Origin of the sequence: Methylotuvimicrobium buryatense 5G, assembly GCF_000341735.1 — a bacterium.
Taxonomy (GTDB): domain Bacteria; phylum Pseudomonadota; class Gammaproteobacteria; order Methylococcales; family Methylomonadaceae; genus Methylotuvimicrobium; species Methylotuvimicrobium buryatense.
In genome coordinates, this window is the sequence record NZ_KB455575.1 from 4,930,866 (window position 1) to 4,984,547 (window position 53,682).

At 47.0% G+C, this 53,682-nt stretch carries 37 protein-coding genes; 20 read left to right on the top strand and 17 right to left on the bottom strand.

All coding sequences use genetic code 11. The annotated features are described in order from the left end of the window. Window positions 1-1,591 precede the first annotated feature (1,591 nt). Together METBU_RS27015 and prsT are read left to right on the top strand one after the other, a co-directional pair. Window positions 1,592-1,756 (top strand): PD-(D/E)XK nuclease family transposase, encoded by a 165-nt coding sequence (locus METBU_RS27015; RefSeq protein ID WP_017842737.1) that lies wholly within the window; start codon window positions 1,592-1,594, stop codon window positions 1,754-1,756. A gap of 930 nt (window positions 1,757-2,686) precedes the next feature. Next, the gene (gene prsT / locus METBU_RS0122345) at window positions 2,687-4,384 is read left to right on the top strand and encodes an XrtA/PEP-CTERM system TPR-repeat protein PrsT (RefSeq protein WP_175421691.1); all 1,698 of its coding nucleotides are present in this window, start codon (window positions 2,687-2,689) and stop codon (window positions 4,382-4,384) included. 1,432 nt (window positions 4,385-5,816) lie between these two features. Here prsT and METBU_RS0122350 read toward each other — a convergent pair. Next, a complete protein-coding gene (locus METBU_RS0122350; protein WP_017842739.1) occupies window positions 5,817-6,671 on the bottom strand; it encodes a PEP-CTERM sorting domain-containing protein in 855 nt (284 codons plus the stop codon). Window positions 6,672-7,439: 768 nt separating this feature from the next. Between METBU_RS0122350 and METBU_RS0122355 the strand changes: the two genes are divergently transcribed. The 3 genes from METBU_RS0122355 to METBU_RS0122365 all read left to right on the top strand — a co-directional run bounded on the left by METBU_RS0122355 (window position 7,440) and on the right by METBU_RS0122365 (window position 11,791). Further along, entirely contained in the window at window positions 7,440-8,300 is an 861-nt protein-coding gene (locus tag METBU_RS0122355; RefSeq protein WP_017842740.1) for a ThiF family adenylyltransferase, read from the top strand. A gap of 189 nt (window positions 8,301-8,489) precedes the next feature. Beyond that, the gene (locus tag METBU_RS0122360; protein WP_017842741.1) at window positions 8,490-10,781 is read left to right on the top strand and encodes an efflux RND transporter permease subunit; all 2,292 of its coding nucleotides are present in this window, start codon (window positions 8,490-8,492) and stop codon (window positions 10,779-10,781) included. A gap of 74 nt (window positions 10,782-10,855) precedes the next feature. Further along, the gene (locus METBU_RS0122365; protein WP_017842742.1) at window positions 10,856-11,791 is read left to right on the top strand and encodes a hypothetical protein; all 936 of its coding nucleotides are present in this window, start codon (window positions 10,856-10,858) and stop codon (window positions 11,789-11,791) included. Window positions 11,792-11,973: 182 nt separating this feature from the next. Here the strand turns inward: METBU_RS0122365 and METBU_RS0122370 are convergent, their stop codons facing one another. Beyond that, window positions 11,974-12,708, bottom strand: a complete 735-nt coding sequence (locus METBU_RS0122370; RefSeq protein ID WP_017842743.1) for a PEP-CTERM/exosortase system-associated acyltransferase — start codon at window positions 12,706-12,708, stop codon at window positions 11,974-11,976. A 1,851-nt stretch (window positions 12,709-14,559) separates the two neighbouring features. Here METBU_RS0122370 and METBU_RS0122375 point away from each other — a divergent pair. Next, the gene (locus tag METBU_RS0122375) at window positions 14,560-15,279 is read left to right on the top strand and encodes a PEP-CTERM/exosortase system-associated acyltransferase (protein WP_017842744.1); all 720 of its coding nucleotides are present in this window, start codon (window positions 14,560-14,562) and stop codon (window positions 15,277-15,279) included. A 774-nt stretch (window positions 15,280-16,053) separates the two neighbouring features. Here the strand turns inward: METBU_RS0122375 and METBU_RS0122380 are convergent. From METBU_RS0122380 to METBU_RS0122405, 6 genes are all read right to left on the bottom strand, one after another. After that, window positions 16,054-16,293, bottom strand: coding sequence for a CCDC90 family protein (locus METBU_RS0122380; protein WP_017842745.1), 240 nt, complete (start codon window positions 16,291-16,293; stop codon window positions 16,054-16,056). 543 nt (window positions 16,294-16,836) lie between these two features. Further along, window positions 16,837-18,228, bottom strand: a complete 1,392-nt coding sequence (locus METBU_RS0122385; protein ID WP_017842746.1) for an aspartate aminotransferase family protein — start codon at window positions 18,226-18,228, stop codon at window positions 16,837-16,839. A 16-nt stretch (window positions 18,229-18,244) separates the two neighbouring features. Next, on the bottom strand, window positions 18,245-20,860 hold the full coding sequence (locus METBU_RS0122390) for an MMPL family transporter (RefSeq protein WP_017842747.1): 2,616 nt from the start codon (window positions 20,858-20,860) through the stop codon (window positions 18,245-18,247). Window positions 20,861-20,879: 19 nt separating this feature from the next. Beyond that, the gene (locus tag METBU_RS0122395; RefSeq protein ID WP_017842748.1) at window positions 20,880-21,584 is read right to left on the bottom strand and encodes a phosphorylase family protein; all 705 of its coding nucleotides are present in this window, start codon (window positions 21,582-21,584) and stop codon (window positions 20,880-20,882) included. After that, window positions 21,581-23,539, bottom strand: a complete 1,959-nt coding sequence (gene shc / locus METBU_RS0122400; RefSeq protein WP_017842749.1) for a squalene--hopene cyclase — start codon at window positions 23,537-23,539, stop codon at window positions 21,581-21,583. The genes METBU_RS0122395 and shc overlap by 4 nt, the downstream gene beginning before the upstream one ends. Before the next feature lie 10 nt (window positions 23,540-23,549). Next, complete coding sequence (locus METBU_RS0122405; RefSeq protein WP_017842750.1) at window positions 23,550-24,650, bottom strand: phytoene/squalene synthase family protein; 1,101 nt, start codon at window positions 24,648-24,650, stop codon at window positions 23,550-23,552. A gap of 472 nt (window positions 24,651-25,122) precedes the next feature. Between METBU_RS0122405 and hpnH the strand changes: the two genes are divergently transcribed. The 3 genes from hpnH (at window position 25,123) to METBU_RS25015 (ending at window position 28,287) form a co-directional block, all read left to right on the top strand. Then, on the top strand, window positions 25,123-26,235 hold the full coding sequence (hpnH, locus tag METBU_RS0122410; RefSeq protein WP_026130390.1) for an adenosyl-hopene transferase HpnH: 1,113 nt from the start codon (window positions 25,123-25,125) through the stop codon (window positions 26,233-26,235). Between the two features lie 615 nt (window positions 26,236-26,850). Further along, window positions 26,851-27,465 carry an ABC transporter substrate-binding protein gene (locus METBU_RS0122415; RefSeq protein ID WP_026130391.1) on the top strand — a complete coding sequence of 205 codons (615 nt, stop codon included), beginning with the start codon at window positions 26,851-26,853 and terminating at the stop codon, window positions 27,463-27,465. Window positions 27,466-27,480: 15 nt separating this feature from the next. Then, window positions 27,481-28,287, top strand: a complete 807-nt coding sequence (locus METBU_RS25015; protein ID WP_017842753.1) for an MlaA family lipoprotein — start codon at window positions 27,481-27,483, stop codon at window positions 28,285-28,287. Window positions 28,288-28,912: 625 nt separating this feature from the next. On the opposite strand, the gene METBU_RS0122425 is transcribed toward METBU_RS25015, so the two are convergent. From METBU_RS0122425 to METBU_RS0122440, 4 genes are all read right to left on the bottom strand, one after another. Further along, window positions 28,913-29,428: an adenine phosphoribosyltransferase gene (locus tag METBU_RS0122425; RefSeq protein WP_026130392.1), complete on the bottom strand. Its 516-nt coding sequence runs from the start codon at window positions 29,426-29,428 to the stop codon at window positions 28,913-28,915. A 1,047-nt stretch (window positions 29,429-30,475) separates the two neighbouring features. Continuing rightward, window positions 30,476-32,338 carry a 1-deoxy-D-xylulose-5-phosphate synthase gene (gene dxs, locus METBU_RS0122430; RefSeq protein WP_017842755.1) on the bottom strand — a complete coding sequence of 621 codons (1,863 nt, stop codon included), beginning with the start codon at window positions 32,336-32,338 and terminating at the stop codon, window positions 30,476-30,478. 84 nt (window positions 32,339-32,422) lie between these two features. Beyond that, entirely contained in the window at window positions 32,423-33,319 is an 897-nt protein-coding gene (ispA, locus tag METBU_RS0122435) for a (2E,6E)-farnesyl diphosphate synthase (RefSeq protein WP_017842756.1), read from the bottom strand. Next, on the bottom strand, window positions 33,312-33,545 hold the full coding sequence (locus METBU_RS0122440) for an exodeoxyribonuclease VII small subunit (RefSeq protein ID WP_017842757.1): 234 nt from the start codon (window positions 33,543-33,545) through the stop codon (window positions 33,312-33,314). Before METBU_RS0122440 ends, ispA begins: the two co-directional genes overlap by 8 nt. A gap of 84 nt (window positions 33,546-33,629) precedes the next feature. On the opposite strand from METBU_RS0122440, the gene parE reads away from it, so the two are divergent. The 6 genes from parE (at window position 33,630) to METBU_RS0122470 (ending at window position 39,464) form a co-directional block, all read left to right on the top strand. Further along, on the top strand, window positions 33,630-35,519 hold the full coding sequence (gene parE, locus METBU_RS0122445) for a DNA topoisomerase IV subunit B (protein ID WP_017842758.1): 1,890 nt from the start codon (window positions 33,630-33,632) through the stop codon (window positions 35,517-35,519). 227 nt (window positions 35,520-35,746) lie between these two features. After that, window positions 35,747-36,211 carry an SRPBCC family protein gene (locus METBU_RS0122450; RefSeq protein WP_017842759.1) on the top strand — a complete coding sequence of 155 codons (465 nt, stop codon included), beginning with the start codon at window positions 35,747-35,749 and terminating at the stop codon, window positions 36,209-36,211. Between the two features lie 430 nt (window positions 36,212-36,641). Further along, window positions 36,642-37,136 carry a PAS domain-containing protein gene (locus METBU_RS0122455; protein ID WP_017842760.1) on the top strand — a complete coding sequence of 165 codons (495 nt, stop codon included), beginning with the start codon at window positions 36,642-36,644 and terminating at the stop codon, window positions 37,134-37,136. Between the two features lie 171 nt (window positions 37,137-37,307). Next, window positions 37,308-37,796, top strand: a complete 489-nt coding sequence (locus METBU_RS0122460) for an SRPBCC family protein (protein ID WP_017842761.1) — start codon at window positions 37,308-37,310, stop codon at window positions 37,794-37,796. 74 nt (window positions 37,797-37,870) lie between these two features. Beyond that, window positions 37,871-38,317, top strand: coding sequence for a PAS sensor domain-containing protein (locus METBU_RS0122465; protein ID WP_017842762.1), 447 nt, complete (start codon window positions 37,871-37,873; stop codon window positions 38,315-38,317). 310 nt (window positions 38,318-38,627) lie between these two features. Beyond that, window positions 38,628-39,464 (top strand): sterol desaturase family protein, encoded by an 837-nt coding sequence (locus tag METBU_RS0122470; RefSeq protein ID WP_017842763.1) that lies wholly within the window; start codon window positions 38,628-38,630, stop codon window positions 39,462-39,464. A gap of 150 nt (window positions 39,465-39,614) precedes the next feature. Here METBU_RS0122470 and pyk read toward each other — a convergent pair whose 3' ends face one another. Together pyk and gap are read right to left on the bottom strand one after the other, a co-directional pair. Continuing rightward, the gene (pyk, locus tag METBU_RS0122475; RefSeq protein WP_017842764.1) at window positions 39,615-41,060 is read right to left on the bottom strand and encodes a pyruvate kinase; all 1,446 of its coding nucleotides are present in this window, start codon (window positions 41,058-41,060) and stop codon (window positions 39,615-39,617) included. A gap of 9 nt (window positions 41,061-41,069) precedes the next feature. Further along, window positions 41,070-42,080 carry a type I glyceraldehyde-3-phosphate dehydrogenase gene (gene gap / locus METBU_RS0122480; protein WP_017842765.1) on the bottom strand — a complete coding sequence of 337 codons (1,011 nt, stop codon included), beginning with the start codon at window positions 42,078-42,080 and terminating at the stop codon, window positions 41,070-41,072. Window positions 42,081-42,352: 272 nt separating this feature from the next. Here gap and METBU_RS0122485 point away from each other — a divergent pair, with 272 nt between their 5' ends. Further along, complete coding sequence (locus METBU_RS0122485; protein WP_017842766.1) at window positions 42,353-43,438, top strand: TRAP transporter substrate-binding protein; 1,086 nt, start codon at window positions 42,353-42,355, stop codon at window positions 43,436-43,438. Window positions 43,439-43,764: 326 nt separating this feature from the next. On the opposite strand, the gene METBU_RS0122490 is transcribed toward METBU_RS0122485, so the two are convergent. The 3 genes from METBU_RS0122490 to argH all read right to left on the bottom strand — a co-directional run bounded on the left by METBU_RS0122490 (window position 43,765) and on the right by argH (window position 49,215). Continuing rightward, window positions 43,765-44,130 (bottom strand): PilZ domain-containing protein, encoded by a 366-nt coding sequence (locus METBU_RS0122490; RefSeq protein ID WP_017842767.1) that lies wholly within the window; start codon window positions 44,128-44,130, stop codon window positions 43,765-43,767. Between the two features lie 85 nt (window positions 44,131-44,215). Continuing rightward, the gene (locus METBU_RS0122495; RefSeq protein WP_017842768.1) at window positions 44,216-47,041 is read right to left on the bottom strand and encodes a class I adenylate cyclase; all 2,826 of its coding nucleotides are present in this window, start codon (window positions 47,039-47,041) and stop codon (window positions 44,216-44,218) included. A gap of 776 nt (window positions 47,042-47,817) precedes the next feature. Further along, complete coding sequence (gene argH / locus METBU_RS0122500) at window positions 47,818-49,215, bottom strand: argininosuccinate lyase (protein ID WP_026130393.1); 1,398 nt, start codon at window positions 49,213-49,215, stop codon at window positions 47,818-47,820. 260 nt (window positions 49,216-49,475) lie between these two features. Here argH and hemC point away from each other — a divergent pair, with 260 nt between their 5' ends. Genes hemC through METBU_RS0122520 form a run of 4 tightly spaced genes read left to right on the top strand, consistent with a single transcriptional unit; the run spans window position 49,476 to window position 53,598 of the window. Next, window positions 49,476-50,402 (top strand): hydroxymethylbilane synthase, encoded by a 927-nt coding sequence (gene hemC, locus METBU_RS0122505; RefSeq protein ID WP_026130394.1) that lies wholly within the window; start codon window positions 49,476-49,478, stop codon window positions 50,400-50,402. Then, window positions 50,402-51,172: a uroporphyrinogen-III synthase gene (locus METBU_RS0122510; RefSeq protein WP_017842771.1), complete on the top strand. Its 771-nt coding sequence runs from the start codon at window positions 50,402-50,404 to the stop codon at window positions 51,170-51,172. The genes hemC and METBU_RS0122510 overlap by 1 nt, the downstream gene beginning before the upstream one ends. 1 nt (window position 51,173) lies before the next feature. Then, window positions 51,174-52,346: a uroporphyrinogen-III C-methyltransferase gene (locus tag METBU_RS0122515; protein ID WP_235726441.1), complete on the top strand. Its 1,173-nt coding sequence runs from the start codon at window positions 51,174-51,176 to the stop codon at window positions 52,344-52,346. 19 nt (window positions 52,347-52,365) lie between these two features. Then, window positions 52,366-53,598, top strand: a complete 1,233-nt coding sequence (locus METBU_RS0122520; protein WP_017842773.1) for a heme biosynthesis HemY N-terminal domain-containing protein — start codon at window positions 52,366-52,368, stop codon at window positions 53,596-53,598. Window positions 53,599-53,682: the final 84 nt, after the last annotated feature.

Here is a 53,682-nt window from a genome sequence, read left to right on the forward strand (position 1 = left end):
GCTACGGCTATCGGGGACTAAAAATCTTCACTTCGCTAACGCTCCGTTTCCACGATTTTCAGCGAATGAATCGGTAGTATGTGTAACGTTGCTGGGTTAATTTAGCTCATGGTGCGCGTTACACCTTGCTGTGATTTTATGAAAAAAACAATTCCGCATTTACCGCCAGTGGCTACTCGCTGAACGCGGGACAGTTTAAGGTTAATTCGTTCGTGGTGAGCCCTTCGGTTGCGCTCAGGAGAGCTCTGTCGAACCTTAGGCGGATTAACCGTCCACCCTTCGACAGGCTCAGGGTGAACGGTTAATCCTTAGTGCTTTTGTCCCGCCTTAAGCATAGGTATCTACACAAGTTTTCAGCTTTATAAAACAATTAGTTAAGTTAATTTTTCTGTGATCTAGGATAAAAAGTAGACTAAAAACTTCAATTTTTAGTCGTTATCTTAATAAAAAACCAGAAGAAACTTTATAACAACATGATTTTAAATGATAAAGATTTGTAGATGCTTATGCGCCTTAAGTGGGAAGCCCCGTCGGTCAGAATTTATTTAGCCTAATTGTCTTGTGGTCAAAAGGATGTGAATCGAAGGATGGNTTGCGAGCATTGTTGCCTTGATAGGTAGGCAAACATGAAATTATTGGCCAATCGATAGGATTAACAATGATGTCATCGTGATTTTGGGCAAGGCAGGGCATAGCCGGTTCGTGAGAAGGCGAATTTTCCTTATATGGTGTCAGAAAATTTTACACTCTAGCCGGCCTCTAAACGATTATCGTCTTTTGATGTTTTGCGTGCTGGAGGAAACTTGGCTTGGCATTTTCACTGGATGTTTATGCGTGGCCTCTATTTTAAGACCTTGAGTACGGCTTATTTAACCCGTCCCCAACTTTTCGGTAAGCTATGGCTATACTCGAAACGTTTAGAGCGGGTCCCTTGACAAAAGGGGTAAATGATTAAATGAACCTGACCCCTTTTTCCCGAGCAAGGATCAGTCTTAGTCGCAAAAACTAAAATATGCTGTTACCCAAGCTCTAGCTTGGGTAACCTGTTCAGGAAGCTCTAGCTTCCCGAAAATCAAGAAAGATTGAACGAGCGAGTCGGGTTTGATTCAGAATGTGCGGAGGTTGTGTCGGTCTCAGGATGCTGGAGCTTCCGGGGTGTCTTTCCCAAGCTGGAGAGGCTGTGAAAGTATTGATGAATGCATCATAATAAAATTTATTAACCTTGTAGACAATGAAGAAAAATCCTATAAAATCAACAATCTAATTCTTCATGCTCTTCATGGTTATTTTATAATATTGAATACTTTCACAGTCTTTGGAGCTTGGGAAATAGCGTGATGTGGGTTGGCCGTTTTTAGCTTGACGCGCATGGCTTGCGAATCCCGTCCTGCTAGGGGATATACTGATCTTTGGGCTTTAGCTGAAGAAACTTGCTAATCAGGTATGTTTAAACAAGTGCTTGTAATTTGGCTTTCAGTTCTGTTGCAAAGCTAAATAGTCGGTCAAAGGGACGCGCAGCCTAAACTTTCAAGAAAAAAGGAAAACAGGAGTAAATTATTAATTTAACGTTTTTTACTTAGAGCGAAAAACCATGTGCAGAATAAACCCCCGAGTCGATTTAGCCTTCAAAAAACTGTTCGGCAGCGAAGAAAACAAAGACCTGCTGATCTCGTTGATCAATGCCATTGTCTCCGAAGAGGACCGGGTAGCCGAAGTTGAGCTGAAAACCCCCTACTCGGCGTTCCGGGTTATTTAACCCGACCCGAACGTTTCGGTATGCTCTAAATGATCCGGTATACTTTGGCTAGTAAGTATTCAGTTCCCCTCTTTGAAAAAGAGGGGCTAGGGGAGATTTTTTAAATAAATCCCCCTCAATCCCCCTTTTTCAAAGGGGGATGCCAACAATAAGCCTGAGTTGCAGTAATTTGCCAACGGGGTCTGAATACTTACTTTGACTATACTCGAAGTGTTTAGAGCGGGTCCCTTGGCAAGCACTGCCATTAAGTTAAGCCGTCACAAAATATGTAATACTGGCATTCAGGATCGAATGTGCTTCAAAAGCTTGCCATCCATGGCACTGGATTCCGCCAGTCCATGGCGGAATGACGGGTTTCCCTTAACTTAATGGCAGTGGTCCTTGGCAAGGGGTAAATTATTAAATAAACCTGACCCCTTTTTTGCTCATTTTTCTCTTGGTGTCAGAAAATTTTACAGCGCTTCAGATCTGTTTAGTCATGGAGAAGGGGAAGAAAATCAAAAAAATCACTCCAAGCCGGCCAAGGCCAGCAACTAAGGGTAATTATTTACCTCCCCCTATCGTTCCCACGCTCCAGGGTGGGAACGAAGACCGAGACGCTCTAGCGTCTCGTACCGCTGGAGCGGTACTCAGGCATTCCCACGCAGAGCGTCACTGCCATTAAATTAAGGATTTTTCCGTTCACCCTGAGCCTGTCGAAGGGTGAATGGAAAAATCCTGGGTCGATAAGTTAAGCCGTCCATGGTTCGACAGGCTCACCACGAACGGCTTAACTTAATGGCAGTGACGCAAGAGCGTGGGAACGATAAATCACCCCAAGCCGGCCAAGGCCAGCAACAAAAGGAGTCTTGGTTTTTGCTTGATATCAAGCTCCATGTTTCTTGCTATAAAATAACTTACGGTTCCCTAAAATTGAAAAGGTATATATTTATGAGTCAACATCAATTGGTTTTAACTAAAGCAAAGCATTGCTTTAGTATTGCTATATTAATAGCAAGTTCAAATAGTATTGCGGCGACTTACGACCTCAATGAACTAGATAAAGATCCTCTGACGGTTCTTGATAAAAAATCCATGTTTGACGAGCCAAGCAGTTTAATGTTGAGCCCGGAGGACTTTGAAAAAACACAGCAACAAAACATCAAAAAAGAGTTTGCCGAAATTTTAGAAAAAATCAGGCAAAAACAATTCGATAGCGCTCACAGTCAGGTAGAATCGCTCATCAAGCGCCAGCCGGATATCGTGCAAGCCTATATTCTCAGGGCAACAATAGAGCTTTATCAAAAAGACCGCAAAGCGGCATCGGCAAGCTTTAACAAGGCTTTGAGTCTCGACCCAAAAAATCAAGCGGCATTGCTGGGTATTGCCTCGATAGACTTTGACGAAGGAAGGCCGCAGCAAGCCAAAGAACGGATTCGTCAAGCAATTGCGGTAAACAAAAAAACCGTTTCGCCTTATTTATTACTAGCCGAAATAGCGAATAAAGAAAAAAATCTGGATGAAGCGGAAAAAGCACTGATCAAAGGTCTTGGGAACGTCAAAGGTCAAATTGCAGATGAAGCGAGGCTGCTGTCGAGTTTGGCGCGATTGTATGGAATACAGAAGCAGCCGGAAAAAGTATTGACGTTGGTGCAGGAGATGAATGTTCGTTATCCGGAACACCCCACCGCTTTGTCCTTGTTGGCAGGCGCGTATATCGTAAATAATCAGGCAGTTGAGGCGGAGCAGACGCTACGTAAAATCATCGCACAAAACGAACGAGACATTCAGCACCGGATAATGTTGGCGAATTATTTGTCGAGACAACCGGATAAGGCGGATGAAGTCTTAGCCCTGTTGAATCAGGCTTCAACGGCGGCGCCCGAAAATTTGCAGTTGATGGTTCAAAAAGCGAATTTGTTAATAAGGGTTAAGCATTATGATGAAGCGATGAAAGTTGCTCAAAGTATTGCCAATTTATCGCCTGAAACGAAGTTGCACAAAGCAATTGAAGGGGATATTTTTCTGTCCCAAAAGAAATTCGATCAAGCCTATGGGGCATACCGTGAGGCGTATCAAGCGCGACCTAACCCGAAGTTGCTCGAGTTGATGGTTGCGGTATTAAATTCTCAGGGAAAACAAGCCGACGCAATAAAGTTGTTGAATGACGAGTTAAAAAAAGACGATAAAAATCTCTTAGCGCACTTTCATTTAGCCAACATTTTGCAGCAACAAGGCAACTTACGGCAGGCTGAAAAACATTATCAGGCTATTTTGGCGATACAGCCGGAAAATCCTTTGGCATTGAATAACCTGGCTTGGTTATATCATCAGCAAAACAAATCGGAGGCACTTGCTATGGCGGAAAGCGCTTATAAAGCAGCGCCCAATTCAGCAGAGATCGCCGATACGCTTGGCGCGATATTGTTAAAGCGAGGAGAATTTCAAAAAGCGCTAGAGTTATTGGAAAAAGCGGTAGACTTAAAGCCCAATGATCCTAATATCAAATTTCATCTAGCCGAAGCTCTTGTCGCAAAAGGCGATAAGAAGCGGGCTGTCGAATTACTAGAGGCGATAACGCAAGTCGATCAAGCCTTCGATTCGAAAAATCGGGCGATTGAAATGCTGGGGCAATTAAAAGGTAATTAAGAGCATTACAAGCGCGCCAAGATTTTTCGCGAAAGCTGAAATGGGGTCCGTCCGATTTCAGCAGCGAAAAATGACTTGGCGATTATTGCCTTCGGCGGCCCCGATTCGCCCTGCGTCCGTGCCACTACGCCACATCATCGTAAACTCGATGCGGCTTCGTAGCACTCCCACAAATGGCTTTACGCCGTGTCGCGATGCCTTGTATTTTGCCTCCGCCTGCGCTATTCGCGCAGACTCCGGCAAAACACCCGGCGCTACGGCTATCGGGGACTAAAAATCTTCACTTCGCTAACGCTCCGTTTCCACGATTTTCAGCGAATGAATCGGTAGTATGTGTAACGTTGCTGGGTTAATTTAGCTCATGGTGCGCGTTACACCTTGCTGTGATTTTATGAAAAAAACAATTCCGCATTTACCGCCAGTGGCTACTCGCTGAACGCGGGACAGTTTAAGGTTAATTCGTTCGTGGTGAGCCCTTCGGTTGCGCTCAGGAGAGCTCTGTCGAACCTTAGGCGGATTAACCGTCCACCCTTCGACAGGCTCAGGGTGAACGGTTAATCCTTAGTGCTTTTGTCCCGCCTTAAGCATAGGTATCTACACAAGTTTTCAGCTTTATAAAACAATTAGTTAAGTTAATTTTTCTGTGATCTAGGATAAAAAGTAGACTAAAAACTTCAATTTTTAGTCGTTATCTTAATAAAAAACCAGAAGAAACTTTATAACAACATGATTTTAAATGATAAAGATTTGTAGATGCTTATGCGCCTTAAGTGGGAAGCCCCGTCGGTCAGAATTTATTTAGCCTAATTGTCTTGTGGTCAAAAGGATGTGAATCGAAGGATGGTTTGCGAGCATTGTTGCCTTGATAGGTAGGCAAACATGAAATTATTGGCCAATCGATAGGATTAACAATGATGTCATCGTGATTTTGGGCAAGGCAGGGCATAGCCGGTTCGTGAGAAGGCGAATTTTCCTTATATGGTGTCAGAAAATTTTACAGTCTAGCCGGCCTCTAAACGATTATCGTCTTTTGATGTTTTGCGCGATGGACAATCATGGTCAAGCATCTTTCTCTGGGTTTTTATACTTTGCCTGTATCACAAGGCCACTGCAGGACGGGTTGTTTAACCCAGGGTAAGTACATTAAAAATAAAAGTTCCTTGGAATCAATAAGCTACAAGCGTTAAAAATATCTTGAAATGGAGCGAGAATTTCTAGTGCATTGATTTAACGATAAATAAAAAGTTAAATGCGGTAACCCTGTTATTTAGCCCGGATCCAACGTTTTGATTTCTTCGGTCATGCTCGAAACGTTTCTTGGTAAGGGTTAAAATATTAAATGAGCCTAACCCTTCTTGTTTCGATACTTAATGCTCTAATGCCAAAAAAAACGCCGCTGGAATATGGCGGCGTTAAGACAATATTTTTATTGTTACGCTTTTAATTTTTTGCGCTGTTTTGCTACGCCAAGGCCAAGCATTCCCATGCCTAATAGTCCTAAAGTTGCTGGTTCTGGTACTGTATTGAAGTACAGTTGAGCGCCGTGAGTGCCGCTGAGTTTAATTGTGTTAGCGTCAATTGGAGTGATGGTGGGTGCACCCAAGTTTTGGTCTAACGAAAAGCTAATTGGATTGGCATCACCATCAAGCCAATTGTCATAAAAAGATATACCGTCGACCTTATGGAATAGGCTGGAGTAAGTGGTATCGACACCGGTGAAATCAATATTTCCCACAATATTTAAATTGTTGGCGGTGTCGTAAGTGCTGCTAATGACGTTTAAATTCATAAAATTCGACCAGTTAGCCAAATCTGTAGAAAACAGCAGTTCAATGGTGCCCGAAGAATAGGAGACCTCCGGTCTCAACGGATCGCTTAGACCTGATATCACGCCGCTTAAATTAGTGGTGCGGAAAGTGAGATACCATGCATCTCCAAAACGATTGTTTGCGCTGTCAGGTATTGTAGGCAGTAAAGCTGTAAATAAGTTGTTGCTGTAAGATTGTGCCGTTATGTTTGTGGATGCGGCAATAAGACCGGCATAAGTCACGATCGTATCGCCCACAGTCAATGAGCCTGGATTAGTTGTGTTCACTAGGGTTTGTGATTGAAAGCTAATGTCGGCTTGATCTTTAATGCCTGTACTGGTGGGGTTGACTTTTGTTTCAGGAAAAGAACCGCCATGATCTACAAGGACGTCAACATACCACTCCATCGGAGCCGCGGTTATCGCTGTAGAAGTTGCCGCTAAGATGCCCGCTCCTAAGGTTTTGATTAAAGTGTTCATTAAGAATCTCCGGTAAATGAATAAAGGTTGTGATTGCATAATAAAATAAGCATTTTCTATGCCATCATCTTCTAAGGGTTGTGTGTTTTACTAAGTTTATTTAAGGAGTGTGTCGGCTGTGTGATTTTAAATTTTAATATAATCAATGGGCTATATGTCCTTTGCTGCTTATGAATTCCAGGCGGAATGTCGTAAATCAAAGCAAGTTTTCTTTTAAAGACAAGGTGGCTTTCTGCAATTTCTTTCGGATAAGGCAAGGATTGTAAAAAATTTTGACATTGGTTTTCTAGGCTATACTAAGGATAAATTGCGTTAAAACCCTTAGCTTAAATTCGGTATTTTAACTATGAAGCAAATGAAGTTCATAAGGGATTTCAAGACACTACCTAAGTATTCTCGCTAATCTTTTTGGTTAACGAAAGCCCTATACAAAATACAAACGTATAACAAATTATTGAGTTAACTTCATATTCTTAATGGTGAAGTGCTCTTTCTAGGTATAAGCTTTCTTGGATACAAGGCAATATTGCTAACTACTGAGGGGCTGTGAAATGAAGTCAGGTTGTTCTCCGGTAATTATTTACATCCCATTAGCGTTCCCACTCAGCGCGTGGGAACGCTAATTGCCGGGGGGGGGGGGGGGGGGCTGAATAGTAACGTTTTCCGAGATTAAATCTGACGAACTATATTTTAAGCTGTATTAAGTTGTAAAAATTTTTGACAAAGCCTTGTCGCGAGGCGAATGATGAGGGGAAATAGGGGATAATTATGGTCGAATTCAATTATGACGAAGCTTTTTCCCGCAATATCGGTTGGGTGACGCGAGAAGAATTCAAGCTGCTAAAAAATAAAAAAATTGCTGTCGGCGGTTTAGGTGGTGTCGGAGGGAGTCATTTGATTGTATTGGCGAGGATGGGAATAGGTCGTTTCCATATTTCCGACTTGGATACCTTCGAACTTGCCAATTTTAACCGCCAATACGGCGCGTCCATGAGTACTTTGGGGCAACCGAAATCGGAAGTCATGGAACGGACGATTCGAGATATCAACCCGGAGGCCGAAATCGTCAATTTCAAGCAAGGCATTACGCTTGAAAATCTGGACGACTTTTTAAAGGATATCGATATTTACGTTGATAGTTTGGATATCTTTGCGTTGGAAATTCGGCGTGCCGTATTCGCGCGTTGTTATGAGTTGGGGATTCCGACGATTACCGCCGCGCCGATGGGTATGGGGACGGCGATGCTGGTGTTTATGCCCGGGAAAATGAGTTTCGAGCAATATTTTGCGCTGGATGGTTATTCGTTTGAAGAGCAAATCATGCGTTTTGTAATCGGCGTATCGCCGACTGTAATGCAAAGGAAATACTTAGTAGAGCGGACTTCAGTGAATTTTTTGAAGAAAAAAGTGCCGTCGACGCCGATGGGTATTGAGTTGGCTGCTGGTGTGGCTTGTACGAATGTATTGAAGATTCTACTAAATCGAGGCGATGTTATTTGTGCGCCTTGGGGTTTGCATTTCGATGCCTATCGTAATCAGTTGAAAAAAACTTGGCGACCCGGCGGCAATCGTAATCCGTTGCAGCGCTTGATGTTTTGGCGGCTGAAACAATTGCTTGGGGTGGAATGATGTATTGGCGTTTTCAGTTTCGACTAATCTATTGTGTATCGTTGAAATATTACGCCATGCCCAAATGAAGATTACTATTTGCGTTAAGCTGTCCAAGGCTCTGAAGTCTGTTTCCCGGCGGGTATAGGCCTTTAGTAGAAGCAATTGATTAATCGGTTCGTTTTTTAAAATGTTTAGGAGAAGTTGAGCATGCGCAATGACACAAGCGTATCGCGGTCTATGTTGTTTATAGTCGAGCGTCCTTGGATAACGGTAGGGCTTTGTTTTGTTATCGTGCTTATTTCGGCGCTAGGGATGCCTCGGTTGACGTTCGATAACGATTACCGGTCTTTATTCGGCGAAGACAATCCTCAATTGCTGGCGTTCGATAAAATTCAGTCGACTTATAACAAAAGCGACAATGTCTTGTTTGTAATCGCGCCGTCCGGTAAGGATGTCTTTACTCCGGAGGTGTTGTCGGCAATTGCGCTATTAACCGAAAAAGCATGGCAACTGCCATTTTCGAGTCGAGTCGATTCGATTACTAATTTTCAACACACGAGTGTCTCGGATGGCGAGTTGGTCGTTGCTGATTTAGTGCTGGATCCCAGTGCTATCAGTACTAGCGACTTAGGCGAAATTAAAAAGATCGCGCTCAATGAACCCTTATTAGTAAACCGTTTGGTGTCTCGACAGGGGCATGTCGCGGGTGTGAATGTGACTGTTCAGTTACCCGAATTAGACCCAATGGAGGTTACTGAGGTGGCGGCGGCGGCACGAGGCATGGCCGAGGAAATTAAGACTTTGTACCCGGAGCTTGAGATTCATTTGACCGGCATGGTAATGATGAATAATGCGTTTGTCGAGTCGACATTGGCTGATAGTCAAAAGATGACGCCGATTATGTACGGCATGATTATATTGGTATTGCTACTTTCCTTGCGCTCCTTTAGCGCAACCTTCGGTTCGATTTTGCTTATCATCTTTTCCTTATTGGCGGTTATGGGTTTTTTCGGATGGTTGCGTTGGCCGATTACACCGGTATCGGTAACGGCACCTACCATTATCATGACAATGGCTGTGGCTGATTGTGTTCATCTCTTAGTGGCGATGCTTCAGAATATGAGGCAGGGGCAGGCTAAAAAAGAAGCACTGTTAAATAGTTTGAAAATCAATTTTAAGCCCATGTTGTTAACGAGCGTTACAACTGCGATCGGGTTTTTAAGCATGAATTTTAGCGATGCGCCGCCTTTTAGGGATTTGGGTAATATTGTGGCATGCGGGGTACTCGTTGCCTTTTTGTTAACAATGACTATCTTGCCCGCAATAATGATGATTTTGCCTGTGCGGGTAAAGCTCTGTGATGCATCAAAACAAAATTGGATGGATAAATTGGCACTATGGGTAATTAGACGGCCCAAGTTTCTTTTGGTAGTCAACGGTGGATTGGTGCTGACATTGACGGCAATGGTGACGCTGAATGAGTTGAATGACGAGTTCGTCAAGTATTTCGATGAAACGATCGAATTTAGGAGCGCTACCGATTTTCTTGATCAAGAAATGGGCGGGTTTTATACTATCGAGATTGCTTTATCGGTCAGTGAAGAAGGCGGCTTGAATGAACCCCTTGTTTTGGAAAAAGTTGAACAATTGAGTCAATGGTTGCAGCAACAGCCCGAAGTGTTGCATGTAAATAGTATTACAGATACCTTTAAGCGTTTGAATCAGAATATGCACGACGGTAGTCAGGATGAATATAAGTTGCCGGCTGCACGAGATTTGGCGGCACAATATTTGTTGATGTATGAAATGTCCTTGCCGTACGGTTTAGATTTAAATGATCAGGTTAACATCGATAAATCCGGAACTCGGATGATTGCAACATTGAAAAGCCTGAGCTCAAATGAAATGTTAGTCGTAGAATCGCGTTTGCATAATTGGTTAAAAACTAATATGCCTGATATAGATGCCGAAGTCGCTAGCCCGGTTTTAATGTTTTCTCATATTGGCAAGCGGAATATTGTCAGCATGATGGGCGGGACGGTGTTGGCATTGGTGTTGATTTCCTTCATTTTGGTTGGCGCTTTTCGGTCGTTTAAATTAGGTTTGTTGAGCTTAGTGCCAAACTTAGCGCCTGCCGGTGTTGCATTTGGCGTTTGGGCTTTGATAGATGGGAATGTTGGGCTCGGTTTGTCGATTGTGACCGGAATGACGTTGGGAATTGTCGTCGATGATACTGTGCATTTCATCAGTAAATATCGTCATGCTAGGGTTGAGCGAGAGGCCTCCTGTGATGATGCGGTGCGTTATGCTTTTTCAACGGTAGGCAGTGCTATGTGGGTCACTTCGGTGGTTTTAATTAGTGGGTTCGCTGTCTTGAGTTTTTCACATTTTACAGTGAATTCGGATATGGGTTTATTAACGGCAATTACAATAGGAATTGCTTTGTACATGGATTTGTTATTCCTCCCGCCCATTTTAATGTGTCTGGATAGGAAGTAAATTGATCGTTACTTGCGATTACGAGTTGTTCGTCTTACGCTGATTTATAGACAGATAAGGGAAAACTATTCTCAATGTTACATACTGCCGCTAACCCCAGGGTCTTTCAACAGATCCACATCGATGTCGTCCGTAATGCCACCGACGATTTTAATTTATTTCACGATGCGGAATATTGGCGGCGGATTCGGAATAATCCGTTTAAAGGGCCGATCGCTTTGGGGTTTCAATTGGAGTCGATGATCGAGCACGAGTTTGTGCGCTACCGGCAAGGTACTAACGAAAATGAATTGATTGACGAATACAATTTACGTTTTAGTAATTATCAATTTTCCTTCGTTAATGCGGTTAAGCCCGGGCAGGCGGTTGATATTGATATCAAGAAGCCTCAATTCAATCCGAATGGTGACGTCATTCTCAGTCATCGCGTCAGCATGAAAGCCGACGGTCAATTGGCTTTGGTGGGCTATAAGAAAGAGTCTTCAGCACCGTTGTTTTTAAATAACGCGGAGCCTCTCCAATTCGATGACTTAAATCGTTATCGGGACCGTAGTTTTTTGACGCCCAGCGGTTTTTTTCTGAAGCGTAAGTTTATGAACGTCAGTAATGCGAAAAATTTTCTGTGCGGTTCTTTGGCGGATCAGCGTCTTTATTTCGATGACTTAACGGATACTGCAATTTTTCCTGAGATTTTTCCATGTAGTTTGATTTCATGCGCGCTGTTGGAGAAGGCAAAAATGGAATCATTGGATTTTGAGAACGAGCCGATGGTTTATACCACGCATAAAATCAGTATCGACCGTAAGGTATTGTCGGCTATTTCGAGTAATGATGTACTCAATATTTTGGTTAGGCGAGTTGATGACTTCGATAAAACAGCTCAACCCGCTGATGCAGAGTCAATTCAGACTTACGAATGTTATGGTGTGGTCGAGGACGGGCTTATCTTATTTAGAGGATTGATCGGACTGACATCGCTGGATAGTATCTTGAAAAGTATCGGTGTGTGAACCTTTTTAATGTTTAGGATTTATTATGGCGTGGCAGTGTTAGGCGCGTTGTTATTGAGTAAAAAATAAGTAATGCTGGCTTTAGGCTCTACTGTGCCTCAAAAAGCCTGCCATCCATGGCACTGGATTCCGCCAGTCCATGGCGGAATGACGAGTTTCTGCTGACTTTATGGCAGTGCGTGTTAAGCAGGAATGATGCTTGTTTTGATCCATTGATACAATTCTTTCAAGTCGGGGTGCATGTGCGTTAAAGCCGATTGAGTGGTGATAAAGTAAGGGGCTCTTGTTCCATGGTAGTCAATATCTTGACCGGCTCGCTGAAACATGATGCCGGATCTGTTCATCAATCGCGGTAGGAACGGTTCCATCATCGCGAATACGCTGGTTCGTTCGGTCGTTTCGGTGAGTACGGTGGCCGCTAAAAAGCAGGCTACGGCAATCAGGGAAAAAGTTCTCTGTTCTTGTCGTGAAAAATCTAGCGAGCTTGGCTCGCCGAATCGGGTTGCATGCTCGCCCGGACGACGTCTGAATATGGCATCGACAGCGAGTCTTGATATTTCACAGACATGTTGCCGGTCGAGAGCTAATTGTTCGATAAAGCTTTCGTCTAGGCTATTCAGGCAATGTTTTTCAAAGGGTAATGGGTCTTTTTTGCGGCTGTCGAAAGTCGGGACCAGGCGTACGCAACCGGCAGGCAATCCGCTATCTTGATGAATGATTAGGCAGTGTTTCGAGCGTTCGTCGAATTCGTCATATTCGAGTTCTTCTGTGTTCGGTTTTTCGTAATGAAATTCTTGGCAGTAAACCCGGTAACGAATTCCGTATGCCATGTTTTTTTGTTCTTGAGTCTCCGCCAGCTCGACTGAAAAGTAGCGCTCGAAGTTGTCTACTATGGATTGTTTTGCGTTATTATCCATTTACAGTCTCCGCTTAGATATGGGTGTTATTAAATAAAATTTCCTGAATAGTCATTGTGCTTCCTTAAGTCAGGGAAATCTTATTATTTATGGTTATTTTGAAAAGCGCGTAAGTTTATGTTGGTTTGCGGGAGGAGTTAACAGTATTTTTCTTTCGTTTTCAATGCGAAGGTTGTTTCTAGCTGTTTGCTTGTAGTGCCGATTGATCGGTTTTTTTGTTTGATTATATACAAATATCGTTAAAGTCTAACGTTTACTTGCGTAGTGTAAAGGGTTTGGTAATTATTTTATTTTTTTAAGGGGGGCTTAATCGGAGGCGGTTAACGTATCGCCTAAATTAGGCTATGTGTGGACTAGCGTTTGAAGAGGTCTCTGAAAATCTTGGAAACAGGGCGATGATAGCGAAGTGAAGATTTTGCTGACTGCCAAGTTTTTTGCTTGGGAATGCGGTACGAGGGTGACTCAGTGCCCGGCAATTATCGTTCCCACGCTCTGCGACACTGCCATTAAGTTAAGGGAAGCCCGTCATTCCGCCATGGATTGGCGGATCCAGTGCCATGGATGGCAAGCTTTTGAGGCACATTAGAGCCTGAATGCAAGCATTACTTATTTCTGTGATGGCTTAACTTAACCTGATTAGCAAGTTTCTTCAGCTAAAGCCCAAAAACCAGCATATCCCTAGCAGGACGGGGTTTGTAATCCCGTCCTAAACGTTTTGACTTTGGCCGAAGTTAGCCGAAATGTTTAGGGCAAACCGAAACGTTGGGGACGGGTTAAATAACCCGTCCCGCAGAAGTGGCTACGACTGGCCACTGCTCGGACAGTTACCTGATTAGCAAGCTGAAGCATCTTGCTAATCAGGTAACTTAATGGCTGTGACGCTCTGCGAGGGAGCGCCTGAGTACCGCTCCAGCGGAACGAGACGCTAGAGCGTCTCGGTCTTCATTCCCACGATGGAGCGCTCATCGTTATAGATAAATTGTAGGGTACGCTGCGCGTACCTCCATGCCGTTAAGCACCGAATTCCTGCCCAGATCAAACAATAAGGGCTTAGTTTTAGCATTGGTGGGGTTGCCATGGTGCGCATAGCGTACCTTACGGCGCTAGACTGCTGTGTCGTCCGGAAAGGCTATTGGTGTTTGAGTGTAGCGGCTTCGATAGTCGCGACGTAGGCGTCGCTCCCACAGCGCTTGTAACCTTTTGTGGGAGCGATCCCCTGATCGCGATTTCGAAACCGGGAGCGTTAGGTGACAACAAACGGTATCGACGTCACATTAGCTAAGATGGTATCTACGATTTGTGTATAACGACGAGCGCTGGGGCGTGGGAATGATAGAGGAGGTGAATAATTACGATCTGCGCGATTAGGCTGACTCTATCCATGGTTAATGCTTAATTTTAATAACTTTAGCGTGTCTCATTCGAAATAGTCTACGCTTTCATATACTATACCTTTCGCACTTCAAATTTCGGCGCCTGCTTAAGGAGGCGCCGGGGTGATCGGTAAAGGCTTTGCCAGCATGGATGCTGGCATAGAGCCTATATGGACGTATTCATGGCGTCCTTTGACGATCACCCCGGTGCCGAATTTTGATCCACGATGGGTATAAGTTGTAGATTTTGAAAGTTGTTAATAGTTCAATTTAGTTTTACTTTAGCAATTACTTTGCAGCTATTCAGTTTCCCGGCAATTATCGTTCCCATGCTGGGGCGTGGGAACGATAGGGGATGTGAATAGTTACATTACTTTTTTTCTTGCGTTTAGGCGTAAGATTTATTTCTTCACACCAGTTTCAAGATGGTTTCAAAGATTTATATTTTTAAGCCCGGTATCGCAGTAAGGTGTATTTTATGATGTTCGATGATTATTTTGACGTTTATCTTGCCGATAACGATGAGTCGAAGCAGATCCATTACAATATCCGTTATCAAGTTTATTGTGAAGAGATGGGGTTTGAAAAAACATCAAATGGCGGCCAATTGGAAATGGATGATTGGGATAAGCATGCCGTTCATTTTATAGTGAAGAATAAATTAACCGGTCACTTTGTCGGTGCTATGCGATTGATTCTACCGGAGCTAGGTTACTTACCGCTGGAAAAGCATTGTAGACTTAGCAATGGAGTTATCAAATCGGATTTACATAGATCGGTGGAGGTATCACGACTGTGCGTAATTAAAGAAGTAAGGCGGCGTTCCAATGATGGCGGTCCGCCGACAGGATTGACTGAAAAACATAGCGTGCATGATGACGTTGATTACTTGTGTAATGAACGTCATTTGAACCGGAGTATTATATGGGGCATGTTCCGTGCCGCATCTTTGTATTGCGCTGAAAATCGAATTCACAACTGGTATTTTTTGACGACAAAGATGTTATATCGCTTGATCACTAAAGAAAATTTTAGAATGGATCAAATCGGCGATTCATGTGAATTAAATGGTGAGCGTTTCCCTTATAGAATTCATATGGCTGAGATATTGCAGAATCCAATATGGAATCAAGGGTTTCAATTGCACTACAAATGCTACTCGGCAAAGTATAATGATGTTTTTAAGCAATGTGCTTGAGCCGGGTAGGTTACGCTGCGTGTACCTAATGTAGACACCTACAGAATCTCAACGTAATTCTAAACGCTTCGGCCGTGGACAAAAGGAAATCGAAACGTTTGGGGCGGATTGAAGCACCTGCTACATGTGGAAGATAGAGTTTCGCGCTGCAAAGCGAGAAAGAAGCATATCTATTCTCCTCTTTGCGTGAAGTGTACATTTTTAACTGATTTGGCAAGCCTCGTGAAGCTAGTGTTTCGGTCGAAGAATGTCGAGTTACGCTACGCTAATCCGACCTGCCGCCTCCTGAAACAAGCAGCGTTCGCTGTTACCCAAGCGCCGACTCTCATTGTTATGCATAAGTCATAAATTATCCTTTTGCAATCTTAGCCAATGAGGCCTCGATTCCATTGATTGTCACTTAACACTCTCGGCTTCGAAATCGCAATCAGGGGATCGCTCCCACAGGGCATCCGACTCCTTGTGGGGGCGACGCCTTCGTCGCGATTAAAACCTTGGGGGTTCGAATTCGCTGTTTCCCAAGCTCCAGCTTGGGAAACCGATGCGCGAAGCTCTAGCTTCGCGGTGCAACTGCGTCAGTTTCAACTGACTTGTCTAGTCTCGGGAAGCAGAGCTTCCGGCGCCTGCGTTCCCAAGCTGGAGCTTGGGAACGAGCAAATGTAGACAATGAAGAAAAATCCTATAAAATCAACAGTCTAATTCTTCATGCTCTTCATGGTTATTTTATAATATTGAATACTTTCACAGTCTCAATAGCTTGGGAAAGAGTAAAATCTATAAAATCTTCACCAATGTTGCAACAACGGCAACTGCGGCCATCATCATGCCGCCCAATTTGATAATGAGTCGGTATTCCATTTCGCGTAAACGCATATCCAGGTGTTCTTTAGTAACTAAGGTGTCCTCAATAATACGGCGATGTTCCGCAGCAAATACCTCTGCTTGCTCTTCAGAAAAACCTACGGATTTCAGCCGCTTAATGAATTCGTGAGTGTCAAATGTGATCGTTGGCATGATTACTATTTCCTATTTTCATGATAGGGGTTCAAATATGAGAATTTTAATCTGTTTCCTCAGCTTAAATTTGGAAAACAGGTCAGGTAGACTTTAGCTTTAATGGTAAATTATCATAATTTATCGCTGTTCCCCAAGCTCCCGCTCTCATCGATATGCACAAGTCCCATCATGCCCGCCGGGAAGGGGGTATTCAGTGCCAGGGATGGCACGGCCAATACCGTGCATCCCTGTAGCCAGGATTCCGGCACTCCATGCCGGAATGACGTGGTTCACATAAAGATGTGTATAACGATGGGAGCGGGAGCTTCACTGCCATTAAGTTAAGGATTTTTCCGTTCGCCCTGAGCCTGTCGAAGGGTGAATGGAAAAATCCTGGGTCGATAAGTTAAGCCGTCCATGGTTCGACAGGCTCACCACGAACGGCTTAACTTAATGGCAGTGAGCGGGAGCTTGGGAACGAGCGAAAATAGAAAATCCCCCTTTGTCAAAGGGGGAGGTCATATCTTTAGCCCTGCGCGGGCTCCGAAAATATACTACGAATTATTTCCCAGCTTTGCCCTTCAACGCATGACTCGCCAAGTTTTTACCCAAGTCCCAAATCGTGCCCGGTACTTGATGCGTAGCGGCGATGGTTTGGTCGAAGGCGTTGATGATGTGATCGCGGTCTTTTTGCGTTAAGGTTAGCGGCGGCAGCAGTTTGACGACGTTCATGCCGTGTCCGGCGACTTGCGTCAGAATCCGGTGGTCCTTGAATAGCGGTATTGTGATCATTTGACAGAACAGCCCTTTGTTGGCGGCTTCCAGCATTGCCCAGGCGGCTTTCAAAGTCAGGCTTTTCGGGGCGTGGAATTCGATCGCGATCATCGAGCCTTTGCCGCGCGCTTCTTTCAAGAATTCGTATTTTGTCGACAAGGCGTTCAGGCTGGCGATGATGTCGTTGCCGACTGTCGCGCTTTGTTCAACCAAATTTTCCGATTTGATGACTTCAAGACCGGCCAGCCCTGCGGCCATCGCCATGTTGTTTTTGGAAAAAGTCGACCCATGCACGACTGCGCGGTCCATGCGATTGAATACCGTGTCCATGATGTGCTGCGTCATCGCGACCGCGCCGACCGGGACGAAACCGCCGGATAGGGCTTTGGACATCAGGATCATATCGGGCTTGGCGCCGTAATGATCGATCGCCCAGAATTTACCGGTGCGACCGATACCGGTTTGGATTTCGTCGGCGACGAACAGCGTTCCATATTTTTTACAGAGGCGTTCGACTTCGACAAGGTAGTTGTCGTCGGGCAGGTTGACGCCCTTGCCTTGTATCGGTTCGACGATGAAGGCGGCAACGTCTTTGTTGCTTAGGGCTTGTTCGAGTGCCGCTAAGTCGTTGAACGGTATCGCAATGCATTCGGGCAGGAGCGGGCCGAAGCCTTCTCGGAAGATTTTTTCGCCGTTCAGCGAGAGCGCGCCCATGGTTAAGCCGTGATAACCGTGCTCGCAATAGACGATTTTCGAGCGTTTGGTGGTGTAGCGCGCGAATTTGATCGCGGCCTCGACCGCCTCGGTGCCCGAGTTGCAAAAAAACATTTTTTCGAGATTTTCCGGCGTCGTCGTCAAGATTTCTTTGGCCAGTAAGCCGCTCAATATTGAGACGTCGAGTTGTACCAGGTTGGGCAATTCGAGCGTCAAAGTTTCTTGTAACGCGCTGATTACGGTCGGGTGGTTGCGGCCGATCGCGAATACGCCGAAGCCGCTCAACAGGTCGAGATATTCGTTGCCTTGTTCGTCGTAGAGATATTGGCCAACCGCGCGTTTGTAATTGCGGTCGTATCCGATTGTTTTTAAAACGCGAACCATTTGATTATTCAAATGTTTTTCATGCAACTCAAATTTATCTTCACTGTGTTGCGCTAATAGCTCGGCTATGCTGAAAGACATAAAAAGACCTCTAAATTTATATTTTGTGCCGGCTAAATGCAGGCAGCACGATTAACGTGCAAATGATGGTGAAAGATATGCCGATCGCCAGTAACAAGCCCATGCTGGATGTGCCTGGATGAGGCGTGAAGGCAAGACTGGAAAAACTGCATAAGGTTGTTAAAGAACTGAATAGGACGCCTCGCGCGGTGCTGCTTTGCAGCAGATCGACGCCGTTCGACCAGTGACTGTTCAGTCGGTGCACGACATGAATGCCGCTGTCGACGCCCATGCCCATCAGTAGCGGCAGGGCGATGATGTTGGCGAAATTAAACGGATTGTTGAGCAAGACATTGGTCGCTCCGGTCAATAAGGTCGCAAGCAGTAACGATCCGATCATCAATAGCGTATCGCGGATGTTTTTCGTAATTATCAGCATGAGCACGACGATCGCCGCGAATGCGCAAGCGAAGGCTTCGACAAATGACAGGATGATCGCGTCGCCGGAGGCTTTATCAATAATCGGCAGGCCTGAGACGCTTGCATCGATGCTTTGTACGTCAGTGACGAAGGCTTCCCGGTGACTGACGATGTTCAGGTTTTGCTCCGGCGTGACCATGATTTTATAAAGGCCGGTTTTACTTTGCCAATGGTCGGTTATGTAAGGCGGCAGGTCTTCCAGGTCGTAAGCTTGGGCGGTCAAACTGATGCTCAAGCGCTGCATCGTATAAGGCAGCAGGCCCAATATGTTTTGTTCCAATTGGCTGTATTCGGCATCCGGTTCGGGTTGCCGGTCGGCAAATTCGATATAGCTGTCGATTCGTGCGAGTAAGGTTTCAAGTACCGGAATCGGGACAGCGGTCGTTGCTTCGTCAATGGCTTTTTGTAATGTAACGGCGAAACGAATCGCGGCATCGCGCTGATCGTTGGCAAGCAACGGTTTACCGAATTGTTTGAGTTGGGCGCCGAGAATCATGTCCAGCTCTTCGATTCGATAGAGTTTGTCCTCTTGATCGCCGGCGACAAAGCTTGAAAGGGTGAGTGCTTCATGAGTCGATGGCAGGGCCCGTAATGCTTCCGCGCGCCGGTCGGCTTCCTCTAGACTGTCTGCAAGACCGGTCAGCGAATAAGGCGATTCGTTGCGTGACGACAAGAGTTCCTTGAATGTCGAGGCCGATTCGCGGCTGGGGTCGCGTAAGTTGAATGTGCTGGAATCGAACTCCAATTGCGTGAGTATCGCGGCCGAGGCAATGGCAAGCAGTATGCTGGCGACTCTGATCGCTTTGGCATGACGAAACGGAAAATGGGCGATGGCCGATGATAGTTGCGAGGATCTAAACGGGGCGGTTTTGCCCAGCGGCATGACTTTTAATAATGCGGGGACGATCGATAATGAAAGCCCCAGGCCGATGAACATGCCGGCACTGGAAATAATGCCTAATTCAGATACGCCGGAGTAGTCGGTCGGAATGAATCCGAGAAAGCCGATGGCGGTGGTCAATGCGCATAAAAACAAGGAGAAACCGATGCTGTTGATGCTTTCGGTAATCGCGCCTTCATTGTTCATGCCGGCTGCACGGCATTCACGGTAGCGTAGGCACAAATGCGTGGCATAGTCGACGCCGAGTCCGATATACAACACGGCAAAGGCGACCGATATAATATTCAAGTGTCCGACCGCGAGTGTGGCGAAACCGGCGGTCAGAATCAGGCCCATGATCAGTGCGATCAATGTCGTCAAGAGTAGTTTGACTGAGCGGAAGCTCAACCATAGCGAGGCGCAAACAAGAAGTAGCGACAAGATGCCCGAAATAATCGCGCCTTCACTGACTGTTTCGAGTTCTTCGTGTTGTAGAGCGGTTTCGCCTGTAATTCTGATGCGGACTGCAGGGTTTTCCTGCATGATCGATTGACTCACGGCTCGGGCAACCGAAAGTGCAAAATCCGCGGGCATGATGTCGGTAAAAATCAGTTTAGGTTTGGCAATGACGATCGAGCGTTTAGACTCGGTGTTGAGTCGGTGGTCGGCCAGTAGGTTTTGCCAGGATAAAAAACGAGGGTTCCGATTGAGTCGACGGTCGATTGTGTCGTCAATCGCGGACAGCAGCGGGGTAAGATTCATCGGCAAGGACTTGTCTTTTTCCGCGAGCGCTTGGCGAATGATTTCGAATAAGCCTTCCAGATTGTAATGTTGCGCGAGATAGCCGATGAACGGTTGGGCATCGGTGAGTTTTTTCGACAGATCGTCTAACTCGTCAAGGCTTAGGAATAATAAGGCTTGTTGTTTAAAAAATGCATTATCGGTCGGTATTATTGCCGACTCGAAGTGTTCCTTGTCGCGGCTTAGACGCTGTGCGAGTTCGGCGGCGGCTTGGGAGATTTGTTCCGGGGTTTCTCCGTCGACCACCAACATGATCGCGGCGGCGTCTTCGGGAAAGGCGTCGTTCAGGCGAAAGCGATTGACCTGAAAGGGTAAGTCCGGCGACAACATTTGCGTCGTATCGGTATTGAATCCGAGGTTGTTGATCGTGTAATGCAGGCTAAGACCGCACAGAGTCGCGGTCAGAATTAGCAAAGTCCACGGAAAACGCACGACTTGGCGGTCCCACCATAGTAATAATCTGTGAATAAGGGTGTCGTGATGCTGAGTCATGCCGGCGGTGCGCGGATTTTTAGTTAACGATTGATGGCAGCCAAATCGATGCGGCCTGTTTCAATGTTTTTTGCGATGCATGAAAGTGCCGGCCTAATTGTATCAGGCTTGGTAATTCTAAGGGATGTTTGATTAGATGGTTAAGCAGTTTGGCGATATTGACCTCGCCGTCCTGGTCCAAGGCGTGCGCGACGGCTTTAGGTAGGCTCATGTCGGCGGGGTCTGCGATCGATCGAATTGCTAGAAAATCGATTCGGCGAGCCTTGGCGATTTTGGCGATGGCAACGCTTTCCATGTCCAGGGCCGCGGCACCGGTTTTTCGATGGATCTCTTGTTTATCCATGCTTGTGACGACAAGCGTTTTGCTGGACGCTAGGCTGATATGCGCGACAGGATTAAGCGGGTTTAATAGCGTTTGCATTTCAGCAAGCCATGGCGAGCGGATGTCGATGCTTTCCAGGTCATCGCTAATGAGTTGTTCGGGTAGGGTTAGGTTGCCTGGGCGCAAGCCAGGTGCGAGCGCGGCGGCACAACCCCAGCTTATCAGGCGTTCGGCACCTTGATCGAGCAGTTGTTCAGCGGCTTGCTTGGCATTTTTCGGGCCGGCGCCGGATTGAATGATAAGGATATTTTCGGCGATGACGTGACAGCACCCTTTCTTCGGTTTGGCCGAAGTCAGGGTGCTTAGTTCTTCCGGTAGGGCGGCAATAATCCCCGTGATCACGAGTTATTGATCGCGTTACGGTATTTAGCTAAGGCCCACAACGGGAAGAATTTATCGTAGCCGTGGTATTTCAAATAAAACACTCTTGGAAAACCGGGAGCGGTAAAGCATTTGTCGTTCCAGCTACCGTCGGTCAACTGGGTTTTCATTAGAAATTCGACGCCGGCTTTGACTTCCGGGCTATGCGCTTCGCCGGCCGCAATCAAGCCGATAATGGCCCAGGCGGTTTGAAACGCAGTGCTGAAGCGATATTTTCCGCGAAAGTTTTGTTCGTCATGATAACTGAAGTTGTCCTCGCCCCAGCCGCCATCTTCGCGTTGCACGCTTTTCAGCCATCTTGCCGCGTTGACATACATCGGGTCGGTTTTAGGAACATCGGTTTGTTCTAGGCCCAATAATACCGACCAGGTGCCGTAGATATAGTTGGTTCCCCAGCGTCCGAACCAAGAGCCGTCCGCTTCTTGTTCGCTACGAATATAGTCGATTGTGCGTTGCAGTGCCGGGCGGTATTCGTCGTGACCTTTTGCAACGCGTGCCATCAGCATCGCGCAACGCGCGCTGACGTCGACCGTGGGCGGGTCGAGTAATGCGCCGTGGTCCGCGAACGGAATTTCGTTCAAGTAATAATAAGTGTTGTCGACATCGAATGCGCCGTAGCCGCCGTTTTCCGATTGCATGCCGACGATCCAGCGTGTAGCCCGGTGTATCGATTCGTCCAACTCGGGCAGATTAGAATCGGCCATGGCGAACGCAACCAGTCCGGTGTCGTCGACATCGGGATAGTGTGGATTGGCATATTGAAACGCCCAGCCTCCGCCTTTCAATTCGGGTTTGGTTACTTGCCAGTCGCCCGGTTCGTCTATCAATTGCTTGGATTTTAGCCAATCATAGGCGCGAATCAACGCGTCGCGATTGCCGTTTTTGTCGACTTCTTGCAAAGCTAGGGCTGTTAGGCCGGTATCCCAGACGGGCGACAGGCACGGTTGGCAATAGGCGTCGTGTTCGTTGATGACCAGCAATTTGTCGATCGCTTTGCGAGCCGTAACGACCAGTTCATGATCTTTCGGCATGCCGAGCAGCAGCATCGCTTCGTAAGCATTGACCATGGCCGGGAAAATTCCGCCCAAGCCGTCTTCCCCGTTCAGGCGTTCGATAAACCAATCTTGGGCTCTGTCGAGCGCTTTTTGGTGCATGCTTTGAGGAATCAGCGGACGCGTCACGCGGCCGAGCTTGTCCAGCATCAAGAAAAACTTGTTCAGCGCGGTCCGTTCCGGAAAATAGTGTTTTTCCTTATCCGGATGAACGACGAACAGTTCTAGAATGTCGACTTTATTCGGGTTTTTCGCGGTCGCTTTTTCTGAGCACAGAACGAACAACGGCACCATGACAGTTCTAGACCAATAGGAAACCTTATCCAAATGGAACGGAAACCATTTCGGAAGCAGCATGATTTCGACTGGAATATAAGGCACTCCGCGCCAAGGCAGTTGTTCGAATATCGCTAGTGCGATGCGCGTGAAGACATTGGCTCTGGCCGCGCCGCCTTGACTCAGAATGTAATTTCTGAGTTTTTGCATGTGCGGCGCATCGATCGAATCGCCGGCCATTTTCAGTGCATAATAAACTTTGACGCTGCCGCTGATATCGCCTGGGCCGCCGGTAAATAGCGGGTAGCTGCCATCCTCGGATTGGCGCGATCTTAGGTAATTGGCAATCTTGGCTTGCAGTACTTCGTCGATTTCGCCCAAATAGTGCATCATCATGATGTATTCGGACGGAATCGTGCAATCGGCTTCCAATTCGAAAATCCAATGGCCGTCTGGTTGCTGCAGCTTTAGCAGGTAATCCTGCGCCTTGCCGATGGCTTTGCTTAAATCGTTCGGTTTGGCGACGATGGCCGTGGCGGAACTGGGCAAGTCGCGCGTGTTGATCTCTGTAGTGGCGTCGGTGAACATAATGCTTCCTTTATAGTGCTGACTTAGCTTTCAGGGATTGTGGGTGGTAAGTCCAATCGGGCGATTCGAGCCCGCGGCTGGTCAGATTAAACAATAAGGACAGCAGCAGGTTGCTGCGCCCGGTAAGACGAGTCGTTAAGATGGTTGCCTTGACACTGTTTCGAGTGATCTTGACTTGGTTGGATTGCTTGAAATCCAAGTTTTGCTTGATTTTTCGCAAGGTCAGGACCGCCATGCCAAGCGCCCATAGGCAGAAGTTTCTAATTCCGGTTTCGTGCGACGGAATCAGCTGCGTATAAGCGAGTGCGTTACTTAGGTGGCCGTGCGCGATGCTGATTAGGTGTTCAAGGCCTTTTCGGAAGTTCTCGTCGTCAGTTTCCGGCGTCAACGTGGATAAGTCGAAACCGGTCTCGTCGAAAATGTCTTGGGGCAGCCAACAAACATCTCGGCCGGCGTCGTCCCATATATCCTTGAGGATGTTGGTCATTTGCAAGCCTTGTCCGAACGATACCGAGAGTTCGAGTAGGCGCTCTCTATGAGTCGCTATTTCGGGCGAGTAATGGCAAAACAGTTTGGCGAGCATTTCGCCGACACAGCCGGCTACGTAATAGCAGTATTTATCCATGTCGGCCATGGTCGGCAGTCCGTTGCTTAGGTTTTGCGCCTGAAAGATCGGCATGCCTTGTGCCATTGTTTCGACGCAAGTCGCCAGCGCTTCAATTTGTTGCGGATCGAACGAATGCGTGATTTGAATGACGCGTGGCGTCAGGCCGATCAGCGTATGTTCGGCCGGAATGGTTTGCTCCGACAATAAGGGGGCTAGGTCGGCGGCAAAATCACTCGCGCCATGGCCGGTCTTGACAGTTTCGATGAAACGTTCGCAGAAGATTTTTTTTTGGTCGGGGCTTAGGGAAACTTCGTCTTCAACGGTGTCGACAATTCGGCACAGTAGATAGGCATTGGCTACCGGGCGATAGAGATTTTCCGGTAGCTGCGGAATAGTCAGCGCAAACGTCCTGGAGACGCCTTCAAGCAGCAGTGCTTGAAATTCATCGTCGGATAGGCCGGTTAATGACTCCGGTTTGTCCAGTGTCGGTTGTAATGCGCTCATGATTATTTTCTAAGATTTCGTCTTGATAGTTTTGGAAACAGACTTGAGTTAACGGCAATGATAGACTGTTTGTTGGTATTTTGCAAAGCAATGTTGTTTTCTAGCCAATATGAGTAAAATCCTATGCTCCAGCTCTGTTATATAGAATAAAAATCAATTATTTAAAAGTTTGTGTTGCATTTTTGCAAATAGGTCGCAATGTACCCCTGTTTAGCTCTTAATGCGATAAAATTGTGCTAAAACTGGAGTCAATACCGAAAAGATAGTATTCTACTTGCAAATCTATAAATGATTGTAATCTATAAGGACTTATATTTCAGGTGGGTTTTTTTGATTCGCCGACAGTCGTTTTCACGGAAGGATGCATGGTATTTTTGGTCTGTTGCAAGTATGCAACAGATCGTTTTTCTGTTTTATGAGGCTCGATTATGATCGGCCTTACTTGTATTCAGTCACTATGGAGGATATGCCCGTGGGTGTGCCATTACGTCAGCAGTTAGCAGTTGGTAGTTATCTTATTAAGCAAAAACTGAAAGGGGCTAAAAAATATCCTTTGGTTTTAATGCTCGAGCCCTTGTTTCGATGCAATCTGGCTTGCGCGGGATGCGGAAAGATCGACTATCCGGATGATATTTTAGATAAGCGTTTATCGGTCGAGGAATGTTTGCAAGCGGTCGACGAATGTGATGCGCCAATGGTTTCGATTCCCGGTGGCGAACCGTTAATTCATAAAGATATGCCGGCAATTGTCGAAGGCATCGTCGCAAGAAAGAAATTCGTCTATTTATGCACGAATGCACTCTTATTGAAAAAGAAGATCGATGACTATAAACCGTCGCCTTATTTGACTTTTTCCATTCATTTAGATGGTAATAAAGAAAGACACGATGCATCGGTTTGTCAAGACGGCGTGTTCGATAGAGCGGTTGAAGCGATCAAGTTAGCGCTCGATAAAGGTTTTAGGGTCACGATCAATTGCACGCTGTTTCAAGGAGAGCAAGCGAAAGAAGTGGCCGAGTTTTTGGATTATGCGATGGAATTGGGCGTCGAAGGCATTACGATAGCGCCGGGATTTAGTTACGAACGCGCGCCGCAACAAGATATCTTCATCAAAGGACGCGATGTCAAGGAATTATTCCGGGGTATTTTCAAGATCGGCAAGAATCGTAAATGGAAATTGAATCATTCGTCGCTCTATTTGGACTTTTTGGCCGGTAATCAAAGCTATAATTGTACGCCATGGGGCAATCCGACCCGCAATGTATTCGGTTGGCAAAAGCCTTGCTATTTGTTGTCCGATGAAGGTTATGCCGAAACTTTCCAGCAATTGCTCGATGAAACGCCTTGGGAAAAATACGGTACTTCGAAAAATCCGAAATGCGCGAGTTGCATGGCGCATTGCGGCTACGAGGCAACGGCCGTAGAAGATATGATGAAAAACCCGATTAAAGGTCTATTGACAGCGATCAGAGGGCCTAAAACCGAAGGCGACATGGTTCCCGAGCCGGTTCCTGTTTATGCAAATGAAAAGCCGTCTTCCGGTCTCGCGGGCATTCCTATTACCGTCGAGGCGATGGATTCCTAAAGCAGGTTCGAAGGGTGTTCATGCCGGCATTTCGCCGTTATACCCGCCGGGAAGCGGGTATTCAGTGCCAGGAATGGCAAGGCCAATAAATCGCTTTAGCCATCTGCGGGACGGGTTATTTAACCCGTCCCCAACGTTTCAATGGGCTTCGGCAGGATCAAAACGTTTCGGACGAGGTTGCAAACCTCGTCCTGCCAAGCGTACCCCGGATTACGTTGCGCTTCATCCGGGAACCTCGGAGCCACGCCATTCCCGTATTTCGTTACGCTACATACGGGCTACGTGCTGGTTATCCGCTTACCGGCTGGTATGGCGGGACTTGTGTATAACGATGAGCGCTCTGCGTGGGAATGCTTGAGTACCGCTCCAGCGTCTCGGGCTGCATTCCCACGCTGGAGCGTGGGAACGATAGCGGGATGTGTATAAATACACAAATTCCAAGAAAGCTTGAGCGCCGTAGGGTGCGCATCGTGCGCCTTTTCAAAAATATTTTGAGTTTAAAAAGCGGGTACACGGCAATTAGCTAAAAGCGGCTTTTTTCGACAGTCTAGCGAAAGGGTATGTCTTCTTTACGGCCGGCAAAGCATGCCGGAAATCAATGTTTTCGGAGTTTTTATGTATCAGAGTCTAATCAATAAAATATCGGTTCTTTTTTTGCTTCTTTTGCTGGGCTTAACCGAAGTCTATGCCGAGGATATTCTCAGTGCCCGGGAGGTCGTTGAAAATTTTCAAGACGAGTTATTAGATGTTATGAAAAACGGTAAGGAGCTAGGTTATAAAGGCCGTTTCGATAAGCTTGAAAAACCGGTAATTGAAAGCCACGATTTAAACATGATTGCCAGGGTTGTTGTCGGACGCGAATGGGAGAATATGTCGTCGGATCAACAAGATAAATTTGTCGAAGTGTTTAGTCGATTCAGTGTTGCGTCATACGCGCACAATTTCAAGGAATACTCCGGCGAATCGTTTAAATTCGAATCGGAGGAAGAGACCGGAAGAGGCGGTGTCATCGTGCATACTTATTTGGTCATACCCGATGATAAGGATGTTAAATTCGATTATATGTTGAAGAAAAAAGGCAATAGCTGGAAAATAATCAACATCATTGCCAACGGTGTCAGCGATTTGGCTTTAAGGCGTTCGGAGTACGGCAGTATCTTGAAACGGGACGGCTATGATGTACTGATCGAAAAAATCAGCGAAAAAATCGATCTTTATTCCAAACAATAGGCTTTTATGCGAATTATGAGTAGCAAGCTTAAGCGAATTGTTGTCGTTTTTCTTTGTGCTCAGGCTTATGCGTTAAGCGGTTGCACGACGACGGCGAATCAAGATTTATCGGTATCGGAAGTAGATCCTTACGAAGACATAAACCGTAAGGTGTACGCTTTTAATATGACGGTTGACGAATATGTCGCCGAACCTGTCGCCAATGCTTATAAAACGGTAGCGCCGGATGTTGTTCGGACTGGAGTCAGCAACTTTTTCGGCAATCTAAAAACCATTAATACAGTTATCAACGATGTCTTGCAGGGTAAGTTTCAGCAAAGTGCCGAGGATTCCGGGCGTTTTTTGGTGAATTCTACGGTGGGTCTGGGTGGTTTGCTCGATATCGCAACCGATATGGGATTGGAGCATCATGAAGAAGATTTTGATCAGACCTTCGCGGTGTGGGGAGTTCCTCAGGGTTCTTATTTAATGCTGCCATTTTTAGGGCCTTCGACCACCAGGGGCATTCCCGGGGCGGTATTGGATACCGCGGCGAATCCTGCGACCTATGTTGGAATGCCGGTGCAAGTATTACAAGTGTTGGAAGTTGTCAATGCTAGAGCTAATGCTGACGGTGCGTTGAAGTTCATTGATGAGGCGGCATTGGACCCTTATGTATTCACCCGAGAATCTTATCTTCAGTGGCGTAACAATCTGATAAATGACGGTAATGTAAACGCCGACGCTAATGACGATATTGACGAATTGCTGGAATTGGAAGAAGCGTTTTTTGAAGAAAATGATGCTGAAAAATTAACCGATCAAGCGCCTGATAAAAATTAGGGCTGTCATTTTCAACTATTTTTATCTTTATTAAACCTATCGTTCATGAAGGCCTAGCCATCGCCCCGGCAAATGAAAGTTCTCTGGTGGCGGAGGGTGCGGTCACTCGCCCGACAGGACGCCGTGAATACGTCCATGTAGGCTCGACGGCGGCTCCCCTGCCGCCGACGCCTGTCGATCGAGCAACCGCACCCTCTCTGGAACCGGTATTGCCAGAACAGAGTTTTGTATATCGAAAAATTAGATAAAGTGTCCAAATCTACGAACTTTCACAGTAACGTTCATGAAGGCCTGGCAATCGCTCCGGCAAATGAAAGTACGAGGGGTGGCGGGTCATAAGCGCCAGCTTAGTGTCTATTCTGGTGTATTTGTGGCGTTATATGTCATATCGGCATGGATTGCCGATATCCAGGTTACATGGATGTGAAGCTAAGCCTTGCCATCCCCTGGCCCTGGATTCCGCCAGTCCCTGGCGGAATGACGCGTTTTTCCTTAAGTTGGCGCCTATGGGGGTGGCGGGATGAGGGTACTTTTACAGTAAAAAGAGTCGTTGAGAGCCTCAAACTAACCTGTTTGCCCCGATCGTTTTGGATTGCTTTGGGCATAGTCGAAACTGAGAATCGCGTTAAAAGTGAAGCAGCGAATGAACTTCGTAAGCTTCAAGCTTTTCACGGCCTTTGAGAAAATCCAATTCAACGACAAATGCACAGGCTTCAACGGTTGCGCCCAGTTTCTCGACCAGTTCGCAACTGGCTTTAGCGGTTCCGCCCGTTGCCAGCAAGTCGTCTATCAATAAAACGCGGTCCCCGGTTTCGAACGCATCGCTATGCGCTTCCAGTGTCGCCGATCCGTATTCTAAATCATAAGAGACGCTTTGTACGTCATAGGGTAATTTGCCCGGCTTTCTAAGCGGTACAAATGGCAATCCCAGTTCCCATGCGACCAATGCTCCGAATATAAAGCCCCGTGCCTCCATACCGGCTACGGCGGTAATGTCTTTCTCCAAGAACGGATGCAGTAAATGATGGACTGCAAGTCTTACTGCAACCGGATCTTTAACCAGCGGTGTAATATCTTTGAAGATAATGCCGGGCTTCGGGAAGTCCGGGATGTCGCGAATTTTTTCTTTTAATTTGTTCATAGTTAAAATGTACGCATTGTGTGCGAGACGGAAAAGGGATTCGAAATAGTGAAAAACCAAGTAGAGCATGAGGCTTCATGAAGATTGAGTTTAATCGTTCCTACGCTCTGCGTCACTGTCGTTAAGTTAAGGGAAGCCCGTCATTCCGCCATGGACTGGCGGAATCCAGTGCCATGGATGGCAGGCTTTTGAAGCACATTCGAGCCTGAGTGCCAGCTTTACTTATTCTGTTACGGCTTAACTTAATGGTAGTGACGCGCTCTGCGTGGGAATGCATCCCGGGACGCTCCTGCGTTCCCATCGATCGATAAACCTAAAAAGAGCAGTTGGCATGTGTTGTAGACCGTTCGTGCTGAGTAAAGTCGAAGCATGAATGGTCTACAACACGTTCGCCGGCCTGGTGAAGCCTCAAACTACCGTTCACCCTTCGACAGGCTCAGGGCGAACGGTAGTTTGAGGCTCTCAACTGCTCTTTTTAGGATAAAACAAGCAGGAGCTAACGAATACACTCCCTACAGTTTCCCAATCCACCTTCAGTCGCAGTCGACGCGGAGCGTCTAAAGCGGCATTCTCACGCAGAGCGCTTATCGTTATACATAAGTCAAAAATTACCTTTTTGCAACCTTAACCAATGAGACCTCGATAGCATTTATTGTTACTTAACACTCTCGGCCTCGAGATCGCGATCAGGGGATCGCTCCCACAGAGCGTCCGCCGCTCTCTGTGGGAGCGACGCCTTCGTCGCGACTATCGAAGCCAGTAACGCTCAAACACCAATAGCCTTTCCGGACAGCGCAACCATTTAGCGCTCGGTCGCTACTTTTTGCACAATTAGGCATATTTATACTTATGTATAACGACGAGCGCAGAGCATGGGAACGATAAATCATGGTAGGGCGGGGTTTGCAGCCCCGTCCTAAACGTTTTGACCGTGACCAAAGCAAGCCGAAACAATCGGGGCGGGTTAAATAACCCGCCCCGCGTGGCTTATTCTACATGATCTTCATGGTGGCATGTGTCAAGCAAAGCCGGCTTTCGCCAATGAGATCACGCGCAAAATTGCTCGATGCTCTGCAATATGCCTTGTGTATCCAATCCGCAAAAACTCAGTAATTCCTCGCGCGTGCCTTGTTCGATAAAGGCATCGGGCAGGCCGATATTCAAGACCGGCATCACGATTCTCTGCGCCTGCAGAAATTCGTTGACCGCGCTGCCGGCGCCGCCGGCGACGACGTTTTCCTCGACCGTGACGATAATGTCGTGACTCTTGGCCAGTTCCAGAATCAATGCTTCATCGATCGGCTTGATGAAACGCATGTTGACTACGGTCGCGCCGAGTTGCTTGCCGGCCTCGACCGACGGAGCCACCAGGCTGCCGAACGCCAGAATCGCGATGCGACCGCCTTGATGGCGCAATTCGGCCTTGCCGATCGGCAGTGCGGTCATGGTGCAATCGACCGGCACGCCCGGGCCTTTGCCGCGTGGATAGCGGACCGAAGCCGGGCCTTTATGAATATAACCGGTATAGAGCATCTGCCGGCATTCGTTCTCGTCGGCCGGTGCCATGATCAGCATGTTCGGCAGGCAGCGCATGTAGGTGTAATCGAAACTGCCTGCATGGGTCGGGCCGTCCGGGCCGACTAAGCCTGCGCGGTCGAGCGCAAACAATACGTCCAGGTCCTGCAAGACCACATCGTGTATCAATTGATCGTAGCCGCGTTGTAAGAAGGTTGAATAGATCGCGACGACCGGTTTGCCGCCCTCGCAGGCCAGGCCCGCCGCTAAGGTTACGGCATGCTGCTCGGCGATGGCGACATCGAAATAGCGCTTCGGAAAGCGTTCGGAAAACGCGACCAGGCCCGAGCCTTCGCGCATCGCCGGGGTAATGCCCAATAAGCGCTCGTCCTGCTCGGCCATGTCGCAGAGCCATTCTCCGAATACCTGCGTATACGTCGGGTGCGGAGAAGGGGCCGATTTCGGCAGACAATCGCGGCTCGGGTCGAAGGCCGGCACGCCGTGATAGGCGAGCGGGTCTTTCTCGGCCGGCGCATAGCCCTTGCCTTTCTTGGTGACGATATGCAAGAAACGCGGGCCGGAAATGTGTTTCAGATTCTCCAGCGTCGACACCAGCATGTCCAGATCGTGGCCGTCGATCGGACCGATATAATTGAAACCCATTTCCTCGAACAAGGTGCCCGGCACGATCATGCCTTTCATGTGCTCCTCGGTCTTGCGCGCCAGTTCCCAGACGCTCGGCATGCTGCTGAGGACCTTCTTGCTTTCTTCGCGTACCGAAGAATAAATCTTACTCGACAGAATCTTAGTCAGATAATTATTCAACGCGCCGACATTCGGCGAAATCGACATATCGTTATCGTTCAAGATCACCAACAAATTCGCGTCGATCGCACCGGCATGATTCATCGCTTCGAAGGCCATGCCGCCGGTGATGCTGCCATCGCCGATGATCGCGACGCAATGCTTGTCCTCGCCGCGCAAACCGGATGCGATCGCCATGCCTAAGGCCGCGCTGATCGACGTGCTCGAATGGCCGACGCCGAAGGCATCGTATTCGCTCTCGGAACGGTTCGGAAACGCGCAAATGCCGTCGCGCGTGCGAATCGTCGTCATGCGCTCCTTGCGTCCGGTCAGGATCTTATGCGGATAAGCCTGATGGCCGACATCCCAAACCAATTGATCGCGCGGCGTATCGAATACGTAATGCAGTGCCACGGTCAACTCCACGGTACCGAGGCCTGCCGAAAAATGCCCGCCGGAAATACTGACCGTGTGGGTCAGAAACTCGCGAAGTTCTTTGGCAAGCGGTTTTAATCGTTCCTTCGGCAGTTTTCTTAGGTCGGAGGGGAGCTTGATACTGTCTAGTATGGGGAAGTTTCCTGTGATTTTCATGAATAAATCGATTCCTTATTGATCGGCACGGACGCGGTTACCGACTGATTATGCAGATTAATATCCTAGTGTTCAAGTCGGGAGTTAATGATCCCGCTGAATAATATAAAGCGACAAGTCGCGTAGCAAGTCGGCCTCGGACCCAAATCCGCTCAAGCTTTCGATGGCTTGCTCATGAAGTTCCTGGGCTTTTTGTTTTGCCCCGGCCAAACCGAGTAAGGCAGGGTAAGTCGGCTTGTCGTTGTCCTTGTCCTTGCCTTGGGTTTTGCCGAGTGTTGCAGTATCGCTCTCTTCGTCCAAAATATCGTCCTTGACTTGGAAGGATAGGCCGATGCATTTTGCGTAATGATCGAGGCCTTCGGCTTGTTTCGGGTCGATATCGGGCTTGGTTAATGTTGCCATGTTGACGCTGGCTCGGATTAACGCGCCGGTCTTGTGGATATGCATATTTTCAAGCTGAGGCAGCGTCAGCATTGTGCCGACCGATTCTAAATCGATGGCTTGACCGCCGACCATGCCTTGAGAGCCGCTAGCTTTGGCCAGCATCGTAATCATTTTTAGACGGCTTTCGGCATCGGCTTGGATGGTCGGGTCGTCCGCCAAGACCTTGAATGCCAGTGCTTGTAGTGCGTCGCCGGTCAGAATGGCGGTCGCTTCATCATAAGCGATATGGCAGGTCGGTTTTCCGCGTCTGAGATCGTCGTCGTCCATGGCCGGCAAATCGTCATGTATCAATGAATAAACATGAATGAATTCAACCGCACAGGCCGCTCCGTCTAAATCTTCCGGTGCAATGCCCAAGGCTTTTCCTGTACAGTAGGTTAGCATCGGACGCATGCGTTTACCGCCGTCCAACACGCAATAGCGCATCGCTTCGTGCAATTTAGCCGGTATTTGGGTTTCGCTTGGCAGTCGGGCTTCCAAGGCTCTTTCGACTCGGTTTTGACAAAAGGTCAGATAGTCTTTCAGTGCGTTACTCATCGGTGAAGGGCTCCAGAGTTTGAGTGCCGTTTTTTTCCAGTAAAATCTGAACTTTCTGTTCGGCTTCCTGCAAGGCTTTCTGGCAGGTTCGGGTTAAAGCGACGCCGCGTTCAAATGATTTTAACGAATCTTCTAAAGATAGCTCACCTTGTTCCATTTGCTCGACGAGTTGCTCAAGCTCGGCTAGGGACTCTTCGAATAAATTCGTGGTTTTTTTTCTCGGCATGTAGATAAAATAGTACGTAGAAATTGGGCGATGGAATCAAACCGGCCATTATATATGAATTTGGATAATGAGTGATTAGGAAGTATGAGTAATGATTACAATGCAGCCGCGATAGAGGTATTAAGCGGCTTGGAACCTGTTCGGAAACGGCCCGGTATGTATACCGATACGACCCGACCGAACCATCTGGTGCAAGAGGTTGTCGACAACAGCGTCGACGAAGCGATAGCAGGGCATGCCGACAATATTACTGTCGTATTATATAAAGACGGTTCTGTATTAGTTAGCGACAATGGTCGAGGAATGCCAGTCGATATTCATCCCGAGCAGGGTATTCCCGGTGTCGAAGTGATTTTGACGCAACTGCATGCCGGCGGGAAGTTCTCGAATAAAAATTATCAGTTTTCCGGTGGTTTGCACGGTGTCGGCGTTTCTGTCGTCAATGCGTTGTCGGCCCATTTGGAGATTGAAGTCAAGCGTGGCGGTAAGGTGTATCGCATGACTTTTGCCGACGGTGAAAAGCAGAGCGAGTTAACCGAAACGGGTTCGGTGGGTCGCAACAATACCGGTACGGCGGTCAAGTTTTGGCCGAATGAAAAATATTTCGATTCGAATAAGATTTCGGTGAGTAAGCTCAGGCATGTATTGAGAGCGAAAGCGGTATTATGCCCGGGTCTCAATATTACTTTGCAATCCGAATTTACCGATGAGGAGTGGCAATGGTGTTATCAAGACGGCCTCAAGGAATATTTGCTCGATCGTGTAGGGGATGCCGAGTTTTATCCCGAACCGCCTTTTATGGGCAAAATGACGTCCGATCATGAAGCGGTCGAATGGGGTATCGTATGGACGGGCGATAGTCTGCCCGAAGCGATTAACGAAAGTTATGTCAATCTGGTGCCGACCGCGCAAGGCGGCACGCATGTCAACGGTTTACGGGCCGGCTTGACTGAAGCGATGCGCGAATTTTGCGATTTCAGGAACCTATTGCCGCGAGGCATCAAGGTTTCGCCGGAAGATGTCTGGGAGCATTGCCATTTTATTTTGTCGGTCAAATTGGAAGATCCTCAGTTTTCGGGGCAGACCAAGGAGCGTTTGAGTTCGCGCGAATGTGTCGCGTTCGTTTCGGGTGTTGCGAAAGACGGTTTCAGTCTTTGGTTGAATCAGCATCCGTCCGAAGGCGAAAAAATTGCCGAAATTATTATTGCCAGTGCGCAAAAGCGATTGAAATCGGCTAAGAAAATCGTTCGTAAGAAATTGACCTCGGGACCTGCGCTACCCGGTAAGCTTGCCGATTGTTCCGGCCAGGATATCGGCCGATCCGAATTGTTTTTGGTTGAGGGCGATTCGGCCGGCGGTTCGGCCAAACAGGCGAGAGACCGAGAGTTTCAGGCAATCATGCCGCTACGGGGAAAAATCCTAAATACCTGGGAAGTCGATTCGAGCCAAGTCATGGCGTCTCAGGAGGTTCATGACATCGCGGTGGCTTTGGGTATAGAGCCGGGTTCGGATGATTTACGAAGCCTGCGCTACGGTAAGGTATGTATTTTGGCAGACGCAGACTCGGACGGTAATCATATTGCGACATTGATTTGCGCATTGTTTTATCAACACTTTAATGCTTTGGTGCAAGCCGGCCATGTATTTGTCGCAATGCCGCCGTTGTATCGGGTCGATATCGGCAAAAAAGTCTTTTATGCGCTCGACGAAGCCGAGCGCCAAGGCGTTTTGGATCGAATTAAGGCAGAAAAGTTGAAAGGCCAGATCAATGTTCAGCGTTTCAAAGGCTTAGGCGAAATGAACCCGAGCCAGCTTCGTGAAACGACGATGAACCCCGACACCCGCCGGCTCGTGCAATTGACGGTCGCCACTGATGACGATACCAGCGAACAATTGGATTTACTATTAGCAAAAAAACGCTCGCCGGATCGTAAGCATTGGCTTGAAACCAAAGGGAATTTGGCGGATTTGTGAATTTTATGGTGAGTAGAGAGCAGAAAGAGGAAAGATGAAAGGTGAAAGGTGAAAGGTGAAAGGTATAACTTTCAATGAATTCGGCGAAATATTGCAAGGCGGATGATTGCCAATGTGAATTGTGCTGATATTCTAATTGGCAATTCGTTATGATCGAAATGAATGGAATGAATGAGCCAATCACAAGGACTTTCGCTTCTATTGTTAACCAAATGGTGAGCCTGTAAATGTTTGGATTTACTTCGGATCATTCCGCTTCGGGTACGGCTAGCACAATCATCAATAAACCGGTGGATGATGTGTTTAATTTTATCGGGGTCGATTTTTTTAAAAATTATCATCGGTGGTCGCCTGAGGTCATCGAATGCGAATTACTGAGCGATCCGCCGTTACGTTTGAATAGCCTTGCCAGGCAGGTACGAATCGATCAGGGTCAAAGAAGCGAGTCGACTTTTAAGGTAACTTGCTTTGATCCGCTTAGTAAATTGACTTTTGAAGGTGTTTCGAATCCCTATCGTTGTTTTTATGATTTTAAGCCCGGGCGGACGCCGGAGCAGACTGAAGTCACATTTACTTTCGAATTATTGAGGCTCGAACTCTTCATGCTACCGTTTGAAAAGCTGATTCGTATTGCTGTGAGAGAGGGTGCGATCCGAACGGTTCGAAATCTCAAAACGTTAATAGAGTCTTAGGGGCGAGCCCCGTAGGGTATGCTATGCGTACCATGGCAACCCCACCAATGCTAACACAAGCACTTATGGTTTGATCTGGGTAGGGATTCGGTGTTTAACGGCATGGAGGTTCGCGAGCGTGCTGTAGAACTTATGTATAACGATGAGCGCTGAGCGTCACTACCATTAAGTTAAGCCGTCACAGAATAGTAATACTGGCTTCAGGCTCGAATGGTTTTCAAAAGCCTACCATCCATGGCACTGGATTCCGCCAGTCCATGGCGGAATGACGGGTTTCCCTTAACTTAATGGCAGTGCCGCAGAGCGTGGGAACGATGAAGCCTGAGTTATTTCGTGCTCATTCCTTAGAGAACGCTAATTACGAGTTCAGAATTGATGACTAATGCTAAGCAATCCGGATATTTTTTGAGTCAGATGGCGGGTATTGAACATGAAGTTTCAAATAGAAAAAGATCCGGGAGTCATTCCTCACATTCTTACTCAAATTTTGGACGGGTGTGTTAATGGTATTACCTTGTCCGATCCCGATTTGGAAGATAACCCGATCGTCTTCGCGAACGAAGTTTTCGAAAAAATCACCGGTTACAGTCGTGATGACATTATTGGAAAAAACTGCCGGTTCTTGCAAGGAAAAGATCATGATCAACCGGAGATCGAAATCTTGCGTGAGGCGATCAAGAATCGACGAGCAGTTGAGGTCACGCTAAAAAACTATAAAAAAAACGGCGATCTTTTTTACAATCGGCTTTCTGTAACCCCCTTATTCGATAACGAAGGTCGGTTGATTTATTTTCTAGGCGTTCAATACGACATTACCGAACAGATACATGCGCAACACGAGATAGAAAGATTGAATAATTCTTTCGACTTAAGGCGTTTCGACTACCTTAGTCAGCAGTCTAAGCGAGGAACTGTTAAACGTTGAATACTCAAACGTGATCGATTCTTTCAAAAAACAAACAACTAGGCGATATGGGGAAGCTAATGAGTAATGAGGTTGACATGACGTGTGCCGACATTTATCCGAAAATATCTATGGATATTTCGGTGCCGGAGAAAAAAAACTTCAACTTACCACGATCGACAAGGAGGCCGCATGTTTGCGTTTGATTTATCAAAACCGTTGATCGGGAAAGCTGGTATAGGTCTTGAAAAAACCGTTGCTGACGTGTTCGATTATGTCGGCTTTCATTTTTTTGATAATTATCCAAAATGGGCCTTGGAAGTTATCGAATTTGAGGTGCTGCAGGAACAACCTATCGGAGTCGGTTCGAGAGCCAAGCAAGTTAGGATAGAGCAAGGGCAAAAAGTAGAGTCGACCTTCGAGATCACCGAATTTGTGCCGTTACAAACATTAGCGCTGGAATCGGTAAGCCAAGAGTTTCGTGAAGTTTATACCTTTGAGGAGGACAACGGCATCGATTCGACTCGATTAGAAATTAGCTTTGAGTTGCTGCATGTCGATTTCTTCATGAGGCCGTTTGAAAAGTTGATTCGTGTTGCCATCGAGGAAGGCTTGCAAAATTCGCTGGAAAATATCCAAACACTGTTGGGTGGTCATTACGGTGAGCCGGAAGGGTCTTGATTTAAAGGTTATTGAACGCTACCGGCAGCCAACACTGAATGTTCCAATCGTAAAATTTATCTAGGAGTATAACAATGGCTTTTATCGCTGAAAAAGATCCGGGATTGATTCCGCAAATTCTATCGCTGATTCTGGATGAATGCATTAACGGCATTACGCTAGCCGACCCTGACCTCGAGGACATGCCGATTGTTTATGCCAATAAAGCGTTTGTAGCGGTTACCGGTTATTCGCAGGAAGAAGTGATCGGACGCAATTGTCGATTCTTGCAGGGCGATGACCGAAACCAAGAAGAAATTAAGAGGATTAAGGAGGCTATAAATGCACAAAAACCGGTTGAAGTGGTTTTGCGCAATTATAAAAAAAACGGAGAGTTATTCTATAACCGGTTTAAGATCATTCCATTATGCGATCGGAGCGGCAAGCTGATTTATTTTCTCGGCGTGCAATACGATGTTACACGGCAAATCGTTGACGAGGAAACTATCAATAATTTGAGAAAACAGCTAGAAAGTCTGTAATATTATACCTATCGCACTTCAAATTTCGGCATTAGCGTATGGAGGCGTCGGGGTGTTAGGTCGATTTTGCTCCTGCAAAATCGACATTCATGCCATCCATGGCGCTCGCAAAGGCTTTGGCAGCATGGATACTGTCATAGAGCCTACATGGACGTATTCACGGCGTCCTTTCACGGGCACCCCTACGCCGAAATTTGACTAGCAAAGGGTATATGATTCATTAAGATTTATTTGGGCAATCGTCTAGAGGCTTATCTAATAAGACTTCCGATATAGGGTGTTGATATGTTTATTTTAGTCAAGGTGCGTCATGAACGTTACGGATAGCTCTTTACCGGTTGCCGAGCAAGGTTTGCCGTTGAATGAAATCTTTTTGTCATTGGCGATAGCAGCATTTCTGTTGTTAATAGTGATGGAAGGATTGAAACCTTACCAGCGGTTCGATCGAAAAGTCGCGAAAAATTCGGTGGTTACTAATACTACGGCTTTTTTATTTAATAATGTTATTTTAACCACCCTAAGAGCGTCCTCGCTTTTTTTTGTGGCGCAACAGTTTTCGAATTATGGCGTGTTGAGCGGTCTGTCCAACGGGCCGATTAAATGGGTGCTATCGTTTTTATTGTTCGATCTTGCGATTTATGCTTGGCATTATGCAAGTCACAAAAACGAATTTTTATGGCGTTTCCATAAAATTCATCATAGTGATAAAACCTTTAACGTCACGACCGGGTTTCGTTTTCATGTATTCGATTTGTTTATTGAAATCGTCATGAAATGCCTGTTCGTCATTGTTTTCGGCGTCGATGCTTACGTGATACTCGCGATCGAATTGATCGAGCTGTCTTTTATTTTCTTTCATCATTCGAATCTGTCCTTCGAGAAAGAGGATTTATTGTCGAAAGTTATTATTACGCCGGCCTTGCATAGAACTCATCATTCGGCACTACGTAGTGAGCATGACAGTAATTACGGTATTGTGTTATCGATATGGGATCAATTGTTTGGTACTCGCAAGGAATTGGTTCCGAAAAAGATCGGTCTCGATTTAATCGAAGCAGATAATTTTATACAGCTGTTTTTCTTGGCATTCATTACCGAAAGACACGTAGCCAAACTATTAGGTTTGATTCCGAAAGGAAGAAAATAAATCGATTTGGCGTTCGCGGTCAGGTGGGCATAACCAGGTGCTTTATAGCCAGGATTGATCTCGACTAGTTTTGCAAAAGCGGGTACCGGAAACAAAAAAGGGCGGAGTGTATCCGCCCTTGATGCATTGTTTAGGAATAACAGTGAGTGATTAAGGCGTTAAGCCTTCGCCCACGGTAATCACTTTCAATGCGTTGGTTCCGCCTTGAACGCCGGTCAGATCGCCTTTGGTGATAATGAATTTATCGCCGTTTTGCGCTTGATGGCGTTTTCTTAGATGATTGACGATTTCGCGGTTGACTTCGGCATGATCCGGTTCTTTCAGATGTTTGTCGAAATAGAACGGAAAAACGCCTCGGTAAAGCGTGACCTTGCCCAAGGTTTTTTCCTGGCTGCTAAATGCGAAGATAGGAATTGCCGAGCTGATTCTGGACATCCATAACGGTGTCGATCCGGATTCGGTCAATGCCGCTATGCCATGAATCGTCGTATGATTCGCCATATACATCGCCGACATCGCGATGGCTTCATCGATGCGCTGGAATTGCGTATCCATGCGATGCTTCGAAACTCGAACGCTCGGTTGTTTCTCGGTTTCTTCGCAAACCCGTACCATCGCTTCAACCGCTTTGACCGGATATTTACCGGAAGCGGTTTCGGCCGATAGCATGATCGCATCGGTACCGTCGACGACGGCATTCGCAACGTCGAAGACTTCGGCGCGAGTCGGAATCGGATTTTCTATCATCGATTCCATCATTTGCGTCGCAGTGATCGCTATGCGATTCAATTCGCGTGCGCGGCTAATGAGTCGTTTCTGCGCGGCCGGAAGATTGGCGTCGCCAATTTCAACACCCAAGTCGCCACGAGCAACCATTACCGCATCGGAAGCCAGGATGATTTCATCCATGACTTCCATGGCTTCGGCGCGTTCGACCTTCGCGACGATGCCGGCATGGCAGCCTTCCGCCAGTAACAATTCGCGCGCTTCGTTCAAGTCCGCTGCGCATCTAGGAAAAGATACGGCAACATAATCGCAATCGATTTTCGCAATCGTTTTGATGTCTTCCTTGTCCTTTTCAGTCAAAGCGGCGGCGGATAAACCGCCGCCTAGAAGATTGATGCCTTTGTTGTTGGACAGGTCGCCGCCGACGACTACTTTGCAATTGACACGTTTGCCGTCGGTATCGACTACGTCTAATACCACTCGCCCATCGTCCAATAGTAAACGACTGCCGTTGCGCACCTCGCGAGCCAGCGGTTCGTAAGTGATGCCGACTTGGGTATTATCGCCGTCGTTCGGGCCCAAGTTGATGTCCAGGGCGAAATCCTGGCCTTCATCAAGCCATACTTTCGTTTCTTTGAAACGCGCTATGCGTATTTTAGGGCCTTGCAGGTCGCCTAAGATGCCGACGCGGCGTCCGGTTTTGCGGCTTAATTCGCGAACTTTGTTGGCTCGGTCAATATGGTCTTGCGCCGAGCCGTGCGAGAAATTCATGCGAACCACGTCGATGCCGGCTTTGAACAAGTTTTCAAGGACCCCAGGTTTATCCGTTGCGGGGCCCAAGGTGGCCAGTATTTTGGTTCTACGTAACATTAGTGCCCTTTATTTTGCGTTGCACAAGGCAACAGTGGTATCCAGCATGCGGTTCGAGAAGCCCCATTCGTTGTCGTACCAAGCCAAAACTTTAACGAAGTTGCCGCCAGTGACTTTGGTTAATGACGATTCGTAGATCGATGATGCAGGATTATGGTTGAAGTCGATAGAAACCAGAGGCTTGTCGTTGTAAGCCAAGATGCCGTTCGATTTTTCCGAAGCGGATTTCAGGATGCTGTTGATTTCATCCACGCTGGTATCTTTTCCGGCGGTAAAGCACAGGTCGACGACCGAAACGTTGATGGTCGGTACGCGCATGGCGAAGCCGTCCAGTTTTCCGGCCAATTCAGGTAGAACCAAGCCGACAGCCGCGGCCGCGCCGGTTTTGGTTGGGATCATCGATTGTGTTGCGGAACGCGCGCGGCGTAAATCGCTGTGATAAACGTCGGTTAACACTTGGTCGTTGGTGTAAGCATGAATCGTGGTCATTAAGCCGTGTTTGATGCCGATGGTATCGTTCAAAGCTTTTGCTAATGGCGCCAGACAGTTGGTGGTGCACGAAGCATTGGAAATGATCGTGTCGGAGGCTTTTAACGAGTCGTGGTTGACGCCGTAAACGATTGTGGCGTCGACGTCGTTACCGCCGGGGGCCGAAATGATAACTTTTTTCGCGCCTGCGGTGATATGAGCGGAAGCTTTGGCTTTGCTGGTAAAAAAACCGGTGCATTCATGCACGACGTCGACCCCGAGTTCGGCCCAAGGAAGTTTGGATGGGTCGCGTTCGGAAAGTACACGAATTCTGTCGCCATTGACGATCATGTAATCGCCGTCGACACCGACTTCACCGGGGAATTTTCCGTGCGCGGTATCGTATTGAGTGAGGTGAGCATTGGTAGCGGAATCGCCCAAGTCGTTGATTGCAACAACTTGGATTTCACCGTTGCGGCCAGATTCATACAATGCACGAACGATATTTCGTCCAATACGACCATAGCCGTTGATTGCGACTTTAATTGCCATATAAGTTCTCCGGTAATGTGAGGTTGATTTTTTAGGTGGGCGCCGATCGGTTTCTGATCAGCGTACGGCGTGAAAGTATAGCAAAATTAGCTATATTCCGTCCATGTATAAAGGGATTCGTTGCTTTAGAGTAACACAAATCACCGTGTTGCTATTGTGGAAAGTTTCGGTAGTTTGTGTGAATCTTCGTTAAACTCACGTCGCATTCAAAGCCAATTTTTTGATTGCGGGTAATCATCGACTTTTTCGCAAATTACGGAGGTGCATAGCATATGAAGCGTAGAGAATTTATAAAAAAAGCGGGCGTAAGTACGGTCGCGGCAAGTACTGTAACATTGACGGGTACTGAAATCAGTAAGGCCGACACGGTTTTTAAATGGAAGCTGGTCACGGCTTGGCCGAAAAATTTTCCAGGCTTAGGGCATGGCGCTAACTTATTGGCGCAAATGATCACCGAGATGAGCGGTGGGCGGATCAATGTCAAAGTCTATGGGGCTTCGGAATTGGTGCCTGCTTTTGAAGTGTTTGATGCGGTTGCTAATGGAACTGCAGAGATGGGCCATTCCGGGTCTTATTATTGGAAGGGTAAGTCGGAGGCGGCGCAGTTTTTTTCGGCGGTGCCTTTCGGCTTTACGGCTCAAGAAATGAATGCGTGGTTGTATTACGGTGGCGGTTTGGAGTTGTGGCAAGAACTTTACAAGCCCTTCGGTCTGATTCCGGTGCCGGCCGGAAATTCGGGCGTGCAAATGGCCGGATGGTTCAATCGGGAAATTAAATCGGTAGCCGATTTGAAAGGATTGAAAATGCGTATTCCCGGTCTGGGTGGCGAAGTTTTGAGGCGCGCCGGCGGTACTACGGTTAACTTGCCGGGCGGAGAGATATTCACGGCTTTGCAGTCACATAACATCGATGCGACCGAATGGGTCGGGCCTTATAACGATTTGGCTTTCGGCTTGCATAAGGCGGCGAAGTTTTATTATTACCCAGGTTGGCATGAGCCGGGTTCGACGATCGAGGCCGTTATCAACCGAAAAGCCTTCGACGCATTGCCGAAAGATTTGCAGCAAATTGTAATGACGGCGTGTAAGGCTGCAAATATGGACATGATAAGCGAATACACGGCGCGTAATAATCAAGCCTTGGATACTTTAATGAACAAGCATAATGTATCGGTATTGCCTTTGCCTGACGATGTACTGAAAAAACTCAAGCAGATTTCGGACGAACTTATTGCTGAAATGGCCGCAAAGGATCCTGCGGTCAAAAAAGTTTACGATTCGGTCGTCGGTTTCAGAAGCCAAGTTTCGCGTTGGACCGAGATCTCGGAGTTGGCCTTTTTGAAGGCGAGAGCGCTTTGATCGATAAACCTATAAAAAAGCATTTCCTGATTACGTAGAACTTTCAGCCAAATCGACAAAGGCCAAACTACCCGTCATACCGGCAGGGATTGCCGATATCCATTGTACAGGGACGTACTCATATTCCTTTGACCTACAAAAAGCATTTCACCATGAAGAATAAGAGGTTAATTCAATAGCTTGCCATGCTTTTGCAAAACAGTTTTTCTCCTGAATGATTACTCAAGGTTTTTAATATCATCTTGAAACACATAAAGAACTTCATGTTTTTCATGGTTAAGTTGCCGAATTTAGGGTCAAAAGCATTTTGTGGATTCGTTGCCCAGTTATATTGTCGGCATTGCGATGTTCGTTTGGGTTTGTTTGACACATTCGAACATCAGTTCGTCTAAAGCTTCTTCAGTCGAATAGTTGCCATGGTGCAGGCCGTATTCGAAGTGTGGGCAGTAATGCTTGATCTCGCCGTGTATCGTTATCGGAATTTTCGATTCGGGGAGCACGATGACAATTTTGACAATTCCTTCGCTTTTCTCGGGTAATGGAGAGTTCAGGCGAATTTTAATGCCGGTGTAGCTAATGTCGATAACGTCGCCGTCAATTTCAATCGGAGCCTGCCTGACTCGGTCGATGCTGACATGGGCTTTTAATTCCTTGACCGATATTCTTGGGTGGTTGCGTTGTTCGTTGTGCATGTGATGTATGAATTTAAAAGTGTCGATGCTTGGTGTCTAAAGTTTCGCAGTTCGTAAGCTTTTGCAAATCATTAATAAAAAATAGTTATGTGCCCGAAATGCTGTTTAAACGGTTTTCGATTTTTTGTTTATATTTCAACAGGTGAATAGTTTGTAATTCCGATGCGTTTTCAATGCCTAAGTTTGCGAGCGGTACGTCGATATCGCTGATGTGAATAGGATATCGTTGATGGGATTGTCTAAATTCCAGAATATATTCAGCAGCCGCAGCAAGGGCACGTTTACCGTAAGTCAGTGTCGAAAATTCTTTTTCGTTGCAATAAAGCGTGTAGGATCCCGAGTATTCTCCGGATACGCGAATATCCAATTCTTGAGTCAAATTTATTCGGTTTGGAATACTCGGGGTATATTTTATGATGGCATTGGGATTGTGTCGGATTTCATAATGCTCGATTAAGATGCTGTCGTCAAAGAAATATCGGTTTAGAATATTATCCAAAAAGTGTTGATAACGGCGCAATAGACCGTCGATCTTCGCGGAAGGGTAGTGCTGGCGAAACAGTGCGCCTTTTTCGTCCAGTAAATAAAGCTGTATGCCGGTTTTAGTGGCAGTATGAAATACTTGAATCGTATTGGCTTTATTCAATTTCAATAATTCGGGTATCTCGCTTTCTTCCAGGCAAAAAGGGTCGATATGCGTTGGGTTGAAAAGTCCTTGGGCTTGGCTTAATTCATTTAACAGTTCCTGACGAGTTCCGATGCTTCGATAGTGTAGGACCTTATTTTTTCTCTGAAAAATATAATAATCTTTTGCTCCTGCCAGGATGTAGCGGGGCGATTCATTTGAATTTTGCCGGCCGAACCAACTGATTAAGGTTTGGAATACGCTTTGGGCTCGCTGGCTAATGCTATTGGCGCGCGCCGAAGTATTACAAACAACTTTGACGTCATTATCAACGATTGGAAGTCGATGATTGTTGATGATGTCGGTGAATGTATCGAATAGACCGTCCAGTCCGATTGCGCGGCTTGCGGTAACTTCCCCCCAGTTCGAAATGGAAATCCGATTTACCGATTGAACAAACGATTGACGGCTCTTGCCATAACTAAAAGGGTCGGAGCGTTCGCTCATGACTAGGCGTCCGTCATTGCGATCGCCTTCAGGCTCCATGCCGATATTGATGAACAATAGCGAGCTTTGACACTGGTTGGGTTGTTTATAGTTAGGCAAGTCGAGGTGCAATCTATCGAGTCGGCTGCAGATGAAGTCATTTAATTGTTCGGTCGTAGTTTGCAGTTCGTTCGTTGAGAGAATTAGTGTTTTACTGTCGAGGTTAAGTTTCAGTTTTTTATGGTATAGGCCGTTTACAATGATCCATGCCAGCAGTTCGATTAAACTCCAGGTGTTTTTTATCGGGCTTTGTTCGGCAAGATTGTCCGCGGTAACATGACCAAGATAAAGGCTCCAGCCGCTTTGATTATCGGCGAAGCGAGTTTCTACGAGCGATAATTCCTGTTCTTTGGTTTGTAGTGCCGAGCGGGTTGTAATAAATTCGATTTTACCTGGTTTTTTGTCCAGAAAGGAATGCAGCTTGCGACCTATCAATTTGAGATCTTCATTGTCCTTCAGGTTGCTTTGAACATGCTGCCCGGCAAAATTTAAAATCATACGATAACAGCCTGCTAGATGACGCAGAATAATGTCATGTTCACGTGTCGCTTTCAGTATGTTCCATGATTGTTGTCGGCTGATTTCAGGCAGCAGGGTTTCCGGCCACTGCCACCGATGCGCAATATGCTTGATGAATTCGGTGCGATAGAGCTGTTTTTGCGGGTCTTGTTCGGTATTGGCAAAGCCCATGATTTTAATGTATAGGCTATGTCTAATCAGTTCCAGGCGCGCGCGATTAGCGGGCGAGCTAAGGTAATTCTCGAGTTTTTGATAAATCAAAAGATAGGGGTCTAGATCCTCGAGCGAGAATTCTCCGCCGTGAACGGCTTTTTTCATTTCCGAACAAAGCCATTGAGTATTTGGATACTCGCTTGCGTAACATTCCATCAGCATCAGTTTCAGCAGCGACTTATGCGGCGAGCCGATCGCTTTATAAATATGCCAGAGCGTGACGGTGATGAATTCTTCGGGAGGCGCGTTTTCCAAGCTGCCGAAATCGATGACTTCCAGTTCCGAGATGAATTTATTATCGAGTAAATGACTGATATAGTCGGTATGACGATGGTCTTCTTGCGGCGGCACGAGCCACCAAGCCGGCGACCGGCCCGCGATATAGACGGCCGTACGATAAAATTCCTCTAGTAATAAATAGTGTTGGGTCTTTCCGCTGCTTTCATCGGAGATAGGGATATCTTGGCCGCTTTTGAATTTTTCATGATCGATCAGAAAAAAATGGACCTCAAGGTCCAAAGACATGGCCCATTCTTCGATCGCGGCGGCTTTCTGCTGAAGTTCTTCTATGGCCGAAGGCGGCAAGGCGGGGTCGTGGCAAAGCCAAATATCCATATCGCTGGTTTTGGTGAAGGCAATGCTGCCGACGCTGCCCATCAAAAACAAGCCTAGAATCGGGTAACTCGCTAAGGCGCGCGTTTTGTATTGATAGCTTCTCGAAAATTGGGCGGCATGCAGTAGGGCTTGGCGTGTCGGTGAATAGTCTAGAATGCCGGCTGGGGTTTCAGAAGAAATAAAACCGGGCAGTAACGGTACGTTTTGATGAAACAGCAAGGGGAGTAATTCTAAAAAAACCCGTTGACGCGGTTGCAAAAAACTTTGAATGCGTTTTTGCTGAAGCAAATGCAAATTTTTGAAACGCTGGAGAATCGCTAGCAAATCTTTCTTGCTGATATCTTCTCCGGGCGAACCTAGGCGAATCGGTGTGAGATGTTTTTTTTCAACCATGAAGTCGTGAATGGTTAGCGATTAACAGGCATATTGTTGTCTTCGGTATGGCAGTGCAGCAAGATTTGTGGGCATTTTGAAGCACGGAAGCTCCCATTACGCGAAATGTCACGCACTGTTATAACTTTAGGTTATACCATTTGTTAGTCAAATTTTGGTTCCGGGGCGAATGTCGATTACGCATAACGCTATTCTTGGCGTTCGAGCGTTGCCGTCAATTCCCCATGGGTGGGTTCACGGCGGTCCTCGATAGAGACAAGCCATACCTTTTATCCTAGAAAAAGCAGTTGGCATGCGTTGTAGACCGTTCGTGCTGAGCAAAGTCGAAGCATGAACGGTCTACAGCGCTTTCACTAGCTTGGTGAAGCCTCAAACTACCCTTCACCAGGGTAAACGCATTAAAACTACATATAAAATCAAATGGTTATAATGCGTAGTATTTTCAGTAATTTCATAGCGGCAGCCTTTATTGCCACAAAATAAAAACTAACAAATAAAATATTCTGCAAGCTTAGGTTGAATAGTCATAACATATTGATATGGCATTTATTTTAATGCGTTTGCCCTGTACCCTTCACCCTTCGACAGGACTTTCCTGAGCGCAGCCGAAGGACTCAGTGCGTACGGTAGTTTTAGGCTCTCAACTACTCTTTTTTTGGATAAAAAAGCAGTGGCTTGCCTCGATCTTTCAGCTATGCTTTTCCATTCACCATTCACCATTCACCATTCACCATTCACCATTCACCATTCACCATTCACCATTCACCATTCACCATTCACGCATTCCCAACTAGCTCAGCTCTCGCTTTGCTAATGGCCGCTCTAACGGTGGCCGGTGCGGTACCTCCGATATGTTGGCGGGCGGCGACCGAGCCTTCCAGCGTTAATACGCTAAAGACGTTTTCGTCAATATTGTCGGAAAACTGTTGTAATTCCGTTAGCGTTAACTCGGACAAGTCGCGTTCGGTTTCGACGCCGAGCCGCACGGCTTGGCCGACAATTTCATGTGCATCTCGAAAGGCCAGGCCTTTCCGGACTAGGTAATCGGCCAGATCGGTCGCGGTCGCGAAGCCTTGTTTCGCGGCGCGGTACATGTTGTCTTTTTTAGCGCTTAATCGGGGCACCATGTCCGCGAATGCGCGCAGGCAATTGATTAGGGTGTCGGCAGTATCGAACAATGGTTCTTTGTCTTCTTGATTGTCTTTATTATAGGCGAGTGGTTGGCTTTTCATCAGCATCAACAGCGACATCAAATGTCCGGTAACGCGTCCCGATTTGCCGCGTACCAATTCCGGGACGTCAGGGTTTTTCTTTTGCGGCATGATGGAGGAGCCGGTGCAGAAAGCGTCAGGAATATCGATGAAATCGAATTGGGCGCTCGACCATAATACCAGTTCCTCGGAAAAGCGCGAGAGATGCATCATGATCAAACTGCCCGCAGCACAAAACTCGATTGCGAAATCGCGGTCGCTGACCGAATCCAGCGAATTGGCGGACGGTTCGGCAAATTGCAACAGTTGGGCGGTCATGTGCCGGTCGATCGGATAACTGGTCCCGGCTAGTGCGGCGGCTCCCAGCGGCATAATGTTGATACGTTTCAGACAGTCGGCTAAGCGCTCGTTATCGCGCTTGAGCATTTCGAACCAAGCCATCAGGTGGTGTCCGAAGGTGATCGGTTGTGCGACCTGCAAATGGGTAAAACCGGGCATGATCGTGTCTGCTTCGCGTTCGGCCAGATCCAAAATGGCATTTTGCAAACGAGTCAGTTCGTTGCGGATACGCTTGATTTCATCGCGCAAATAAAGCCTAATGTCGGTCGCGACCTGATCGTTGCGAGAGCGTCCGGTATGTAGCTTTTTGCCGGCAATGCCGATCATATCGGTCAGGCGGGCTTCGATGTTCATATGAACGTCTTCTTGTTTAACGGACCAATTAAATCGGCCTTGCTCGATTTCGATGCCGATTTTTTGTAGGCCATCGATGATCGCATCGCGTTCGCTTTCGGTGAGGATGCCGATTTTGCCCAGCATTGTTGCGTGAGCGATCGAACCTTGAATGTCTTGCTGGGCCATGCGCTTGTCGAAGTCGACCGAAGCGGTGAAGATTTCTACAAAGGCATCGGTAGCTTCGGCAAATCGGGCGCTGGATAGTTTTTCGGAATTAACGGTGGTCATGAAATTCGGTGTTGAAATTAGAAATGATTCATTATAAGCGATGCGCCGGCTTTCGGTGTTCTGAAAATTGTTGATTCGCCCCATTTCTATATTTTTGAAGAAAAAGTTTTTAATTGACTATGCGTTTTGTAAGTCCCTAGAAATAAAATGAGTTTTTCTAGGTTGTGCAAGACTTTGTCTGCCGAAAATGAAACTCGCTAAGGATTGTGCTTGTCGGACAGGTTACAATGTGCATTTTTAGTTGAATATTGGGTGTTGTTTTGGCAAATCAAATCATTCGTATCGCAACTCGCAAGAGCCCTTTGGCCTTATGGCAGGCTGAACATGTCGCCGAGCGGTTGAAGCGGGCTTTTCCGGGACTCGAAACCGAATTGGTCACGATGACCACGAAAGGCGACAAATTATTGGATGCGCCATTGGCTAAGGTTGGCGGCAAAGGCTTGTTCGTCAAGGAGTTGGAGCAGGGTATGTTGGAAGGCAGGGCCGATATTGCCGTGCATTCAATGAAGGATGTGCCGGTGGAATTTCCGGATGGCTTGCATTTGTCGGTGATTTTACAGCGTGAAGATCCTACCGATGCTTTTGTCTCTAATCGCTATACTTCACTGAGCGAACTGCCCGAACGACCTAGAATAGGGACTTGCAGCTTGCGAAGACAATGTCAAATCAAGGAAAAATTTCCCAATGCCGAAATATTGACATTGAGAGGCAATGTCAATACCCGATTGGCCAAGCTTGATGCGGGCGAATTCGATGCGATCATTCTTGCCTCGGCCGGGCTGATTCGCTTAGGTATGCAGCATAGAATCGCCGCGCGGCTCGATCCTAGCGAAAGCCTGCCGGCCATCGGGCAAGGCGCGATCGGTATCGAATGCCGAAGCGACGATACGGTTATCAACGAATTATTGAGTCGGCTACACGATCCGGAAACCCATATTTGTGTATCGGCCGAGCGTGCGATGAATGCTCGCTTAAAGGGCGGCTGCCAAGTCCCGATAGCCGGTTTTGCGACCTTGCAATCGGATACACTTTATATGCGCGGCTTGGTCGGCGATCCGGATGGTAGTGTGATATATCGCGCCGAACATAGCGGACCGGCCGAACAGGCCGAACAGATCGGTGTCTCGATTGCCGAAGAGTTATTGGCTAGCGGCGGCGATAAAATTTTGCAGGCTTTGTTAGATTAATGACGAATGCAAAGCCGTTTTCGGTACTCGTGACGCGACCGGTTCATCAGGCGCATAATTTGACACGCTTGATCGAGAGCCGTGGGTGGCAAGCCGTATCCTTCCCAGTACTCGAAATTGCTCCGCTGCCTCGCTCGACTGACCAATTCGAAATGTTGGAAAAGCTGCAATATTTCGATTGTTTAATCTTTGTTAGCGCTAATGCGGTAAATTTTGCGCTGCAAGCGAATAATGGCAAAATAGCCCCATTTAAACAGTGTAAAATCGCTTCGGTTGGAAAAGCCACGGCCAGGGCTTTGGAATCGGCGGGACTCATCGTGGATTGGGTGCCAGAGACTGGTTTCGATAGCGAATCTTTATTGGCACTGCCTTATTTTCATGGGGTTGAGGGAAGCTCCCTTTTAATAGTTAGGGGCAAAGGCGGTAGGGAAAAACTTGCCGATACTTTGCGAGAAAGAGGTGCGACCGTTGAATATTGGGAAGTCTATCAACGAATGCGTCCGCAATACGATGTTCAGCCGGTGGTCGATTTGTTAAAACGCGGAGAACTGAGCCTGATCACGGTAAGCAGTGGTGAAGCATTACTCAATCTTGTGGAAATGTTAGGTTCTTACGTAAAGTCGGAATTGATGTCCGTCCCGTTGGTCGTTATCAGCGAAAGAATGAAATATCTTGCCGAGGATATCGGCTTTAAAAGGATCGCTTTAGCCTCCGGTCCGGATGACGAAGCGATTGTCCAAAAAGTAACTATTGTGTGCAATGGGGAATAGTGTGGCCGAAGTGACTGAAAATCAAGAGCGGGAAGCGGAAGCTGGAACGGATACGAAAACGGCGAATAGCAGCGAAAAAGTACACCGGTCCCGAAGCGGATTTTGGCTGGCTGTGATCGTTTTTTTGGTTATTTTGTCGATCGTTGGCATAGGCTTGTTTTTATTTTCTCAATTAAGACAGCAGCAGGAGACGCTCGGCGGTGAGGTCTCTAAAGGCGATATGCAATTATTCGAGTTGACGAAGCAGATCAGCGGTTATCAAACTCAAATTGCCGCGATCCAATCGCATTTAACGACGATCGAATCGGACTTAAAAGCGAAAGATAGGTTGATTAACGAATCCTTAACCGAGTTTTCTCAACTGCAGTCCGAAAAATTGGAAGCGATGCGCACCGATTTTAATACTCGAATTCAACAGGTTCAGCGCCAATTGGGTAAAACGCGTGGCGATTGGTTGGTCGCCGATGCCGAGTATTTGCTTAGCGTCGCAAATCAGCGCTTGCAGTTGACCGGCGATGTCGAGACTGCTCGCGAGGCGTTGCAAGCGGCCGATCAGCGCTTGCGTGAAAGCGGCGATGCGGCGGCCTATAAAATACGCGAACAAATTTCCAAAGAAATTGCCGAATTGGGTAAAGTGCAATTGCTCGATATTGTCGGCATTTATTCGTCGATCAGAACATTAGAGACTGAAATAGGTAAGCTGTCGCTGATTAAACCTTATGTAGGTAAGCCCCTGACGCCGTCTGAAGAAATACACGATCACGCTCAGCATACCGATGAAGAGCACGACCTTTTGTCTAAGGCATTGAAAAGTTTACAAGGTGTCGTAACGGTACGACATGCCGATCAACCTATTACTGAAATTATTACGCCGGAGGAAGCGCAGTTCACTCGCCAGCAATTGCGTGTCAAATTGGAAATGATAAAAATCGGTTTGGTGCAGCAAAACGAAGTTTTATACAAGGCCAGTATTGCCGATGCCCAGGAATGGGTGGCCGAACATTTTACAAGTAATTCGATCGCCAGAAATTTCGTTGCCGAATTGGAAAAGCTCGAAGCAATTAGCTTGCATAGTCAATATCCCGATATCAGTCATTCTCTAAAAATGCTTCGCGATATCACCAAACTTAGAATCGAAACCGATAAGGCTTTGTCGGCCCCTGATCCATCCTAAAACAAACAACGGGTACATTATGAAAAATATTATTTTTTTTCTGGGCTCGCTGTTTATCGCCATCGCGGTAGCTTTTGGGATACACAGTTGGTTTTCTCGCTACGACGATCCGGGCTATGTCTTGATTGGTATCGGCCATTGGTCTCTGGAAACGTCTTTACTTGTGTTAGGTGTTACGCTGGTTATTGCTTTCTTTCTGTTCTATATGTTTTTTCGCTTACTGGGCTGGATGCTTCGGCTGCCCGGCAAGGTCAAATCCCATGGCCAAAGCGTCAAATATAACCGTTCTCAAGAAGCTTTGATCGCAGGTTTGGTGGATTCGGCGGAAGGAAATTGGGAAAAAGCCGAAAAAATTCTGATCAAACATGCTTCGCATAGCGGCGCGCCGTTGATTCATTATTTGACTGCGGCACGCGCCGCTCAGTCGCGCGGAGCTATTGAAAAGCGCGATGAATATCTAAGAATTGCCGCGGAGCGATCGCCTGGCGCCGATATTGCGGTCGGTTTGACTCAGGCGGAAATGCATTTGTCGGAGCAGCAGTTCGACCAAGCACTCGACACGCTGAAAAAACTGCACTCAATCAATCCCGGCCATGCCAGCGTCTTGAAACTGCTTCATCAGACGTATCGCCAATTGGGAGACTGGGACGCTATACGCAAAATTATTCCGTCGATGAATAAAAGCAAAGTGTTGATGGAAGCCGAAATCAAACTTTTGGAGGCTGAGGTTTTTAGCGGCTTGTTGAGGCAGGCGGCGGAAAACGGCGACTATACCAAGATTCAAGAAGTCTGGCAGGAAGTGCCCGATTATATCAAGCGTATTCCGGGGATTCCGGCCATTTATTTTGCCGGTATGATCGATGTTGGCGCCGGTGCCAAAATAGAGGATGAACTGGCACGCTCAATTTCCGAGGATTGGGACGAAACTTTGTTGGTGTTATTTGGCAGCGTTCAATCCAACGACCCTCAAAGGCAGCTAAAAACCGCCGAAGGTTGGCTCAAGGCTTATCCCGATAATGCAGTTTTGTTGAGGGTTCTCGGAAAAATCAGTAAAAGATGTAAAGAAACGGATAAAGCCGGGCAATATTTGGAAAAAAGTATTGCCTTGGAGCCTTCGGTTTCGGCTTATCAATTGTTAGCGGACTTATTGACCGAAAAAGGCGATAAAAATTCGGCGCTTGAATGTTACAAATGCGCTCTCGACTTGGCCTCCGGCGAGGTGGCTCGCCAGGTAGAAAATATTACGGGCTAACCGGCTGAAAAAACGGTAATTTGAAATTTTTGTCGCTTCAGAAAAGCGCTTATCATCTTGGAAAAAGCATTTTGTCCACGAAAC

What these genes read in the sequence shown, in the direction of transcription:
- METBU_RS27015 (WP_017842737.1), top strand. Translation starts at nt 1,592, where the DNA reads ATGTGCAGAATAAACCCCCGAGTCGATTTAGCCTTCAAAAAACTGTTC.
- prsT (WP_175421691.1), top strand. Translation starts at nt 2,687, where the DNA reads ATGAGTCAACATCAATTGGTTTTAACTAAAGCAAAGCATTGCTTTAGT.
- METBU_RS0122350 (WP_017842739.1), bottom strand. Translation starts at nt 6,671, where the DNA reads ATGAACACTTTAATCAAAACCTTAGGAGCGGGCATCTTAGCGGCAACT.
- METBU_RS0122355 (WP_017842740.1), top strand. Translation starts at nt 7,440, where the DNA reads ATGGTCGAATTCAATTATGACGAAGCTTTTTCCCGCAATATCGGTTGG.
- METBU_RS0122360 (WP_017842741.1), top strand. Translation starts at nt 8,490, where the DNA reads ATGCGCAATGACACAAGCGTATCGCGGTCTATGTTGTTTATAGTCGAG.
- METBU_RS0122365 (WP_017842742.1), top strand. Translation starts at nt 10,856, where the DNA reads ATGTTACATACTGCCGCTAACCCCAGGGTCTTTCAACAGATCCACATC.
- METBU_RS0122370 (WP_017842743.1), bottom strand. Translation starts at nt 12,708, where the DNA reads ATGGATAATAACGCAAAACAATCCATAGTAGACAACTTCGAGCGCTAC.
- METBU_RS0122375 (WP_017842744.1), top strand. Translation starts at nt 14,560, where the DNA reads ATGATGTTCGATGATTATTTTGACGTTTATCTTGCCGATAACGATGAG.
- METBU_RS0122380 (WP_017842745.1), bottom strand. Translation starts at nt 16,293, where the DNA reads ATGCCAACGATCACATTTGACACTCACGAATTCATTAAGCGGCTGAAA.
- METBU_RS0122385 (WP_017842746.1), bottom strand. Translation starts at nt 18,228, where the DNA reads ATGTCTTTCAGCATAGCCGAGCTATTAGCGCAACACAGTGAAGATAAA.
- METBU_RS0122390 (WP_017842747.1), bottom strand. Translation starts at nt 20,860, where the DNA reads ATGACTCAGCATCACGACACCCTTATTCACAGATTATTACTATGGTGG.
- shc (WP_017842749.1), bottom strand. Translation starts at nt 23,539, where the DNA reads ATGTTCACCGACGCCACTACAGAGATCAACACGCGCGACTTGCCCAGT.
- METBU_RS0122405 (WP_017842750.1), bottom strand. Translation starts at nt 24,650, where the DNA reads ATGAGCGCATTACAACCGACACTGGACAAACCGGAGTCATTAACCGGC.
- METBU_RS0122415 (WP_026130391.1), top strand. Translation starts at nt 26,851, where the DNA reads ATGTATCAGAGTCTAATCAATAAAATATCGGTTCTTTTTTTGCTTCTT.
- METBU_RS25015 (WP_017842753.1), top strand. Translation starts at nt 27,481, where the DNA reads ATGAGTAGCAAGCTTAAGCGAATTGTTGTCGTTTTTCTTTGTGCTCAG.
- METBU_RS0122425 (WP_026130392.1), bottom strand. Translation starts at nt 29,428, where the DNA reads ATGAACAAATTAAAAGAAAAAATTCGCGACATCCCGGACTTCCCGAAG.
- dxs (WP_017842755.1), bottom strand. Translation starts at nt 32,338, where the DNA reads ATGAAAATCACAGGAAACTTCCCCATACTAGACAGTATCAAGCTCCCC.
- ispA (WP_017842756.1), bottom strand. Translation starts at nt 33,319, where the DNA reads ATGAGTAACGCACTGAAAGACTATCTGACCTTTTGTCAAAACCGAGTC.
- METBU_RS0122440 (WP_017842757.1), bottom strand. Translation starts at nt 33,545, where the DNA reads ATGCCGAGAAAAAAAACCACGAATTTATTCGAAGAGTCCCTAGCCGAG.
- parE (WP_017842758.1), top strand. Translation starts at nt 33,630, where the DNA reads ATGAGTAATGATTACAATGCAGCCGCGATAGAGGTATTAAGCGGCTTG.
- METBU_RS0122450 (WP_017842759.1), top strand. Translation starts at nt 35,747, where the DNA reads ATGTTTGGATTTACTTCGGATCATTCCGCTTCGGGTACGGCTAGCACA.
- METBU_RS0122455 (WP_017842760.1), top strand. Translation starts at nt 36,642, where the DNA reads ATGAAGTTTCAAATAGAAAAAGATCCGGGAGTCATTCCTCACATTCTT.
- METBU_RS0122460 (WP_017842761.1), top strand. Translation starts at nt 37,308, where the DNA reads ATGTTTGCGTTTGATTTATCAAAACCGTTGATCGGGAAAGCTGGTATA.
- METBU_RS0122465 (WP_017842762.1), top strand. Translation starts at nt 37,871, where the DNA reads ATGGCTTTTATCGCTGAAAAAGATCCGGGATTGATTCCGCAAATTCTA.
- METBU_RS0122470 (WP_017842763.1), top strand. Translation starts at nt 38,628, where the DNA reads ATGAACGTTACGGATAGCTCTTTACCGGTTGCCGAGCAAGGTTTGCCG.
- pyk (WP_017842764.1), bottom strand. Translation starts at nt 41,060, where the DNA reads ATGTTACGTAGAACCAAAATACTGGCCACCTTGGGCCCCGCAACGGAT.
- gap (WP_017842765.1), bottom strand. Translation starts at nt 42,080, where the DNA reads ATGGCAATTAAAGTCGCAATCAACGGCTATGGTCGTATTGGACGAAAT.
- METBU_RS0122485 (WP_017842766.1), top strand. Translation starts at nt 42,353, where the DNA reads ATGAAGCGTAGAGAATTTATAAAAAAAGCGGGCGTAAGTACGGTCGCG.
- METBU_RS0122490 (WP_017842767.1), bottom strand. Translation starts at nt 44,130, where the DNA reads ATGCACAACGAACAACGCAACCACCCAAGAATATCGGTCAAGGAATTA.
- METBU_RS0122495 (WP_017842768.1), bottom strand. Translation starts at nt 47,041, where the DNA reads ATGGTTGAAAAAAAACATCTCACACCGATTCGCCTAGGTTCGCCCGGA.
- argH (WP_026130393.1), bottom strand. Translation starts at nt 49,215, where the DNA reads ATGACCACCGTTAATTCCGAAAAACTATCCAGCGCCCGATTTGCCGAA.
- METBU_RS0122510 (WP_017842771.1), top strand. Translation starts at nt 50,402, where the DNA reads ATGACGAATGCAAAGCCGTTTTCGGTACTCGTGACGCGACCGGTTCAT.
- METBU_RS0122520 (WP_017842773.1), top strand. Translation starts at nt 52,366, where the DNA reads ATGAAAAATATTATTTTTTTTCTGGGCTCGCTGTTTATCGCCATCGCG.